Annotated in this window: 50 protein-coding genes and 1 tRNA gene (1 of these 51 running past the window's edge); 21 read left to right on the forward strand and 30 right to left on the reverse strand. The window is 71.1% G+C overall.

Annotated elements, in window-relative coordinates; genetic code table 11:
• Positions 1-104: 104 nt before the first annotated feature.
• Positions 105-308, reverse strand: coding sequence for a hypothetical protein (locus ACFQ7Q_RS14575; RefSeq protein ID WP_383554163.1), 204 nt, complete (start codon positions 306-308; stop codon positions 105-107).
• Positions 309-457: 149 nt separating this feature from the next.
• On the opposite strand from ACFQ7Q_RS14575, the gene ACFQ7Q_RS14580 reads away from it, so the two are divergent.
• Positions 458-2374: a nitrate- and nitrite sensing domain-containing protein gene (locus tag ACFQ7Q_RS14580; RefSeq protein ID WP_383554165.1), complete on the forward strand. Its 1917-nt coding sequence runs from the start codon at positions 458-460 to the stop codon at positions 2372-2374.
• A gap of 81 nt (positions 2375-2455) precedes the next feature.
• Here the strand turns inward: ACFQ7Q_RS14580 and ACFQ7Q_RS14585 are convergent, their stop codons facing one another.
• From ACFQ7Q_RS14585 to ACFQ7Q_RS14595, 3 genes are all read right to left on the reverse strand, one after another.
• On the reverse strand, positions 2456-2923 hold the full coding sequence (locus ACFQ7Q_RS14585) for a carboxymuconolactone decarboxylase family protein (RefSeq protein ID WP_383554168.1): 468 nt from the start codon (positions 2921-2923) through the stop codon (positions 2456-2458).
• 107 nt (positions 2924-3030) lie between these two features.
• Complete coding sequence (locus ACFQ7Q_RS14590) at positions 3031-3786, reverse strand: GNAT family N-acetyltransferase (protein ID WP_383554171.1); 756 nt, start codon at positions 3784-3786, stop codon at positions 3031-3033.
• Positions 3787-3799: 13 nt separating this feature from the next.
• Positions 3800-4219 (reverse strand): nuclear transport factor 2 family protein, encoded by a 420-nt coding sequence (locus ACFQ7Q_RS14595; RefSeq protein ID WP_383554174.1) that lies wholly within the window; start codon positions 4217-4219, stop codon positions 3800-3802.
• An 85-nt stretch (positions 4220-4304) separates the two neighbouring features.
• On the opposite strand from ACFQ7Q_RS14595, the gene ACFQ7Q_RS14600 reads away from it, so the two are divergent.
• Positions 4305-4838, forward strand: coding sequence for a GNAT family N-acetyltransferase (locus ACFQ7Q_RS14600; RefSeq protein ID WP_383554177.1), 534 nt, complete (start codon positions 4305-4307; stop codon positions 4836-4838).
• Here the strand turns inward: ACFQ7Q_RS14600 and ACFQ7Q_RS14605 are convergent.
• Positions 4819-6336, reverse strand: a complete 1518-nt coding sequence (locus ACFQ7Q_RS14605) for a CehA/McbA family metallohydrolase (RefSeq protein ID WP_383554179.1) — start codon at positions 6334-6336, stop codon at positions 4819-4821. The genes ACFQ7Q_RS14600 and ACFQ7Q_RS14605 overlap by 20 nt on opposite strands.
• Positions 6337-6437: 101 nt before the next feature.
• Here ACFQ7Q_RS14605 and ACFQ7Q_RS14610 point away from each other — a divergent pair, with 101 nt between their 5' ends.
• Positions 6438-7271 (forward strand): LLM class F420-dependent oxidoreductase, encoded by an 834-nt coding sequence (locus ACFQ7Q_RS14610; RefSeq protein ID WP_383554182.1) that lies wholly within the window; start codon positions 6438-6440, stop codon positions 7269-7271.
• Positions 7272-7357: 86 nt separating this feature from the next.
• On the opposite strand, the gene ACFQ7Q_RS14615 is transcribed toward ACFQ7Q_RS14610, so the two are convergent.
• From ACFQ7Q_RS14615 to ACFQ7Q_RS14625, 3 genes are read right to left on the reverse strand one after another with little or no spacing between them, the layout of a single operon-like run.
• Complete coding sequence (locus ACFQ7Q_RS14615; protein ID WP_383554185.1) at positions 7358-7861, reverse strand: hypothetical protein; 504 nt, start codon at positions 7859-7861, stop codon at positions 7358-7360.
• Positions 7854-9662, reverse strand: a complete 1809-nt coding sequence (locus tag ACFQ7Q_RS14620) for an alpha/beta hydrolase (protein ID WP_383554188.1) — start codon at positions 9660-9662, stop codon at positions 7854-7856. The genes ACFQ7Q_RS14615 and ACFQ7Q_RS14620 overlap by 8 nt, the downstream gene beginning before the upstream one ends.
• Before the next feature lie 6 nt (positions 9663-9668).
• Positions 9669-10025: a hypothetical protein gene (locus tag ACFQ7Q_RS14625; protein ID WP_383554191.1), complete on the reverse strand. Its 357-nt coding sequence runs from the start codon at positions 10023-10025 to the stop codon at positions 9669-9671.
• Positions 10026-10211: 186 nt separating this feature from the next.
• On the opposite strand from ACFQ7Q_RS14625, the gene ACFQ7Q_RS14630 reads away from it, so the two are divergent.
• Both ACFQ7Q_RS14630 and ACFQ7Q_RS14635 read left to right on the forward strand, forming a co-directional pair.
• Positions 10212-12803 (forward strand): bifunctional FO biosynthesis protein CofGH, encoded by a 2592-nt coding sequence (locus tag ACFQ7Q_RS14630; protein ID WP_383554195.1) that lies wholly within the window; start codon positions 10212-10214, stop codon positions 12801-12803.
• Positions 12804-13003: 200 nt separating this feature from the next.
• A complete protein-coding gene (locus ACFQ7Q_RS14635; RefSeq protein WP_383554197.1) occupies positions 13004-14122 on the forward strand; it encodes an ADP-ribosylglycohydrolase family protein in 1119 nt (372 codons plus the stop codon).
• Here ACFQ7Q_RS14635 and ACFQ7Q_RS14640 read toward each other — a convergent pair.
• Together ACFQ7Q_RS14640 and ACFQ7Q_RS14645 are read right to left on the reverse strand one after the other, a co-directional pair.
• Entirely contained in the window at positions 14107-15654 is a 1548-nt protein-coding gene (locus ACFQ7Q_RS14640; protein ID WP_383554200.1) for a sodium:solute symporter family protein, read from the reverse strand. The genes ACFQ7Q_RS14635 and ACFQ7Q_RS14640 overlap by 16 nt on opposite strands.
• A gap of 209 nt (positions 15655-15863) precedes the next feature.
• Complete coding sequence (locus ACFQ7Q_RS14645) at positions 15864-16646, reverse strand: SDR family oxidoreductase (RefSeq protein ID WP_383554203.1); 783 nt, start codon at positions 16644-16646, stop codon at positions 15864-15866.
• Positions 16647-16728: 82 nt separating this feature from the next.
• Between ACFQ7Q_RS14645 and ACFQ7Q_RS14650 the strand changes: the two genes are divergently transcribed.
• Complete coding sequence (locus ACFQ7Q_RS14650; RefSeq protein ID WP_383554206.1) at positions 16729-17550, forward strand: hypothetical protein; 822 nt, start codon at positions 16729-16731, stop codon at positions 17548-17550.
• Between the two features lie 87 nt (positions 17551-17637).
• Here ACFQ7Q_RS14650 and ACFQ7Q_RS14655 read toward each other — a convergent pair whose 3' ends face one another.
• From ACFQ7Q_RS14655 to ACFQ7Q_RS14665, 3 genes are all read right to left on the reverse strand, one after another.
• Positions 17638-17838, reverse strand: a complete 201-nt coding sequence (locus ACFQ7Q_RS14655; RefSeq protein WP_383554208.1) for a DUF397 domain-containing protein — start codon at positions 17836-17838, stop codon at positions 17638-17640.
• A gap of 240 nt (positions 17839-18078) precedes the next feature.
• The gene (locus ACFQ7Q_RS14660) at positions 18079-18939 is read right to left on the reverse strand and encodes a helix-turn-helix domain-containing protein (RefSeq protein WP_383554211.1); all 861 of its coding nucleotides are present in this window, start codon (positions 18937-18939) and stop codon (positions 18079-18081) included.
• A 190-nt stretch (positions 18940-19129) separates the two neighbouring features.
• Positions 19130-19834 carry a GPP34 family phosphoprotein gene (locus tag ACFQ7Q_RS14665; protein WP_376443311.1) on the reverse strand — a complete coding sequence of 235 codons (705 nt, stop codon included), beginning with the start codon at positions 19832-19834 and terminating at the stop codon, positions 19130-19132.
• 162 nt (positions 19835-19996) lie between these two features.
• Here ACFQ7Q_RS14665 and ACFQ7Q_RS14670 point away from each other — a divergent pair, with 162 nt between their 5' ends.
• The 3 genes from ACFQ7Q_RS14670 (at position 19997) to ACFQ7Q_RS14680 (ending at position 25247) form a co-directional block, all read left to right on the forward strand.
• On the forward strand, positions 19997-22456 hold the full coding sequence (locus tag ACFQ7Q_RS14670) for a D-alanyl-D-alanine carboxypeptidase (RefSeq protein ID WP_383554215.1): 2460 nt from the start codon (positions 19997-19999) through the stop codon (positions 22454-22456).
• A 240-nt stretch (positions 22457-22696) separates the two neighbouring features.
• Entirely contained in the window at positions 22697-24385 is a 1689-nt protein-coding gene (locus ACFQ7Q_RS14675; RefSeq protein ID WP_383554217.1) for an MFS transporter, read from the forward strand.
• A gap of 46 nt (positions 24386-24431) precedes the next feature.
• Complete coding sequence (locus ACFQ7Q_RS14680; RefSeq protein ID WP_383554221.1) at positions 24432-25247, forward strand: adhesin; 816 nt, start codon at positions 24432-24434, stop codon at positions 25245-25247.
• Positions 25248-25263: 16 nt separating this feature from the next.
• Here the strand turns inward: ACFQ7Q_RS14680 and ACFQ7Q_RS14685 are convergent, their stop codons facing one another.
• Both ACFQ7Q_RS14685 and ACFQ7Q_RS14690 read right to left on the reverse strand, forming a co-directional pair.
• A complete protein-coding gene (locus tag ACFQ7Q_RS14685; RefSeq protein WP_383554357.1) occupies positions 25264-25743 on the reverse strand; it encodes a diadenosine tetraphosphate hydrolase in 480 nt (159 codons plus the stop codon).
• A gap of 416 nt (positions 25744-26159) precedes the next feature.
• Positions 26160-27716: a right-handed parallel beta-helix repeat-containing protein gene (locus tag ACFQ7Q_RS14690; RefSeq protein WP_383554224.1), complete on the reverse strand. Its 1557-nt coding sequence runs from the start codon at positions 27714-27716 to the stop codon at positions 26160-26162.
• Between the two features lie 161 nt (positions 27717-27877).
• Between ACFQ7Q_RS14690 and ACFQ7Q_RS14695 the strand changes: the two genes are divergently transcribed.
• The 3 genes from ACFQ7Q_RS14695 to ACFQ7Q_RS14705 all read left to right on the forward strand — a co-directional run bounded on the left by ACFQ7Q_RS14695 (position 27878) and on the right by ACFQ7Q_RS14705 (position 29621).
• Positions 27878-28414 (forward strand): VOC family protein, encoded by a 537-nt coding sequence (locus ACFQ7Q_RS14695; RefSeq protein WP_383554227.1) that lies wholly within the window; start codon positions 27878-27880, stop codon positions 28412-28414.
• Positions 28407-29210: a MerR family transcriptional regulator gene (locus tag ACFQ7Q_RS14700; protein ID WP_383554229.1), complete on the forward strand. Its 804-nt coding sequence runs from the start codon at positions 28407-28409 to the stop codon at positions 29208-29210. Before ACFQ7Q_RS14695 ends, ACFQ7Q_RS14700 begins: the two co-directional genes overlap by 8 nt.
• Positions 29211-29327: 117 nt before the next feature.
• A complete protein-coding gene (locus tag ACFQ7Q_RS14705; protein WP_383554232.1) occupies positions 29328-29621 on the forward strand; it encodes a hypothetical protein in 294 nt (97 codons plus the stop codon).
• Between the two features lie 174 nt (positions 29622-29795).
• Here ACFQ7Q_RS14705 and ACFQ7Q_RS14710 read toward each other — a convergent pair whose 3' ends face one another.
• Entirely contained in the window at positions 29796-30389 is a 594-nt protein-coding gene (locus ACFQ7Q_RS14710; RefSeq protein WP_383554234.1) for a hypothetical protein, read from the reverse strand.
• A 207-nt stretch (positions 30390-30596) separates the two neighbouring features.
• On the opposite strand from ACFQ7Q_RS14710, the gene ACFQ7Q_RS14715 reads away from it, so the two are divergent.
• On the forward strand, positions 30597-32924 hold the full coding sequence (locus ACFQ7Q_RS14715) for an LAETG motif-containing sortase-dependent surface protein (protein ID WP_383554237.1): 2328 nt from the start codon (positions 30597-30599) through the stop codon (positions 32922-32924).
• Positions 32925-33067: 143 nt separating this feature from the next.
• Here the strand turns inward: ACFQ7Q_RS14715 and ACFQ7Q_RS14720 are convergent.
• The 6 genes from ACFQ7Q_RS14720 to ACFQ7Q_RS14745 form a co-directional block, all read right to left on the reverse strand.
• Positions 33068-33140, reverse strand: a tRNA-Arg gene (locus tag ACFQ7Q_RS14720).
• Positions 33141-33322: 182 nt separating this feature from the next.
• Positions 33323-33775, reverse strand: a complete 453-nt coding sequence (locus ACFQ7Q_RS14725; RefSeq protein ID WP_383554239.1) for an iron chaperone — start codon at positions 33773-33775, stop codon at positions 33323-33325.
• A 55-nt stretch (positions 33776-33830) separates the two neighbouring features.
• A complete protein-coding gene (locus tag ACFQ7Q_RS14730) occupies positions 33831-34292 on the reverse strand; it encodes a pyridoxamine 5'-phosphate oxidase family protein (RefSeq protein WP_383554241.1) in 462 nt (153 codons plus the stop codon).
• Entirely contained in the window at positions 34289-34915 is a 627-nt protein-coding gene (locus ACFQ7Q_RS14735) for a glyoxalase (protein WP_383554244.1), read from the reverse strand. The genes ACFQ7Q_RS14730 and ACFQ7Q_RS14735 overlap by 4 nt, the downstream gene beginning before the upstream one ends.
• A 5-nt stretch (positions 34916-34920) precedes the next feature.
• A complete protein-coding gene (locus tag ACFQ7Q_RS14740; RefSeq protein ID WP_383554247.1) occupies positions 34921-35358 on the reverse strand; it encodes a helix-turn-helix transcriptional regulator in 438 nt (145 codons plus the stop codon).
• A 40-nt stretch (positions 35359-35398) separates the two neighbouring features.
• Positions 35399-35809, reverse strand: coding sequence for a VOC family protein (locus tag ACFQ7Q_RS14745; protein ID WP_383554250.1), 411 nt, complete (start codon positions 35807-35809; stop codon positions 35399-35401).
• Between the two features lie 230 nt (positions 35810-36039).
• On the opposite strand from ACFQ7Q_RS14745, the gene ACFQ7Q_RS14750 reads away from it, so the two are divergent.
• A complete protein-coding gene (locus ACFQ7Q_RS14750) occupies positions 36040-37677 on the forward strand; it encodes a class I adenylate-forming enzyme family protein (RefSeq protein WP_383554252.1) in 1638 nt (545 codons plus the stop codon).
• Here the strand turns inward: ACFQ7Q_RS14750 and ACFQ7Q_RS14755 are convergent.
• Positions 37664-38944: a M6 family metalloprotease domain-containing protein gene (locus ACFQ7Q_RS14755; protein ID WP_383554255.1), complete on the reverse strand. Its 1281-nt coding sequence runs from the start codon at positions 38942-38944 to the stop codon at positions 37664-37666. The two genes, ACFQ7Q_RS14750 and ACFQ7Q_RS14755, sit on opposite strands and share 14 nt — an antisense overlap.
• Before the next feature lie 310 nt (positions 38945-39254).
• Between ACFQ7Q_RS14755 and ACFQ7Q_RS14760 the strand changes: the two genes are divergently transcribed.
• Both ACFQ7Q_RS14760 and ACFQ7Q_RS14765 read left to right on the forward strand, forming a co-directional pair.
• Positions 39255-39893, forward strand: a complete 639-nt coding sequence (locus tag ACFQ7Q_RS14760; protein WP_383554359.1) for a TetR/AcrR family transcriptional regulator — start codon at positions 39255-39257, stop codon at positions 39891-39893.
• A 146-nt stretch (positions 39894-40039) separates the two neighbouring features.
• Positions 40040-41551, forward strand: coding sequence for an MFS transporter (locus ACFQ7Q_RS14765; protein WP_383554257.1), 1512 nt, complete (start codon positions 40040-40042; stop codon positions 41549-41551).
• A gap of 71 nt (positions 41552-41622) precedes the next feature.
• On the opposite strand, the gene ACFQ7Q_RS14770 is transcribed toward ACFQ7Q_RS14765, so the two are convergent.
• The gene (locus tag ACFQ7Q_RS14770) at positions 41623-42126 is read right to left on the reverse strand and encodes a MarR family winged helix-turn-helix transcriptional regulator (RefSeq protein WP_383554260.1); all 504 of its coding nucleotides are present in this window, start codon (positions 42124-42126) and stop codon (positions 41623-41625) included.
• A 172-nt stretch (positions 42127-42298) separates the two neighbouring features.
• On the opposite strand from ACFQ7Q_RS14770, the gene ACFQ7Q_RS14775 reads away from it, so the two are divergent.
• Complete coding sequence (locus ACFQ7Q_RS14775) at positions 42299-43093, forward strand: dioxygenase (RefSeq protein ID WP_383554262.1); 795 nt, start codon at positions 42299-42301, stop codon at positions 43091-43093.
• 71 nt (positions 43094-43164) lie between these two features.
• On the opposite strand, the gene ACFQ7Q_RS14780 is transcribed toward ACFQ7Q_RS14775, so the two are convergent.
• Both ACFQ7Q_RS14780 and ACFQ7Q_RS14785 read right to left on the reverse strand, forming a co-directional pair.
• Complete coding sequence (locus tag ACFQ7Q_RS14780) at positions 43165-44172, reverse strand: questin oxidase family protein (protein ID WP_383554265.1); 1008 nt, start codon at positions 44170-44172, stop codon at positions 43165-43167.
• Between the two features lie 84 nt (positions 44173-44256).
• The gene (locus ACFQ7Q_RS14785; RefSeq protein ID WP_383554267.1) at positions 44257-44811 is read right to left on the reverse strand and encodes a GNAT family N-acetyltransferase; all 555 of its coding nucleotides are present in this window, start codon (positions 44809-44811) and stop codon (positions 44257-44259) included.
• Positions 44812-44958: 147 nt separating this feature from the next.
• Between ACFQ7Q_RS14785 and ACFQ7Q_RS14790 the strand changes: the two genes are divergently transcribed.
• Positions 44959-45984 carry an RNA polymerase sigma factor RpoD/SigA gene (locus tag ACFQ7Q_RS14790; RefSeq protein WP_383554270.1) on the forward strand — a complete coding sequence of 342 codons (1026 nt, stop codon included), beginning with the start codon at positions 44959-44961 and terminating at the stop codon, positions 45982-45984.
• Between the two features lie 146 nt (positions 45985-46130).
• Here the strand turns inward: ACFQ7Q_RS14790 and ACFQ7Q_RS14795 are convergent, their stop codons facing one another.
• The 3 genes from ACFQ7Q_RS14795 to ACFQ7Q_RS14805 form a co-directional block, all read right to left on the reverse strand.
• A complete protein-coding gene (locus ACFQ7Q_RS14795) occupies positions 46131-47750 on the reverse strand; it encodes a cation acetate symporter (protein ID WP_383554273.1) in 1620 nt (539 codons plus the stop codon).
• Positions 47747-48349 (reverse strand): DUF485 domain-containing protein, encoded by a 603-nt coding sequence (locus ACFQ7Q_RS14800; RefSeq protein WP_383554275.1) that lies wholly within the window; start codon positions 48347-48349, stop codon positions 47747-47749. The genes ACFQ7Q_RS14795 and ACFQ7Q_RS14800 overlap by 4 nt, the downstream gene beginning before the upstream one ends.
• Before the next feature lie 283 nt (positions 48350-48632).
• Positions 48633-49595, reverse strand: a complete 963-nt coding sequence (locus ACFQ7Q_RS14805) for a helix-turn-helix transcriptional regulator (protein WP_383554277.1) — start codon at positions 49593-49595, stop codon at positions 48633-48635.
• A gap of 62 nt (positions 49596-49657) precedes the next feature.
• On the opposite strand from ACFQ7Q_RS14805, the gene ACFQ7Q_RS14810 reads away from it, so the two are divergent.
• Positions 49658-51211: an MFS transporter gene (locus tag ACFQ7Q_RS14810; RefSeq protein WP_383554279.1), complete on the forward strand. Its 1554-nt coding sequence runs from the start codon at positions 49658-49660 to the stop codon at positions 51209-51211.
• 164 nt (positions 51212-51375) lie between these two features.
• On the opposite strand, the gene ACFQ7Q_RS14815 is transcribed toward ACFQ7Q_RS14810, so the two are convergent.
• Entirely contained in the window at positions 51376-52584 is a 1209-nt protein-coding gene (locus tag ACFQ7Q_RS14815; protein ID WP_383554282.1) for a hypothetical protein, read from the reverse strand.
• Between the two features lie 277 nt (positions 52585-52861).
• On the opposite strand from ACFQ7Q_RS14815, the gene ACFQ7Q_RS14820 reads away from it, so the two are divergent.
• Both ACFQ7Q_RS14820 and ACFQ7Q_RS14825 read left to right on the forward strand, forming a co-directional pair.
• The gene (locus ACFQ7Q_RS14820; protein WP_383554285.1) at positions 52862-54025 is read left to right on the forward strand and encodes a glycosyltransferase; all 1164 of its coding nucleotides are present in this window, start codon (positions 52862-52864) and stop codon (positions 54023-54025) included.
• Between the two features lie 9 nt (positions 54026-54034).
• Positions 54035-54965: the 5' portion of a glycosyltransferase family 39 protein gene (locus ACFQ7Q_RS14825; RefSeq protein WP_383554288.1), read on the forward strand. Its footprint extends 641 nt past the window's final position; 931 of the gene's 1572 nt are visible here — the first part of the coding sequence; it begins with the start codon at positions 54035-54037; its stop codon lies beyond the right edge, outside the window.

A 54965-nucleotide genomic window follows, 5' to 3' on the forward strand; every position in this document is an offset into this window, starting at 1 on the left:
GGGTGGGGGCGCACGGGGGCGGGGGGGGCCCCCCCCTGTTACAGCACCCCCCGGGGGGGCGGCCCGGCCGCCCGGCCCCCCCACCTCGTTTTCGTCCGACTCCGTCAGCGCCCGGGCAGGAGCCCCTCGACCACCGTGTCGGCCGCCGGGGCCGGCTTCTCCTGGGGGTCCAGGAGACCGCTCAGCGGGACGACGGAGGGAAGGTGGGCGTTGCCGAGGTCGGCCGTGTCGGCGACGGCGGACCCGGCGGCGCCGATGCTCCCGACCAGGGCGAGTCCGGTCAGGGCCAGGTTACGGATCTTCTTCATACCGGTCCCAACGCGCTCGCCGCACAGCGGGTTACGAGCGGATGACCCGGGCCGCATCCCGTTCGAAGCCTCGATCGTGAGCGGAGCGCAACCGCCCCCTTACGGTGGGGAAATCGCGGACCGAGGGCCCGCGCATAACGTCGTACGGCGTGACTCCCACAGCAACCGCCCTACGGCACCTCGCACGGCTGACCCCCGGCTGGCGCACCATCCGCGGGCGGGTCACCGTCGTCCTGGCCGTACCCACCTGCCTGCTCCTCGTCCTCACCGGCCTCGCCGTCGCCGACCGCGCCGGAGACTGGGCCGCCGCACGCGAGACCCACGACCGGGTCGACCGCGTCCTCGCCGTCCAGGCCCTCGTCCACGAGCTCCAGCGCGAGCGCGGGCTCGGCAACGGGCTCCTCGGCGGCGCCCGCCAGTACCGCGACGACCTCGACGCCCAGCGGGCCCGCTCCGACACCGCCCGCACCGCACTCGGCGACCTGCCCGGTACCGACCCGCTCGATCGGCTCGGCGCCGTACGCTCGTCCGTCGACGAAGGAGGCTCGCGCAGCGAGACCTTCGCCTTCTACACCGACGCCATCGCCACCCTCACCCGCAGCCACACCGCGGACGCCGCCGGCGGCGACCGGGCCCTCGGCGACGCCATGGACGCTCTGCGGGCGCTCGGCGACGCCACCGAGTCCGTGGCCCTCGAGCGCGGATCCCTCAACGGGGTCTTCGCCGCCGGACGCTTCCGGACCGACGAATACCTCGCCTTCGCCGAGGTGCGGGCCTCCCGGGTCGCCGCCCTGGGCCAGTTCGGCAAGTCCGCCACCGCCGACCAGCGCGCCTCCCTCGACAAGGCCCTCGCCACCACCGATGCCCGCCGCGCCGCAGACCTGGAGAAGCGGGCCGCGGCGGCGGGCGACGGCTCCCGCCTCGCCGTCGACCCCGACCTGTGGTGGCGGTCGATGACCGTCCTCGTGGACGACCTGTACGGCGTGCAGCGCTCCGTCGGCGCCGACGCCCGGACCCGGGCCGGGGAGCTCAGCGCGGCGGCCACCTGGCAGCTCGCCGGATTCCTCGGCCTCGGCTTCTTGATCGTGGCGGTCGCCGCCGCCCTCGCCGTACTCTCCGCGCGCTCCATCACACGCCCGCTCGGCGCGCTCGCCGAGGAGGCGGACGAGGTGGCGGGCGTACGGCTGCGGGAGGCGGTGCAGCGCATCCAGGAAGCGGACGCGGGCTCGGGGACCGCGGCCACTCCACTTCCGTGCCGCCCCGACGCACCCGTGCCCGGCAGCGCTCAGGAGATCACCCAGCTCGCGGCCGCGCTGCGCAACGTGGAGCGCACGGCCGTCGGCCTCGCCGCACAGCAGGCCGCCCTGCGCCGCAACACCTCCGAGTCGCTGGCCAACCTCGGCCGCCGCAACCAGAGCCTGCTGCGCCGCCAGCTCGGACTCATCACCGCGCTGGAGAGCCAGGAGATCGACCCGGAGGCGCTCGGAGAGCTCTTCGAGCTCGACCACCTCGCCACCCGGATGCGCCGCAACGCCGAATCGCTGCTCGTCCTCGCCGGCGAGCACGAGCCACAGCGGGCCTGGCCGGGCACGGTCACCATCCGGGAGGTGGTGCAGTCGGCGGTCGCGGAGGTCGAGCAGTACCGGCGGGTGGCGACGGCCGACATCGAAGCCTGCCGCGTCCGTGGCGACGCCGTCGCCGACCTGTCGCACCTGCTGGCCGAGCTGATCGAGAACGCGCTGGTCTACTCGGCGGTCCAACTGCCGGTCGAGGTGTACGGCTGGCGGGACCTCGACGAGTACTGCCTGGCCGTCGTGGACCGGGGCGTCGGCATGGGCGCGGAGGCGCTTGCACGGGCCAACGCCCGTCTGGCGGGCGACGAGAGCTTCCTGGTCGCGCCCACCCGGCAGCTCGGCCACTACGTTGTCGGCCGGTTGGCCGCCCGGCTGGGCGCGCAGGTCGAGCTACGCCCGACGGACGGCACCGGCATCACGGCGTACGTGTGCCTTCCGGCGACGGTGCTCGCGACGGAGGGTGTCGTCCCTGCCGGCGCCGCCACCATGTAGCGCCGGCGGGCTACGAACGCGAGGGGTTCTCGATCGAGTCCGGGGACCCGATCGACGCGCCGATGGCGCGGCAGACGCCGGTCAGAATCCGACGCCGGCCGGCTGCTTCACCGTGACGTTGATGCGGTTGAACATGTTGGTGACGGCGACCATCAGCACGATCGCGGCGAGCTGCTTCTCGTCGTAGTGGTCGGCCGCCGCGTCCCACACCTCGTCCGGCACGGCGTCCGAGGTGTCGGCGAGCCGCGTCGCGTGCTCGGCCAGCGCGAGCGCGGCCCGCTCCTCCTCGGAGAAGTACGGCGCCTCGCGCCAGGCGGCGACGGCGAACAGTTTCTCGTCGCTCATCCCGGCCTTCTTGGCGCTCTTGACGCCGTAGTCGACGCAGAAACCGCAGCCGTTGATCTGGCTGGCCCGCAGATGCACGAGCTCCAGCGTCGACTCCGGGACACCGCCCTGACGGGTGGCCTTCACGAGGTTCTGGATGGCCGGCGCGGCGTCGGCGAGAACGTAGGCGGGGTTCGTCATCCGGGGGGTGATCTCGTACGGCATGGTGATCGCTCCTCAGCGGTCCGTGTTCCAGTGGGGCCGTTCCTGTCGGCTTCACTGCACTGACGGAGCGCGCGACGCGGATGTGACACGTCCCCGGAGATTTCTTCTCAGGAGGCCGGTTCCGCGATCAGGGCGGTGGCGATCGTACGGAAGCCGAGACGGGCGTAGAGGCGGGCCACGGTCGCGTCCGTGGCCGTCAGGAAGACCGTCTCCACACCGCGGGCGCGGGCGTCGGCGATCAGGGCCGCGGTGACCGCGAGGCCGAGGCCGCGGCGGCGGGCGGCCGGCAGGGTACCGACGCCGACGACCTCGGAGACCGTCCCGACGGGCTGGTGCTGGCCGGCCGAGAGCGCGGTGCCGTCCGCGTCCAGCGCGGCGGCGAGACGGGTGAGGCCCGCGGCGATCCGGTCTGCGAGCTGGGCCGCCGCGTCCGGCGACGGCGCGACCCCGAAGGCCGCGTACGGGGCGGCGGCCGCGCTCGGCAGGGCGGGATCGTCGGCGCCGACCATCCGCACGGTGACGCCCTCGGGCGGTGCGGGGGTCGCGCCCCCGCCTTCGAGGACCATCAGGGGATGCTCGTGCACGACCAGCCCGCTCTTCTCGACGGCCGCCCGCAGCCCCGGCGTCGTCTCCGCCACCCACTCGAACGCCTCGGGCACCCCCAACTCCCGCTGCCGGGACCGCACTCGCTCCACCTCGGCGACGCTCACCTCCCCGCCGTGCCCGAGCGCGGGCCGCGCGTAGTACGGCCACCCCGCCCCCTCCCGTACGAAGAGCGTGAGCGGCCCGAACTCCTCGGCGCGGGCGGCGGATCGGGGGACGGTGTCGTAGTACGTCTCGAGTCGGTTCAGCATGCCGGTCATCCAAGCAGCCGGGCTACGGAAGCACAGGTGGATTTCCCTGCGTCCAGGCGATGCGCAGATCGGCCCGGGACAGGCGCCAGCCGTCGGGGGTGCGCACGAGCTCGTTCTCCGTCCGCCCGCCGGACAGGAACAACCCGCCGCCGTCGGCGAGTACATGGGTGGAGAGCTGGTTCCCGAGGAGGGTGGCGCGGTCGCCGTCCACGTCGACGAGGTAGTTCGAACCGAAGTGCACGGTCCGGTCGAAGAGCCCCATGGCCATTCGCACGTTGGCGGCGACGGCCTCGCGGCCCCGTACGTCCCCGGCGGGCGTCGAGGTGGTCGCGTCCTCGGTGAAGAAGGAGGCGGCCCAGGCCGTGTCGAAGGCGCCTCGGTCGTCGAGGGACCGGAGGTAGCGGTCGAAGAGACGGGTGACGTCAGCGGTGTCCGTGTCCATGCGACGAGCCTCGTACATCAACCAAGGTCGAGGTCAAGGGCGGGCCGAGACGGCCGCGGTGGGTGGGGTGCGAGACCATGGAGGCATGACCGAGATCCGTACCCCCCGCCTCCTCCTTCGCCGCTGGACCGACGACGACCTCGTCCCCATGGCCGAGATCAACGCCGACCCCGAGGTGATGCGCTGGATCGGCGACGGATCGGTCCGTGATCTGGAGGAGACCGCCGAGGACATCGAGCGGTGGGAGGAGGAGTGGGACGACGAGGGCTTCGGGCTCTTCGCCGTCGAGCTCCTCGGCTCCGGTGAGCTGATCGGCTTCGCCGGGCTCTCCGTGCCCCGGTTCCTGCCCGAGCTGGCCCACGAGGTGGAGATCGGCTGGCGCCTCGGGCGGCCCTTCTGGGGGCAGGGGTACGCCTCCGAGGCCGCCCACGCGGCCCTGGAGTTCGCGCTCCAGGACCGCGGCCTCGGCCGGGTCGTCGCCATCACCCACATCTCCAACGCGGGCTCCGAGAAGGTCATCCACAAGCTCGGGATGACCCCGGAGCGTGAGACGGAGCACCCGGACTTCGGCGTCCCGCTGCGCGTCTACGCCATCGACCTCACCGAGTACCAGGGCTGACCCCGCCGGCCTCCAGGAACACCGGGTTGGTGAAGGCCACGAGCGCGCCCGGAAGCGGCGGCAGCGTCGCCGGGCGGCGGACCTCGGCCCGTACGTACGAGGCGCAGGCGGCCGTCGTCACCCACTCCACCGGACCCGTGGCCTGCGCCGTGTGCAGCACGCCCTGGTCCGTGACGAAGCGGGTCGTGCAGCCCTCCGGGGCTCCGGCCACCGACAGGCGGACGGTCACCGGCTCGTCCGCCGGCACCCGCAGCCGCTCGCCGATCCCCGCCGAGCGGCCCCGCCCGTCCGTCACCGTGAAGTCCACGGAGACGGACGAGGACTCCGCGACGTACGAACGGCCCGCGCGCAGGCCGGCCAGGATCGCCTTCCGGCTCAGGTCGTCGGCCAGGACCACGGTCTGCGGGGTGCCGACGAGATCGGGGTCGCGGTGTGCGTCGCTGTTGCCCATCGCGGGGGTCCAGCGGCCCTTGGCGAGCGCCGCGTCCCAGCCCGCGAGCGAGACCTCGTCGTCCGGGGTGTAGGGGCCGTTCCACACCTCGACCGCGTCCGCGTCGCCGAAGCCGAACTTCCAGTTGCAGCCGATGCAGGTGGCGTGCGGATGCGCAGGGACGACGAGCCCGCCCGCCCGGCGGATCTCGCGCGCGAAGTGCCCGAAGCGGTTCTCCCGCGCCCGGTAGCGCCAGTCCACGAACGTGCCCGGGTCCGTACCCAGCGCCAGCACATGGCCGTTGCGGGTCGTGACCTCCTCGCCGAGGAGGATCAGCAGGTCGTCCCCGGCGAGCTCGGCCCACGCCCCGTGCGCCGCGTGGGTGTTGTGCTCGGTGGTGGTCAGGAAGTCGAGCCCGGCGGCGCGCGCGAGCGCGGCGACCTCGGCCGGTGTGCGGCGCCCGTCCGAGTACACGGTGTGCAGATGGCTGTCGCCGCGGTACCAGGCCCGCCCACGGCCCTTGGCCCGCTCCGGCGGGTACACGGGTCTCGGGGTCGGCAGCGAGGCGCCGAAACGCAGCGTGATGGTCACCGAGTACATGAGCCCCTGCGGCGCCACGGTGTACGGGGCGAGCACCACGAACCAGGTGCCGGCGCCTACCGGCCCCGCGACGTACCCCGGGGTCGCCGCGTCCGACCGTACGAAGAAGTCCTTGCGCGCCCCGCCCGACCAGCCCCGGAAGCCCTTGCCGCCGAGCTCGGTGCCGCGCTGGTCGAAGAGGCCGATGTCCAGGGCGTTGCCCTGCGTCCCCGCGGGGACGGCCGGCCGCTCGTACGCGTACGAGACATGGATCTCGCGCACCCCGCGCGGGATCTCGACCGGGAGGTACACGAAGTCGGGGGAGCCGGGCGGCAGCGTGCCGCTGACGGTCTGCGTACGGTCGCCGCCGGGCGCGTCGTCAGGGGTGTCGCCGGGGAGGTCGGCGGCGTGCGCGAAGCTCACGGTTCCCAAGGTAAAGGCGGAGGCGACGCTCGTCGTCAGGAGCGTTCGTCTGGTCGGTTCGCTCATGTCCGGCACCCTCGTATGAAGCCGTGAACTCCCGGACAACGCAAGAGGCCCGTAGCGCCGCACCTCTCGGAAATCGCGTCCGCAGCCCCTACCGTGCCGCTATGCGGATCTCGACCACGATCTTCCTGACCGACGAGACCATCACCCCGCTGCGCCTCGCGCGCGAGCTGGAGCAGCGGGGCTTCGCCGGGCTCTACCTGCCCGAACACACCCACATCCCGATCGAGCGGACCACCCCCTACCCCGCGGCGGGCACCGAACTGCCCCGGGAGTACGGCCGTACCCTCGACCCCTTCGTCGCCCTCGGCCAGGCCTCCGCCGTCACCGAACGGCTGGAACTCGGCACGGGCATCACCCTGATCACCGAGCACGACCCGATCGTCCTGGCCAAGCAGATCGCCACTCTGGACCATCTCTCCGGCGGGCGCTTCACCCTCGGCATCGGCTTCGGCTGGAACAAGGAGGAGGCCGCCGACCACGGCGTGGAGTGGGCGACACGACGCGAGCTCGGCCGGGAGCGGATGGCGCTGATGCGAGCGCTGTGGGCCGATGAACCGACGGCGTACAAGGGCGAGTTCGGGGTGTCGGTACGGGCCTCCCACGCCTACCCCAAGCCGGCGGGCGGCGCGCCGCGCACCCTCCTCGGCGGCGCGGCGGGCCCCAGGCTCTTCGCGCAGATCGCCGAGTACGCGCACGGCTGGATGCCGATCGGCGGCCGCGGCCTGACGCAGTCGATGCCGGTGCTGCGCGAGACCTGGGAGAAGGCCGGCCGCGACCCGAAGACCCTCCAGGTCGTCCCCTACGCGGTCCTGCCGAACCCGGGGAAGCTGGCGCACTACGCGGAGCTGGGCTGCGAGGAGGTGGTGCTCCAGCTGCCACCGGGGGACGAGAGCGAGGTGCTGGGGGTGCTGGACGAGTACGCGCAGTACCTCTGAGTCCGCTGACGGACGTCACGGCCCGGCCGGGCGGCCCGGATCCGTACCAGGGCTCGGAGGGCCGGGCTCGGGCGCCCAGCCCGGCGTCAGCCGGGCTGGAAGCAGCGGGAGACGACGGAGACGGAGATCAAGGCCTTCGTCTTGGCCGTCGGGTTGTTGCGTTCGTCCATGAGCTGGAGCTCCACCGCGTAGTCGCCGTCGGGCGAGTCGGCTCGCAGCGTGGGCGTCTTCGCGGCGCTCTCGTCCGGGCCGTCCTGCGTGACCTTCCAGCCCTTCGCGGGCAGGGTGGTGCGCATGCGGTTGTAGGCCTGCTCCAGCTCCGCGTACGGAAGGTCGTAGATGCTCCACGGGTGGTCCATCTGCTCCACCTCGCCCCCGTAGCTGTCGCACGGCAGCGGCAGGGGACCCCCTTCGGTCACCTTCCCCTTCAGGCCGATCATGTCCAGGATCTGGCTGGACGTGCGCTGCGTCCCCGCCTGCATCTGCCCGCTGTCGCGCACCTCGGCGGTCTTCTTCTCCATGGTCGAACATCCCGTCAGCAGCGCACACGCCAGCAGGGCGGGCACGGTCCATGCGAATCGCTTAGTCAAGGGTCACCTTGTCGTACTTGCCGGCGATGACAGCCGCCTGGTTGTTGACACTGGACTTGTCGGTCCAGAAGTCCCCGTGGTCCTTCGCCCCGCTCCTCATGATGGTTCCGCCGAAGTCCTCGTCCGTGGGGATGTTGCCGCCCTCGCCGTGCCCGACGAGCCGGCCGCCTTGACGCACGAGGATGTCGTCGAAGCCGCCACCCATCGCCCAGACGTGTTCCTTGCCCACCCCCAGGTCACTCGCGTGCTCGACCTGCATGCCGGGGCTGCCCACCGCGATGATGTCATCGGCGATCGGGCCGCTTTCCAGTTTGGTGGCCATGCCCGCCACGGTGGAACCGTAGCTGTGGCCCATGAGCGTGGTGTGGGACTTGTCCGGGCCGCCCTGGACGGTCTCCAGGCCGCTCATGAAGTGGCGCAGGGCCGGGGCGCCCGAGTTGCCGTACTCGTTGAGTGTGGCCTCGGGGATGTTGTTCGGCGCGTTGTAGTCGAACCACGTGATGGTCGAGAACGAGGCGTTCGGGTCCAAGTTCTTCGCGTTGTTGTACAGGGCGTCGGTGCGCTTGAGGTTGTCGTCGATCTCCTCCAGCTTCGTCGTCGTTCCCGGCACGTACACCGACGTGTGGTCCGCCGTGTCCGGGTTTCCGACCGCCAGGATCACCCGGCCGTCGTCCTTCTCCCCGTCGAACTTCAGCAGGTACCCCTCCGGCATGCCGGGTCGCGGTTCCAGGCGGCCCTCGATGGCGTTCATGCCGGCCAGCTTGTCCTTGAGGTCGTCCCTGCGGTCCTCGTACTTGTTGTGCCAGTCCAGCCACTCCTGGCTGTAGACCATGCCGCCGCGCGCCCCGTGGGAGACCAGCTTCGGCTTCGGCTCCGGCGGCATGGCGGCCAGTTCCACCTCGTACCTCGCCTTGGTCTCCGTGAAGACCACGCGGTTCAGGTCGTCGCGGAAGGCGGAGGGGAGGCCGTCGAGGGCGCCGACGGAGGCGGGGTAGAGGGTGGCGTACTCGTCGCGCTGCTCCTGGGTGAGGCCGTTCCACCACTCGACGTTCTCCTTCGGAGACTTGCCGTGCGGGATCTTGTCGTCGTCCAGGTACTTGCCGGCCGCGTCCTGGAGCCGCTTGGTGTCGGCGGCCGTGTCGGCGAGGGTCTTGTTGTCGACCTTGAGGCCGGGCTCGGCCTTCAACTGGGCCAGGACGTCCGAGTAACGGCCGTCGATCTCGTTGGCCTCCCGGACGGCCGCGGCGATCGAGTTCGCGACGGCCTGCGCCTTGGCCTGGTTGGGGTTGCCGCCGCCGAAGCCCGGGAACTGGCCGGGGGGATTGAGCAGCGGCGAGTTCGGATACCGCTGGAGCGGCGGGCCGGTGGGGGAGAGGAAGCCGAACTGGGACCCTTGCGCGCTGCCACCCGGCAGCGGCTTCTTGTCGATCAAGTTCTCGCCGCCCTCCGGATAGGTGACCGAACCGTCTGGATTGACCGTGAACTTGAGGTTCTCGGCGTCCTCCAGGGCCTGCTTGAGCTTCCGCTGCGGGGCCGCGAGCTCCGAGGCCAGCCCGTTCAGCGCGGTACGTATCAGGCCGCACTCGGTGTTCAGGTACTGGTAGTTGCGGGACAGCTGGTCCAGGTCCCCGACGGCGGCCGTCGCCGTGTCGCCCTTCTGGGTGCCCCTGATCTTGCCGACCATCTCGTTGTCGACGCGGTCCTTGTCGGCGTTGGACCGGCTGGATATCCGGCCCCAGCCGTCGGCCGCGTCGGTGTACTCGGAAAGCTTGACGTCGCGCAGTTGCTGCCAGGTGGGCACGGCGGATCAGCCCTCCTTCTTCTGCGCGGACGGCGGTGAGGCGGCCTTGATCTTGCGTTCGGTGTCGACCTCGCGCTCGCCGAAGTCGCGGCCGGCGTTCTTGAGGGCCGGTTCGAGCCGGCCGCACTCGTCGCGTACGGCGGTCAGCCGCGTCTTCCAGGTCTCCGTGATCGTGGTGAGCGTGCTGCTGGAGGCGAACCCCGCGGTGGCGCCGGCCACCCCGTCGTTCGCCGTCGTCAGATCGGTCAGCGAGGTGGACGTGGATTGGCGCAACTCAGCGGCGACACCGCCGGACTTGGTCCAGGGCCCCACGTCGGCCTTCAGATCCGGGCCTCCACTGCCTCCGCTCCGATCGGGTGCCACGGACGCCAGTGTCATCCCGGTACCGGAATTGCCCGATCCGAACAGTTCATCCCATTTGGCGTTGAGCGCCACCAGTGGTCCCCCGAAGATCCCGAACGGAAAAGTGCGGGCTCATCGTAGGGCCCGCGGGCAGGTGGCGGTTGAGTACGCGTACTCAACCGCAGGGGCCGCTCGTATGCTCGTTCCATGACGGATCAGCAGCCCGGGCAGGCGGAACGGCCCACCGAGAACGCCATGCGTCGCGCCCTCCGCAGGGCCAGGGACGGGGTGGCGCTCGATGTGACCGAGGCTGCCGTACTGCTGCAGGCGCGGGGCGCCGACCTCGAGGATCTCGCCGCGTCCGCCGGGCGGGTGCGGGACGCGGGGCTCGAGGCCGCCGGGCGGGCCGGTGTCATCACGTACTCGAAGAGCGTGTTCATCCCTCTCACCCGGCTCTGCCGGGACAAATGCCACTACTGCACCTTCGTCACCGTGCCGGGCAAGCTGCGCCGTGCCGGGCACGGGATGTTCATGTCCCCCGACGAGGTCCTCGACATCGCGCGCCGCGGTGCCGAGATGGGGTGCAAGGAAGCCCTGATCACGCTCGGCGACAAGCCCGAGGACCGCTGGCCCGAGGCGCGCGAATGGCTCGACGCGCACGGCTACGACGACACCCTCGCCTACGTACGGGCCATGGCGATCCGCATCCTGGAGGAGACGGGACTGCTCCCGCACCTCAACCCCGGCGTGCTCTCCTGGACGGACTTCCAGCGGCTCAAGCCCGTCGCCCCGTCCATGGGCATGATGCTGGAGACGACCGCGACCCGGCTGTGGTCCGAGCCGGGCGGCCCGCACCACGGCTCGCCCGACAAGGAGCCGGCCGTGCGGCTGCGGGTCCTGGAGGACGCGGGCCGGTCCTCCGTGCCGTTCACCAGCGGACTGCTCATCGGGATCGGCGAGACGTACGAGGAGCGGGCCGAGTCCCTCTTCGCGCTCCGCCGCGTCTCCCGCGCCTACCACTCCATCCAGGAGCTGATCATCCAGAACTTCCGCGCCAAGCCGGACACGGCGATGCGCGGGATGCCGGACGCCGAGCTCGACGACCTGGTCGCCACGATCGCCGTGGCCCGGCACATCATGGGCCCCTCCGCGTGCCTCCAGGCCCCGCCGAACCTCGTCGACGAGGAGTACGGACGGCTGATCGGCGCCGGGATCGACGACTGGGGCGGGGTCTCCCCGCTGACGATCGACCATGTGAACCCCGAGCGGCCCTGGCCGCAGATCGACACCCTCGCCGAGAAGTCCCGCGCCGCCGGCTTCGAGCTGCGCGAACGGCTCTGTGTCTACCCGGAGTTCGTGAGCCGGGGCGAGCCCTGGCTCGACCCCCGGCTGCTGCCGCACGTCCGCGCGCTCGCCGACCCGGAGACCGGTCTGGCCGACCCGGACGCGGAGGTGCGCGGACTGCCGTGGCAGGAGCCGGACGAGGCGTTCACGGCCGCCGGCCGTACCGATCTGCACCGCACCATCGACACCACCGGCCGAACCCACGACCGCCGCGACGACTTCGACGAGGTCTACGGCGACTGGGAGGCGCTGCGCGAGGCCGCGGCCCCCGGCATGGTCCCGCAGCGCATCGACACGGACGTACGGGAAGCCCTCGCGGTCGCCGCCGACGACCCCACCCGGCTCACCGACGACCAGGCCCTCGCCCTGCTGCACGCGGACGGCCCGGCGCTCGACGCGCTCACCCGGATCGCGGACGACGTCCGCCGCGCGGTGTCCGGCGACGACGTCACCTACATCGTCACGCGGAACATCAACTTCACCAACGTCTGCTACACCGGCTGCCGCTTCTGCGCCTTCGCGCAGCGGCGCACCGACGCCGACGCGTACACCCTGTCCCTGGACCAGGTCGCCGACCGTGCCCAGCAGGCGTGGGACGTGGGCGCGGTCGAGGTGTGCATGCAGGGCGGCATCCACCCGGACCTGCCCGGCACGGCCTACTTCGACATCGCGCGGGCGGTGAAGGAGCGCGTGCCCGGGATGCACGTCCACGCCTTCTCCCCGATGGAGGTCGTCAACGGGGCGACCCGCACCGGGCTCTCGATCCGCGAGTGGCTGACGGCGGCGAAGGAGGCCGGGCTGGACTCGATCCCCGGCACGGCGGCCGAGATCCTCGACGACGAGGTCCGCTGGGTCCTCACCAAGGGCAAGCTGCCGACGGCCACCTGGATCGAGGTGGTGAAGACCGCCCACGAGCTGGGCATCCGCTCCTCGTCCACGATGATGTACGGGCATGTGGACCAGCCCCGGCACTGGCTCGGCCACTTCCGCACGCTGTCCCGGATCCAGCAGGAAACGGGTGGATTCACGGAGTTCGTGACGCTGCCCTTCATCCACACCAACGCCCCGGTCTACCTCGCGGGCATCGCCCGCCCCGGCCCGACCGTCCGCGACAACCGCGCCGTCACGGCCATGGCACGGCTGCTTCTGCACCCGCACATCCCGAACATCCAGACCAGCTGGGTGAAGCTCGGTGCGGACGGCGCCGCCGAGATGCTCCGCTCGGGCGCCAACGACCTGGGCGGCACGCTGATGGAGGAGACCATCTCCCGCATGGCGGGCTCCGGCTACGGCTCGTACCGCTCGATCCGGGACCTCGTCGCCATCGCGGAGGCGGCGGGAAGGCCGTCCCGCCCGCGCACGACGCTGTACGGCGAGGTGGCGGAGGAGCGGGTCCGCACGGCGGAGTCCTCGGACGGCCATCTGCCGGAGCTGCTGCCGGTGCTGGGCGACTGACGGGGTCGGCGCCGGTCGTCGAGGGCGAAGCCGCCCTCGACGACCCGGGCGAATCGATGCCGCGAGCTCGGGTGAACTGTGATCAAAACCGGCCCGAAGGGCGTCCGATCGCAAAACGTTCCGCCCTGCGAATGCGCGAACTCGGTCGATTACAGTGCTGCGAGATCTGTGCGCCGAGGGTTTCCGGGGGAGGGCACGTCGTGACCACGAGCGCTGCGGCCGTGTGGGGCCGCGCCGAACAGCAGGACTTCCGGGCCCGGGTCCGCGGCTGTCTCCTCGGCGGGGCCGTGGGCGACGCCTTCGGCGCGGGTGTCGCGACGCTCTCCCTGGAGGCGATCAGGACCGCTCATGGCGCCGAGGGGCTCACCGAGCCGGTCCCCGCGCACGGCAGGCGCGGCGCGGTCACCGCCGCCAGCCAGATGACCCTCTTCACCGTCGACGGACTGATACGCGCCCAGGTCCGCCGCGACACCGGCGCCTGGCACCCGCCCACCGACGTCCACCGCGCCCATCTGCGCTGGGCGGCCACGCAGCGCGACTGGGGTCCCGACGAGCGGCGTACGGACCTGGGCTGGCTGGCCCGGGAGGAGTGGCTCTACGCCCGCCGCGACCCCGCGCGCGCCTGCCTCACCGGTCTGGGCGACGAGCTCCTCGGCACCCTCGACAAGCCCAAGAACCCCGACGCGGCCGACTCCGGGGCCCTGGTCCGCTCCGCGCCCTTCGGCCTCCTCGTCGGCTGGGAGCCGCAGCTGGTGTGCCAGCTGGCCGTGGAGTGCGCGGCGCAGACGCACGGCGACCCCGCCGCGTATCTGGCGGCCGGCGCGCTCGCCGTCGTCGTGCACGGGCTCGCGCGCGGCGAGAGCGTGGACGGGTCGGTGCAGCGGGCGCTGGCCCAGCTCACCCAGCGCCCCGGCCACGAGCCCGTCACCGCCGCGCTCCAGCAGGCCCTGGGGGCCGTACGCCAGGGGATGCCGAACGCGGGCCGGGTCACCGATCTCGGCGCGGACGAGGACCGGGCGGAGTGCCAGCTCGCCGCCGCCGTCTACTGCGCCCTCGTCGGCGAGGACATCCGCCACGGGCTGCGGCTCGCGGTCAACCACGACGGCCCGTCCGCGGTGACCGGAGCCGTCACGGGGGCGCTGCTCGGCGCCCTGCACGGCGAGACGGCCCTCCCGCCGGCCTGGCTGGCCGAACTGGAGGGCCGTTCCACGATCCTGGAGCTCGCCGACGACTTCGCGATGGAGATGACGCAGGGCGCCGCCCTGCACAGTCCCTCGGAGTCGCACCCGGGCTGGCTGGCCCGCTACCCGAGGGGCTGACCGGCGGGCTCGCCGGAGGCCTGCGGCGGGACGGCGGCGCCGCCGTCCTCGTCGGGGTCCTGGTTGATCCTGGCCAGGATCTCGTCGCGCTCCGGGGTGTCCTCGGGCTTGATGAAGCCGATGAGGACGTAAAGGATCAGCGAGGTCGCGAGCGGCGAGACGATCTGGATCTGCAGCTCGATGCCGTCCAGGCCGTAGTTGGTCAGCCAGAAGGCGAACAGGCCCGCCGCCCAGGAGACGAGGGCGGCCGTCGGCCCGGACTTCCGGAACGTCTTCAGCAGGCCCAGCATGAACGGGATCGCGATCGGCCCCATCAGTCCGGCCACCCACTTGATGACGACGGTGATGATGTCCTTGAAGGCGGGGGAGTTGACCTGCGTGGCGACCGCCATCGACAGGCCGAGGAACGCGATCGTCGACCAGCGCGCCGCGATCAGTCCGGCCTGCTGCGTCCAGCCGCGGGCCGCCTTGCTCATGACGGGCGCGATGTCGCGGGTGAAGACGGCCGCGATGGCGTTGGCGTCCGAGGAGCACATGGCCATGGTGTGGGAGAAGAAGCCGACGATGACCAGGCCGAGCAGTCCGTGCGGCAGCAGCTGCTCGGTCATCAGGGCGTAACTGTCGGACGCGTCGGGCTTCTTCGGGTCGACGAGCAGCGGCGCGACCCACATGGGGAAGAAGAGGACCAGCGGCCAGACGAACCACAGCACCGCGGAGAGCCGGCCGGAGCGGGTGGCCTCGCGGGCGTTGGGGGTGGCCATGTAGCGCTGGGCCTGGTTCCACATGCCGCCGCTGTACTCGAAGGTCTTGATGAAGAGGTACGCCAGCAGGAACGTCAGCGTGTACGGGCCGGCGGTCGGCGCGGTGTGGCCCTGGAGCTCCGGCCGGTCCCAGACGTCCCACAGCGCGCTGATCCCGCCGAGCTCGGCGAGGACGGCGACGAGCATCGCGATGCCGGCGAAGAACTGGATGATGAACTGGCCGAGTTCGGTGAGCGCGTCGGCCCACAGGCCGCCGACCGTGCAGTAGATGCCGGTGATCACGCCGGTGATGAGGATGCCCTGGTTGAGGGAGATCCCGGTGAAGACGGAGAGCAGGGTGGCGATCGCCGCCCACTTCGCGCCCACGTCGACGATCTTCAGCAGCACCCCGGACCAGGCGAGGGCCTGCTGTGTGGGGAGGTTGTACCGGTTCTTCAGATACTCCAGCGGCGAGGCGACATGGAGCCGCGAGCGCAGCCGGTTGAGGCGGGGCGCGAAGAGATGGGCGCCGATGGCGATGCCGATCGCGATGGGGAAGGACCAGGTGACATAGGACGTGACGCCGTATGTGTACGCGATGCCGGCGTACCCGGTGAACATCACCGCGCTGTAGCCGGACATGTGGTGCGAGATGCCGGAGAGCCACCAGGGCATCTTCCCGCCGGCGGTGAAGAAGTCGGAGACGTTGTCCACGCGCTTGTGGGACCAGACGCCGATCGCGACCATGACGCCGAAATAGCCGATGAGCACGGCCCAGTCGAGACTGTTCATTGAGCCCCCTCCAGGGGTCCGGTCCGCCTTGTGAACGCCGTTCATGGTGTGGTGAGTTGACGGGCCAGGACAACGCGGTGGAGGGTCAAGAGCAAGTAAAATCGTTCTCCTTACTGACCTGCGTTCACGTCCATGAATCCAGATGGGGTGAAAAGGGCCGCACGGTACGCCGTCGCGTACCGTGCGGCCCGGTCTCCGCCCGCGGGGTGCTACCGCATCAGCTCTCCCGCGTTGACGAGCAGCGACTGCCCGGTGATCGCCCGTGCCCGGTCCGAGACCAGGAACGCCGCCGCCTCCGCCACGTCCCCGTCCGTCGCCAGCTCGGGCAGCGCCATCCGCTCCGTGAGCCGCGCCAGCACCTCGTCCTCCGCGACCCCCTCCGTATGCGCGGTGAACTGGACGTACGCCTGGACCGGCGGGCCCCACATCCACCCCGGCAGCACGGTGTTGACCCGGATCCGGTGCGGCCCCAGCTCCCGCGCCATCGAGTACATCGCCGAGGTCAGCGCCCCCTTCGAGGCCGCGTACGCCGCCTGCCGCACCTGTGAGGGCGCGGCCACGGCCGACTGCGTACCGATCAGGACCACCGAACCTCCCCGCTCCTTCAGCGCCGGCAGACAGGCCCGGGTCATCCGCAGCGTGCCGAGCAGATTGACGTCCAGGACCCCCTGCCAGGTGGCGAAGTCCGCGTCCTCGATCCCGCCGAAGTAGCTGTCCCAGGCGGCGACATGGACCACGGCATCGATCGCGCCGAACCGCTCCAGCGCCAGCGCGGCGAGCGCCTCGCACTGCGCCTCGTCGGTGATGTCGGTGGCCCGGTGGGCGGTCTGCCGTCCGCCGGGGTCGATCCCGGCCGCCGACTTGGCGAGATTGGCCTCGGTGCGCGCGCCGAGGACCGCGTTGCCGCCCTCCCGCACCACCGTCTCGGCGATCCGGTGGCCGAGTCCGGCGCCGACACCCGACACGACCACGGTCTTTCCCTGAAGCAGCATCCGGGTGCCTCCCGACTCTGGCGATCGATCTGACGACCCGTCAGAGTAGGAGCCTCCGGAGGACAAGGGAAGGGGTACGGGCATGAGTGACGAGACGTACGCGGAGCTGGCGGCCGTCGGGCCGTACGGGGTGCACCCCGGCCACGCGCTGATCACGATGGTCGAGCCGCACCCGGGCCACGAGTACGCCTACAACCGCTGGTACGAGGACGACCACTACTACGCGGGCGCCATGGCGATGCCCTGGATGTTCGCGGGCCGCCGCTGGGTCGCCACCCGCGACCTCCAGGAACTGCGCACCCCGGAGAAGTCCGCCGTCGCCCAGCCCGTCACCGCCGGCTGCTACCTCTCCACCTACTGGGTCACCGAGGGCCGCTACGACGAGCACATGAAGTGGACCGTCGCCATCAACAAGCGGCTCAACCGCGACGCCCGCGTCTACCGCGACCGTACGCACGTCTTCACGGCCTTCCAGGACCACGAGGCCACGGTGTACCGCGACGGGGCGGCCGGGCCGCGGGACTTCCACGCCCTCGACCACCCCTACCAGGGGCTCGTCCTCCAGGTCGTCGACACCGACGGGCCGGAGCGGAGGGCCGAACTGCTCGAACGGCTGCGGTCGAGCGAACTGCCCAGGCGCCTCGCCGGCTCACCGGCCGCCATGGTCACCGTCTTCCGGCCGACGCCGCTGCCCGGAGACCGCATGACGTACGTGAAGCAGGTCGAGGGGGTCGACAACCGGCTGACCCTGCTGTGGTTCCTGGAGCGCGACCCCCGCGCCTGCTGGGCGGAGCACTTCGCGGACCTGGACACGGTCGGCGGCGAGGGGGGACGGGTCGAACTGGTCGCGCCGTTCATTCCGACCGTGCCGGGCACGGACCAGTACGTGGACCGACTCCGCTGAGGACATGGCCGAGCCCCCTCGGCCAGGACGGCGGACCGGTCGAGAGGGCTCTTTCCGTACGTACCGTGGTGCTCGGAACAGGCGGGCTCAGAGCGCCCCGTTGCTCACTTCACCGACGAAGGCGTTCCAGGACGCCGAGCCGAAAGCGATGGACGGACCCTCGGGGGCCTTGGAGTCCCGGACCGCGATCGCGGTCATGAGGGGGGACTTGACTTCGACGCAGGCCCCGTTACCGCCGGAATACGAGGACTTCGTCCAGGTGTCCGTAGCGCCCTGAATAATCGCCATGTTCTTCACTCCGGTTCTGCCAGTAGTGTGTCGCGCCAACTCATGCTGGCGTGATCGACGCTACTCGTCGGGTCCGCCGTGTGGGGGCGGCGTTCACCCGACCGGATGGCATATTCCAACTGCCCTTCCGTTGGGACGAGTCCGGGGTGTACCGTACGGGCCTCTTCGCGTCGGGCCCCTGCCGAATGGCTGCTTTCAGGGCCGAATCGGAGAATTCGGAAGGGCCACCGTTTTCCGCTCTCAACCGGCGGCGTACGTCTTCGCGATGTCCGAAATGAACTCCCGGGTCTGCTCCACATTCAGGGCCTGCGCCCGCAGGTGCTCGTACATCACGCTGTACTTCGCGACATCCTGTGCCTTCTCCAGATAGAGGTCGCTCGTCACGCCCTCGATGTAGACGACGCTGGAGTCGGAAGTGTCCGGGAATTCCAGGATCGCGTAATGCCCGCTGATGCCCGGATGCGCACCCATCTCGAACGGCAGCACCTGAACGGTCACATGCGGCAGCTGCGACTGCTCGACGAGATGCTCCAGCTGCTGGATCATCAGCTGCTTGTTGCCGACCACCCGGCGCAGCGCGCCCTCGTCGATGACCGCCCACAGCCGCAGCGGTCGCTCCTCGTCCTTGATCCGGTCCTGGCGCCGGGTGCGGACGGTGACCCGTTTGTCGATGTCGGTCGGGTTCGACTCCGGTAGCGCGCCGCTGATCACGGCCTCCGCGTAGCCGTGGGTCTGCAGCAGGCCGGGGATGATCTGCGGCTCGTACACCCGCAGGCTCTCGGCGTCCGTCTCCAGGCCGATGTAGACGCTGTACGGGATGTCGCCGAAGGCATGCCACCAGCCCTGCTGACGCGAGTCCTTGGCCATCTGCATCAGCGACTCGACGACCCGCTCGTCCTCGACCTCGTACACCCCGCAGAGGTCGCGGACATCGCGCTGGCTGATGGAACGACGGCCGTTCTCGAGGCGGCTGATCTTCGACTGGGAGACGAGGAGACGCTCGGCGACCTGCTCGGCCGTCATGTTCTTCGCTTCCCGGAGCCGGCGCAGCTCCTGGCCCAATCGGCGTCGCCTGACGGTGGGGTTGACGTTGGACGCCACGGAAACTGCACCTCCGGCTGTCGGCTGCGTAGCTGTGAGTATCTACTGCTTGGCAGACTGCCACCAAAGGTGTGGTGTGCGCTGGGAAATGGCGACAACGCAGGGGGAACGCGGAAACGCACGTGTGCGGCTCCCGGAATGGATCCGGCGGATCCGGTCGAACTCGTGGATCCGGTAGGACTCGTGGAACTCAGTGCACGGCGGCGCGCGCCATGCTGCCACGGCGCGGCTGCTGTGGAACGCCGCCCGGGGCACTGCGGCGCGGCTGTGCGGCCACACCGTTCTGGACGTCCATCACGGCGTGCGCCACGAGTCCGCCCATGGGGTCGTGCCGGATCAGATCGCGCAGTCGGGACCGCGACGACCGTCCTTCGTTCCCCGGGTACAGGTGCTTGCCGAGACCGACCGCGTGGGCCAGCGCGGCGAGCGCCGCGGTCCGCGGGTCCGGCGGTACGCCGGTGCGGATCGCACTGTCCAGCCGGGCCCTGATGTCCCGGCTGATCGCCGTCTCCGTCGCCTGGTAGCGAGTCGTCGGCAACACCCCGCACATCTGGCCCTCCACGGCATGGACCATGCCGCAGCGCTCCAGGTGAGCGAGGTAGATCTGGCGCAGCCCCAGTCGGGGCCCGCCGATCCAGTGGACCGCCCGAACCGGGCTGCCACGCCTGCGCAGCAGCTCCAGTGCGGAGTCCAGAGTCGGATCTCCGGTCGGCCGTGGCATCACCACGGCGATACGATCCCCGTCAGGGGCTATCCGTCCTGCCAGAGCCAGCTCCACTAGCTGTGCTCCGGCGAGGCCGAGGTCGAGCGACTGCGGCTGCGCTGTGGTACCCGTGGCCGGGTCCAGAGCGAGCAACAGAAGCTCCTCCGGAATTGTTCTGCGGCTCCTGCCCATCCATGCCTCCCCGCGTGGATGAGTCACAGGGTGACCCCTCTCACATTCATCTGTCGAGAGCGCCTGGGTGCTTCGTACGGGAACCAGTAGGTATGTCGTTCTCGTCTAGCACGGGGGCCAACGGGTTCACACAGGACACTGGTACACGGTTCGGACGTACGCATGACGCATGGAGGAGGCACGGTGGCGGGCGAGTCCCCCGACAAGGCGGAGCAGCAGGAGTCTTCGCAGGAGGCTCCTGCGGGTGGCGGCGGCAGGGATCCGCGACTGGCCGTGCTCCGCGAGTCCGCGTCCTCGTCGACGGCGTCCACGGGTTCGACGGCGGGTGCGGCGACGGCGTCGCCGGTCCAGGTCGACCAGCCGACCGCCGTCTTCAAGGCGCTGGCCCCGCGGACGTCGGAGGACGACGCGCCGTCGGAGGAGGCCGCTCCCGAGGAAGCCGCTCCCGAGGAGGCCGCGACTCAGGGCGCGGCCCCTCAGGAGCCCGCGGAGGGCGACCGCCTGCGGGCGGCGGTGGCGGCATGGGTCGCCACCGGCGACGGGGAGGACGAGGCCGCCGGGGAGCCGGCCGACGAGGCGACCGAGGCGACCGAGGCGACTGGCGCCGACGGCGAGGACGATGCCGAGGCGGAGGGCGACGCTGCCGCAGCCGAGGTGACGGCCGACGTCGACGCCGCGGTCGAGACGGACGCCGCGGACGCCGCGGACGAGCTCCGGGCCGACGCCGAGCCGTTGGCCGACGCCGAGCCGTTGGATGGCGCCGAGCCGGTGGACGGCGACGAGCCGGCCGCGGAGGCCGACGTCGAGACCGAGACCGACCGTGACGCGGAGAAGGCCCGGGACTCCTGGTTCGCCGCGCGCAAGCCGGCCGACGCCGAGGCCGAGGACGACGCCGAAGCCGAGCCTCAGGCGGACGCCGAGCCCGCGTCCGAGGACGAGCCTGAGGGCGACGACACCGAGCCCGCGTCCGAGGACGAGCCCGAAGCCGCCTCCGAGGCCGCCGGAAGGCCCAAGGCCGACGAGCCCGTCGATCAGCCCACCACCATGTTCAGGGCCGTACGACCGCCCGTCGTGGACCAGCCGACGACCGCGCTGAAGCTCCCGCCGCTCCCGGAGCCCCCGGCGACCCCCAAGCCCGCCGCCGAGCGCCCGAGCACGTTCGTGCCGCTGCGCCCCGACGCCGCCACGGCCAAGGCCCCTGAGCCCAAGGCTCCCGAGCCCAAGGCCCCGCAGCCCAAGGCGCCGCAGGCCAAGGCGCCCGAGGCGAAGGCGCCCGTCTCCCCGCCCCCGCCGTCCCTCGCCGAGGCGGAGCGGACCAGGCAGCAGCCCATGCCGCCGCTGCCGCCGCTCGACCTGCTCGCGGAGCTCACGAACACACCGCCTCCGCCGCAGACCCCCCTGCGCACCACCATGCGACGCGTCCGGATCTGGACTCCGCTGGTCGTCCTTCTTCTGATCATCTTTGCAGTCGTACAGTTCGTCCGACCGCTCCCCAACCCCACCCTGACGCTCTCCGCCGCGCCCACCTTCACCTTCGAGGGCGGCGAGCTGAACATGCCGTGGCCCACCGAGGGACAGGGCGCCGCCGAGGTCGAGGGCGTCGGTTCGCTCGGCACCTACGGGGCCCAGAAGCCGGCCCCGCTCGCGAGCGTGGCGAAGACGATGACGGCGTACGTGATCCTCCGGGACCACCCGATCAAGGGCAAGGAGAACGGCCCCGAGATCGAGATCGACAAGAAGGCCGCGGACGAGGCAGGCGCGGAGTTCGAGTCGACGGCGCCGGTCAAGGAGGGCCAGACGTACACGGAGAAGGAGCTGCTCCAGCTCCTCATGATTCCCTCCGCGAACAACGTCGCCCGTCGGCTCGCCCGCTGGGACGCCGGTTCGGAGGCCGCGTTCGTCGAGAAGATGAACGCCGCCGCGAAGGACCTCGGCATGACGGACTCGGTCTACACCGACCCGTCGGGCCTGGAGTCGACCACCGTCTCCACCCCGCAGGACCAGCTGAAGCTGGCGAAGGCGGTCATGCAGTACGACGTGTTCCGGGAGATCGTGAACATGCCGAACCTCACCGTCGACGGCATCCCCGGTCGGATCGAGAACAACAACAACATCGTGCTGGAGCAGGGTGTCAGCGGGATCAAGACCGGCTCCTCGACGCCCGCGGGCGGCAACCTGCTCTGGTCCGCGAACACCGTGATCGACGGCAAGGAGCGGCGGATCCTCGGCATCGTCATGGGAGCCAAGGACGCCAAGCTGCTGCACGACAAGCTCCAGCTGGCGATCGACTACAGCCTCAAGCTGATCCAGGGCGCGCAGAAGGACGTCACCTCCGCCGCCGTGGTCCGCAAGGGCCAGGTCGTCGGCCACATCGACGACGGCCTCGGCGGCCGCACCCCCGTCGTCGCCGACAAGGAACTCAAGGCCGTCGGCTGGCCGGGCCTGAAGGTGGACCTCGACCTCACCGACGGCGGCAAGGCCGTCCCGCACGCCGGCAAGGCGGGCGACGTCGTCGGCCAGGTGTCCATCGGCACCGGCACCGGCAAGGTCAGCGCGCCCGTGTCCCTCCAGAAGGACCTGGTGGAACCGGGCTTCGACAAGAAGCTGACCCGTCTGGGCTGACTCGACTGGGCACCCCGGGCTTCCGGGGTGCCCAGCTGTTAGCGTTCCGGACATCGAGACATGCGCGAGAGGCAGCACGGGAGAGGGCCGCGAGTGACCACCGCCGAGCCGACACGCGCAGACGAGGGCGCGCACCCGCCGGCTCCCTCGCGTCCCCGAATAAACCTCCCGGCGCCCCGGCCACCGGTCGAGACCGCCCCCCGTCCCCGGCCGGTGCGGCGCAAGCGGCGCTATCCCGTCATGATCGCGACGGGTGTGGCCGCACTCGCCCACGTCCTCTGGTTCTTCCTGTTCGCGAACAGTGGCGGCGACCTCGCGGCCCAGGACGCGTGGGCCGAGTTCGTGGGCCGCCACCCGGACTCCGCGTACAACCTCGCCTGGTACGGCGGGATGCACCCGGTCTCGTACAGCGTGATCTCTCCGTACGTGATGTCGGTGCTCGGCGTCCGTACGACGATGATGATCGCCGGCACGGTCTCGGCCGGTCTCACGGCGCTGATCCTGGTGCGGGTGCGGGCGGTCCGTAATCCGCTGGCGTGCTCACTGGCCGGGGTCTTCGCGTTCCTGTGCAACGCCCTGTCGGGGCGGGTGACGTTCGGGCTCGGCATGATGTTCGCGCTCGGCGCGGTCGCCGCCGTGTTCTGCTGGCCGTACCGCTGGCGCCACCGACGCTGGGCGAAGGCGGCGGTCGCCGCCCCGCTCGCCGGTCTCGCCACCGCGTGCAGCCCGGTCGCGGGCCTCTTCCTCGGGGTCGCGGCGGCGGCGCTCTTCCTGAACAAGCGGCGCCCCGGCGCGTACGCCCTCGGCCTCGCGCCGGTGCTGGTCGTCGCGCTGTCGTCCTGGCTGTTCCCCTTCTCCGGTACGCAGCCGATGTCGCTGGCCTCGACGTCGCTGCCGTTCCTCTTCGGCGTCCTGGTCTTCCTCCTCGTACCGCGCGAGTGGCGCACCGTGCGCACGGGCGCGGCGGTCTACGCGGCGGGCACGCTCCTCACCTGGCTGATCGACTCCCAGATCGGCTCGAACGTCTCCCGCCTGGTGATGCTCTTCGCGGGCGTGGTCCTCCTGGCGGCCCTGCCCTACACGGCGCCGCGCTCGCGCCGCTGGTACGCGGTCGTGCTCGCCTTCGTCGGCCTGAACTTCTGGATCGGCTTCAAGGGCGTCGACGACGTCATCCGCACCGCCCCGGACGCGTCCTGGGCCCGCGAGGTGGCACCGCTGATCAACCAGCTGCAGGTGCGCGGGGCGGAGAAGGCGCGGGTGGAGGTCGTACCGGCCTCCAGCCACCGCGAGTCCTCCGCCCTCACCCCGTACATCAACCTCGCGCGGGGCTGGAACCGGCAGGCGGACATGGAGCGCAACCCGCTCTTCTACGACGACACCCTGAACGCCACGAACTACCAGGACTGGCTCGACCGCTGGGCCGTGCACTACGTGGTCCTGCCGACCGGGGCGCCGGACTCGGGCGCGGAGCGGGAGGCGGAGCTGGTCGGGGACGGGCTGCCGTATCTGAAGCAGGTCTGGTCCGACGCGAACTGGCGGCTGTACGAGGTCGACGACCCGGCACCGCTGGCGGAGCCGCCGGCCAAGGTGCGGCGGGCGGGCGCCGACGAGGTCGTCATCGAGGTCGACAGTCCGGGCCGGGTGCTGATCCGGGTGCCCTACTCGCCGTGGCTGGCGCTCCTCGACGAGAACGGCGGCAAGATCGAGCCGCCGGAGGAGACGGAGGCGTCGAAGGCGGCGCGCGAGGCCTCGCCGACGGAGCTGCCGAAGGTCTTCCTGAACGCCTCCGGCTGCCTGCTGAAGACCGAGGCGGACGTCGAGGGAGACGAGTGGACGGAGCTGGTGGCGCCGAAGGCGGGCGTCTACCGGCTGGCGGCGCCGTACAAGTTCTTCCCACGGGGCACTGCATGCCCGGAGGAACTCCGCTGAGTCGGCCTTAGGGTGTGCCGCTATGGCATGCGAAAAGTGCGGCGGCGTGGGAAGGGGCCCGCTGCCGGGGATGGGCTGCCGGCAGTGCGTGGGCATCACGATCAGGCGGCGCGGGCCCGGCCGCGCGGTGGCGCTGGCGGCCGTCGCGGCCTTGGGCTGCCTGGCGGTGGTCGTCTCGCTTGCCGGGGCGGAGGACCCGCCTCCGGCGGCCGCGGAGGGGGAGCCGCCGATACGGACGGTCCCGACGAGGAACGGGCCGACGGAGTTCCCGGGCGCACCGGACCCGGGCGGCGCGACCCCGAGCACGGACGCTCCGACCCCCTCGACGCCCGCCCCCTCCTCCACCCACCCGGCCCCACCGCACTACGAGGTGTGGGCGGGCCCGGGATGTCACGGAGGCGGCTACTCGGAGTCGGGCCGGTACGCGGACGGCTTCGAGGGCTGGTACACGGTCCGGACGGGCGGCTTCCGGGGCGGGGGCTGCGACGGCCGCTTCTCGGCGCTCCCGATGTCGGGCAGCGCGACGGAGGACCACGACAACTCGGCGACCTGGACGTGGGACGTGGGTCCCGCGTACCGCACCTGCGACCTCGCGGTCCACGTCCCGAGCCCTCCGCGCCCGCAGGACGCGGCCGGGGACCCGTCGGTGTACCAGCTCCTGGCGCACGGCACCCCGTACGCCACCTTCACCGTCGATCAGGTCGACCACCCGGGCGACCTGGTCCCCACGGGCAGCCACCCCCTGCGCGCCCCCACGTTCACGGTCCGCCTCCTCGACCGAGGCCAGGACTGGGGCACCCCCGCCCGCGAACAGGCCCACCACGCGGCGGGCCAGATGCGCCTGACGTGCCGGCAGGCGTAGGAGGACCGGCCGGCGTTCAGTCCGCCGAGCCCAGCCGGTCCAACTCCTCCCCGATCGCGGCACGCAACGAGTCGTGCCGAGGCCCGAGCGCGAACCGCTCGTCGCTCCACCGGTCGCGGGGGTAGAGCCACACGGGCATGCGCACCAAGTCGTCCGGCTCCCAGTCGAACCGCGGCCAGACGTGCGCATGCAGAAAGCCGTCGGTGTTGCCCAGGATCTCCAGATTGACCCGCCGAAAGCCGCCGTCGCTCCGCCGACAGGCGCGCTCGACGGCCTCTCCGAGCCGGTCCATGTCGGACAGGAACTCCAGCCGCCTGCGGCGGGGAAGCTCGGACAGCCGCTGCACATCGGGATCGTCCGCCAACAGCACCGAGTACCCCGGCAGGAACTGCACATCCCCGATCACGGCGAACCCGGCGTCCAGACGCCGCATGACGGCCGGGTTCTCCCCTCGCAGCGCACTACCGATCCGATCCGCCCGCCAGTCGTGATTCACCATGGGCCGACCCTAGGCGGGATGTACGTCCGCGTCCTGCCCGCCCCCGGGCCGGCTCCCCGGGGAGCCGGCGCCGCACCGCGTCACTTCCGGCGCTTGCCCGCCTTCGCCTCCCGTTCGGCCTCCTTCCGCTTCCGGACGGTGTAGGAGGACCAGTCCCCCCGATGGCGATCGCACCTCGACGCCCCCACCATGGCGAGGCGCTGACACCTCGTGCCCTTCTGCGTCGTCGCTCCACACGTGGACTGCGTACGAGCCATGATCCCCACCCCTGGTCTCGACCGATGTGCAGACCGATCCAGGGTCGCCGGGTACGCACCCCGCACGGAAGGCGCACACCGATGCACGCCGGGTGTCGGCCGAGGCATCGGGGCGCACGCCCTCCCAGGACGCCTCGGCCGGATCGCCGTCAGGGGTTACCGCGGACCGGGGCGCTGATGGGCGCCGATGTCGGTCGTGCCGTGCAGGCGGTTGCCGAAGTAGTCGTGCGCCCCGGCGTTCTCGATCGGCGTGCCCGCGCCGAGTGCGGGGGAGCCGGGGCGCAGCCGGAGGTCACTCGGACTGTCCGGGGTGGCGTCGAGAAATCGCGGATCCGCCGTCACCGCGTTGGCGTCGCCCGCCGGCACGGCGCCCACGCCCACGTAGAGGTTGTGGTCGTACGTGTTCAGCGCGTCGACGATCGGGGAGCCGCCCTCGGCCGTGCTGACGAAGATGTTGTTGCGGAAGGTCACCCCTCCCTTGCCGTTGTCGCTGACCATCGCCGTGCCCTTCTGGTCGGTCACGACGGTGTTGTTGTAGACCTGGGTGTTGGTGCCGGGGGCCGGGCAGACCACGGAGATCACGCCGTACGGCGGGCTCCATGTGTTGCGGTCGTTGATGCTCACGTTGTAGCGGAAGACGTTGTCGGACGTCTTCATGCCGGTGGCGTTGCAGACGAGCAGGAAGCCGCCCTCGTTGTCGTGGCTGTAGTTGTACTGGTAGACGTTGCGGTTGTTCCCGCCGTCGAAGTCGAAGGCCTGCGAGTCGAGCGTCCCGTGGCCGCCGGTGACCTCGTTGTACTGGTAGACGGCGTCGTCGAAGTTCCACGCCCAGATGCCGACGTTGTAGCCGGCCGAGCGCATGTTGAACCCGTCCACGTGGTTGTGCTCGACGAGTGCGTGGTGGCCGTGCTGGAGCACGATGCCGTCGCCGCCGACGTCGATCACCTTGTTGTTGCGGATCGTGAGGTCGGTGTTGGGCGCCCAGCCGGGTGCCCCGCTGTTGGGGTGCTCGGGACGCCTGCCCCAGCTGGACGCGGTGGAGATGCCGGTCCGGTCCACGTGCCGGACGGTCGAGTCGGTCACCGTGATCCCGTCGAAGCGGGTCGGGGTCGCCGTGCCGCGGACGACGAAGAGGATCCCGCCCGACGGGTCAGGGTCCTTGTGGTCGGAGCCGTTGACGTCGTGCACGTCCACGTCGTCGACGACGTAGTGCTCACCCGTACCGAAGTCGGTGAGACGGAACAGGATGCCGGCGCGGCGCTCCTGCGGACCCGGCGCGGCGCCCTTGTTGGAGACGTCCAGGTTGCGCAGCTCCCACTGCTCGACGTTCTCCAGCAGGACGGCGGCGCGGGCACCACCGCCCTGGATGCGCGGCTTCGCGCCCTTCCCGTAGGCGTCGACCCTGACCGGTGCGCCCTCGGCGCCGGACCCGGTCGGGGCCAGCACGCCGTCGCAGGTGCTGCCGCGCCGGAACAGGATCCGGTCACCGGGGCCGTACGTGACGGCACTCGCCTTCTCCAGCGAGTCCCAGGCGGAGCCCGGGGACGTACCGGAGGCGCTGTCGGAGCCCGAGCCGCAGTCGATGAAGTACGTCGTGCCGGCGTGCCGCCCGCCGTCGCCGGCCTGCGTGCTCGCCACGGCGGGCAGGGCGCCCGCCGTGGCCGAGAGCACCACGGCGAGCACTGCTCTCGTGCCCCAACTGGTCATCCGCATGGCGCGTTCCCCTCTGTCGGTACGTGGCGGTTCGGTGGGGGACGCTGCCAGGGCTCGCGGGGTCGGGGCCATGCACAGAAAGAGCGGGACCTTGTGTTTCCGTCACCGCCTCACGGGCCGGACTTGACCCTCACGTCGCGTGAGGCTGAAGGGTGGTGCGCATGAGCGACTACTACAACGCGTTCGAGACCAGCCCCGTACCCGCCCCCGGCCCTGACGCGGTTCCGCCGGAGCCGTTCCACGGCATCTACGGAATGCCCGCGTTCGTGACCATCCCCACGAGCGACATGGCGGCGTCGGTGGAGTTCTGGACCCGTGGGCTCGGGTTCTTCGAGCTGTTCGCCATTCCCGGCACGCTGGTGCACTTGCGCCGGTGGGCGTTCCAGGACGTACTCCTCGTCCATGCGGAGAGCGTTCCGGAGCAGGCGCCGGCGATGGGCGTCAGCTTCGCGTGCGTGCTGAGCCAGGTCGATTCCGTCGTCGAGGCATGTCGCGCGCTGCGCCCGAACGCGGTCGACGGACCACGGGACACCCCCTGGAACACGCGCGATGTGGAGGTGATCACCCCTGAGAACGCACGGATCGTCATCACCGCGGCGAAGCCCTTCGATCCGGGCAGTCAGGAGGCGCGGAACCTCGCCGCCATCGGGATCACCCCACCGGGCGCCGGTCGCGGCGACAATGGGGAACATGCCTGATACCCCCGACGTCGACGGCCTGACCGTCGGTCAGGTCTCGACGCGTCTGGGCGTGACGGTCCGCGCGCTGCACCACTGGGACGAGATCGGTCTGGCGCGACCCTCGCTGCGCACGGCCGCCGGATACCGCCTCTACACCGCCGGCGATCTGGAGCGCCTGCACCGCGTCGTCGTCTACCGCGAGCTCGGTCTCGGCCTGGACAGGATCAGGGAGGTCCTGGACGACTCGACGGCGGACGTGCCCGGCGCGCTGCGCGCGCAGCGCACCCAGGTCGCCGAACGGATCGACCGCCTCCAGCGGCTCGGCGCCGGACTGGACCGGATGATCGACGCCCACGAGCGCGGTCTGCTGCTGACCGTCGAGCAGCAGGCCGCGATCTTCGGCCCGCAGTGGAACCCGGACTGGCCCGCCGAGGCCCGTCAACGCTACGGAGCGAACGCGCAATGGCTGCAGTACGCGGAGCGTTCGGCCTCTCGTGGCCCTGAGGAATGGCAGGCCGTCGCCGACGCCAACACCGGCCTCGACCGCGCCCTCGGGGAAGCGATGGACGCCGGTGTCCTCCCCGGCAGCCCGGAAGCGAACGAACTGGTCGAGCGGCACCGCGAGCTCTTCGCCTCGTACTTTCCCCTCACCCGGCAGATGCAGGTCTGTCTCGGCCGCCTGTACGAGGCCGATCCCGGATTCGCCGCCCACTACGACGGCATCCGCACCGGCCTCGCCGCATGGCTCCGCCGAAGCATCGACGCCGACGCACGCACCCACGGCATCGACCCCGACACCGCGACGTGGCAGTAGAACGCGGGCCTGTCGTCGCCCGCCGACTTCGTCGCTCTGTGAACTCGCCCGATTACCCAACGCTATTATCGCGGGCATTGCCGCGGCCACGCGGCGGATCGAGAGAGGGGCATCTGAATGGCCATCATCGTCACCTTCGACTTCCCTGACGCCGGGCAGGAGCTTTACGACACGGTCATCGAGCGCGTGACCGACGGGCGCGGCTTCACGCGGTTCGCGGACGTGCCGACCACAGGTCTCGTCTCCCACGCTGCGGGGCCGGTCGACGGAGGGTTCCGCGTGACCGAGGTCTGGGAGAGCGTGGAAGCCCTCGAAGCCCACGCGAAGACCTTCGGCCCGATCCTGGCCGACCTCGGCCACACCGACGTGCAGCCCACGATCATCCCGGCGCACAACGTCGTCGTCCGGTAGGGCCGGTTCGGGCGGCGCCTGAACCTCGCCGTCGGCGCCGTGGATGTCGGCCGTGATGCCGAAGACCCCGGACCGTGATCGGTCCGGGGTCTTCTCCCATGTGCCCCCGGAAGGATTCGAACCTGCGACAGGAGCCGCAGCCGGCGCGGCCCTGGCCGGCGCCTTGCGCGGCGGCTAGCTGTCGGGGTGGTAGCGGCAGGACGAATCGTCGCAGGAGGTGGGTACCTCCCATCGGCTGCCGATGCGGTGCAGGAGGCCCTGATCCGCCGGGCGGGCGGGGAGGTTGCACAAGATCTCGGTGGGGGAGTAGATCGGCCGCGCGTCGTCCTCGATGTGCTCGGGGTCGGTGTAGTGGAATTCCTCCCGCCGTTCCCAGGGCGGGGTGATGTGCGGCCGGTGGTCGAGGGGGTTGTCGTCGGCGAAGGAGGGGTGGAACCGCCACTGGGTGCCGAAGGCGCGGTTGTGGACCTCACCGAGATACCAGGCCGCAACCGAGACCGGGGGCGTGTCCATCACCTCGCGGGCCTGAGCGGGGCTGTCGAACGCGTCCCGGACGAGCGCTTCGAGCCGGGGGAGAGAATCCACGGTGAAGTCCCACGGCCCGCGGCCGGCGCGTTCCTCCGCCCAGGCGGGGAATCCGGTGCGCTGCTCGTCCAGCCACTTCTCCAGCACCGGGTTGTGGGCGCTGACGTGGTCTCGGGTCTTCTCTTCACGCAGGTACTCGGCGTACTCGTCTTCGTCCATGTCGCGCGGGTCGGTCCACTCCATGCCCCGAGACTAGGTGAACCATGTGTGCGCGGTGTAAAGATCCCGCATGGCACGTGAGTTGTCGGTGCGCCGTCAGTAATTCGAGCGCGGGCGGGGAGAGTTGAGGCCCTAGGGTGGGATGTTCCCGCAGCGGCGCCGACTGACCACGGGGGCCCGTGGCGCCACGCGAGGAGATCTGACTGACCTGGGGCCCCCAGGGGGATTCTCGTGACCCGACACATACGTTCCCGAGGCCGCTGGTGGGCGCGGGCGGCGATCGCGCTGGCCTGCGCCGGCGCCGTCTCGCTGACCGGTCTGCCCGGCTGGGACCAGGCCGAGGCGAAGGCGAAACCTCCGCTGAAGCAGGGGAAGCGCTGCGACGAGGAGTACAAGGACTTCTACGACTTCTCCGACGTCGTCGAAGGCGGCCTCCCGGCCGACGGGTACGCCCGGCCGGACGCGGACCGCGACTCGTACGACTACGTCAACGGGCAGAAGCAATGGGACGGCCTGGCCGCGCCGACCGCTGATGAGCTCAACGAGATCAGCGACAACCCGGACGACTACAAGAAGGGTGACAAGCGGCGGGTCTGGGCCTACTACAAGAAGTCGCAGAAGACGGCCCAGTGGAAGGGGGTGTCGTTCGAGACGTACCGGGACGACTTCTACATCCCCAAGGGCGGCAACGACCCCCGCGGCAAGGCGTACATGGCCAAGCTCGTCCACGACTTCGGCCTGGTGGGTCCGGACTGGATCTGCGAGAAGGAGTTCGAGGTCGTCGACCCGGACACCAAGGAACGCTACGTACGACGTGCGGACGCCTACAACCAGCGCACCGGGGAGATCGTCGAGGGCAAGTCGAACGACAAGCCCGACCCCACGCAGCGCCCCAAGGACAAGGCGCTGCTGAAGGACCCGAACCACAAGGACAAGAAGATCTCCTACGCGTACGGGCGGGAGACGAAGGGCGGCGCGAAGAACCACGACGCCGATCTGCGGAAGATCGCCCCGGACCGGGTCAAGAAGATCTCGTACAAGGCGGACGCGGTCGAGAAGGCTCCGGGCGGTACGTCGAACAGCCCGACGCGTCGTGTCGATTCGTTCATGAACGCCAAGCCCGGCACCAGCACCGGTTCCCGGGGCGGCGGCAACGACATGATCCAGAAGTCGCCGGAGAACCCGAAGCAGCTCGCCGACCGGCTGCAGCGCATCGGCCGGATCCCCGGTGTCTCCCAGATGCCCACTCCGGGCGGCATCGACTTCTCCACCCTGGAACTCCAGTACGTCGGCACGCCCGTGAAGGGCAAGGGCCTGGACTACTCCTTCGGCGCGAAGGAGGACCCCGACAACGACACGGTCGGCTGGGGCGGCAGGGCGAAGGCGCAGATGGCCTCGGACGCGTTCTTCACGTGGCTGGCCCTGACGCCGGACAAGTTCTGGGTGAACCTCAACCCGGACACCCCCGGCACGATCATGGATGACAAGTTCGCGTCCACGGACGCCGGCCGGGTGCTGCTGGAGGCCGACCTCCGGCTCAAGCACGACTTCTTCAAGGCCATGGACCCCAAGACGGAGCTCGGCAAGAACACCTGGGACAGCCTGTCCAAGGTCAACGGCTGGCCGTGCCTGACGTCGACGCGGAACTGGATCGAGCCGAAGCCGGCGAAGGTCCGCGAGCAGGACGGCGGGATCTACATCCTCGACGCGCCGCTCAAGCTCCAGTCCGAGTACTCCGAGGTCAACACCCCCGGCCCCGGCGGCGAGCCCTGCCAGAACTCGCTGACCAAGGCCGAGATCGAGCACAACGAGCGGGTGTTCCGCAGCACGGTCGTGCCCGAGGTCGAGAAGTGGATCAACGAGTCCCCGCAGTACGCCGACCTGCGCCGTGTCTACAAGTCCCGGGTGGCGGCCGAGTTCGTCCGTCAGCAGGACGCCCGGCAGCCGACGGACTACCGCACCATCATCAACAGCAACGACGTGAAGCAGTGGCCGATCCGCGCCCCGCACCAGGACTGGAAGAAGACCGACGTCTTCGACAAGTACGTCAAGGTCTTCAAGGAGGGCGAGTTCAAGTACGAGCTCACCAAGGGGCAGGAGGTCTGGGTCATCAGCGTCGGCGGCGTGGACCTGTCCAAGCAGCCCAAGCGGAACGTCTCCCAGGCCGAGTTCCGTCTACAGAACCGGCACCTGCCCCGCCAGACCAAGACCTCGGTCAAGGCCCTCACCGACGACACCGAGCGGGAGCGGCTGCTCCTCCTCGGCGGGAACTCCAACGGCCTGAAGGACGACGACGGAGGCACCACCCCCAACCCCACCCCGACCCCGACGGGCAAGCCGACCGATCAGCCGTCGACCCCGGCCCCGGACCCCACCACCCCGGGCCCCGGTGACGGTACGACGGCCCCGCCGGCGAACAAGCCGGACCCGGACGGCGACCTCGCCGACACCGGCTCCGACACCCCCGTCGGCCTGATCGCGGGCATCGCCGCGGCGATCGTCGCCCTCGGCGGTGGCCTGATGTGGTGGACGCGCCGCCGCAAGGCCCTCGGCGAGTAGCCACGCCTCTGACGGAAGGGGCCCTCGGCAGGCTTGGGGCCCTGATGGCGAGGCGCCGGCGTACGGGTGCATGACCCGGTTGCCGGCAGCTGGTGCAGTCAAAACGGCCCGGAGCGTGATCGCTCCGGGCCGTTTTCCCGTTGTGCCCCCGGCAGGATTCGAACCTGCGACACCCGCTTTAGGAGAGCGGTGCTCTATCCCCTGAGCTACGAAGGCATTCCTGGTCGGCCGGTCCGCGGACGCCGCCGGGTGGGGTCCTTGGGGACCTCTCCCGGGCGGGGCTGTCCGGGAGCCCACTGACCGCTGACAGCCTAGCGGATCGGGCTGCGCGGGTGCGCCCCACATAAGGGATCATGTCCGGGCGTCCGCGCGGACGGGCGGGGGACCTGGGGAAACGGTCAGCTCGCCGCCCTCTTGAAGAGCTCGCCGATGAGGGCCTCGTCGGATGCCGTCAGCTTCGTCAGGGCGAAGGCCGTCGGCCACATCGAGCCCTCGTCGAGGTTGGCCGGGTCGTTGAAGCCGAGCGTGGCGTATCTCGCCTTGAACTTCTCCGCGCTCTGGAAGAAGAAGACGACCTTGCCGGCCTTCGCGTACGCCGGCATCCCGTACCAGAGCTTCGGCGTGAGGTCCGGTGCGCTCTCCTTGGCGATCGCGTGGATGCGCTCTGCGAGGGCGCGGTCCTCGTCCGGCATCTCGGCGATCTTCGCGAGCACCTCGGTCTCCGGGTCCGCCTTCGCCGCGCGCGGGCGGCGTGCCGAGGACTTCAGCTCCTTGGCGCGCTCCTTCATCGCGTCGCGCTCCTCGGCCGTGAATCCGTCGTACTTCTCGTCGGACTTCTGCTTCTCGCTCATGGCGGTTCCTCTCTCAGTCGGTCGGTGTCCGTGTGGAGCAGGGGGAGCGGTGGGGTCAGGCGAGCCAGCGGCCGTCGCGCATCAGGTCGCGGCCCCGCAGTTCGTCCGCCTCTCGCCAGGCCTGGACGCGGCGCGGACGGATCCGGAAGTACTGGTAGGGCTGATCGAGTTCGCGGGGGTCGAAGCCGGTCCTGGCCGCGAACGCGTCGCCAGTCCCCGGGGCGAGCTCGGCGATGTCCACCGGCTCGGCGGTGCCGTCGACGACGACCACGTCGCGCGTCGGTCCGAGGCCGAGGCGTACCTGGCCGCCCGCCAGCAGATTGCGGCCTGTGACCGAGGCCCGTGGCGTCGACACGAGGAACGCGGTCCCGTCCCAGAGGTACGAGAGGGGGATCAGATGGACCCCGAGGGCGTCCGAGGCGCTCGGCGTCGCGACCCAGAGGTCGACGTCGTTCTCCAGCCTCTCGCGCGTGTCCCGCAGTCTCTCCTCGAGCCCGCGCGGCGGTGCGTCCGTCACGCTTCCTCCCAGGCGAAGCCGTCCGGGTCGGTGAACGCCGTGCCCGTGGTGCCCAGCGCGATCCGGTGCGATCCGGTGCCGTCGATGGGGACGCCGACGTCCTTGGCGAGGGCGCGCCGGCCGTAGAGCGCCAGCTTGACCGGGCTCGATTCCGCGGTGGCGAACTCGACGTACTTGCGGCCGAAGCTCTTCGTCACCCTGAGGCCCTGGTCGATGTAGAACTGCTTGGTCTCGGCCACGTCCGTGGCTCCGATCAGCAGCACCATGTCGTCGATCTTCCCGGTCGCCGGGCCGGTGTCCTTCTTGGCCGACGTGGCGATCTTCCAGATCGTTCCGTCCGGGGCCTGGACGACACCGCCGTAGCCCCAGAACGACTTCGTCGCGGGCTTCAGCGCCGTGGCGCCGGCTTCGAGCGCGGCGTCGACGAAGCCGCGGACGTCGGCCGGCTGGGACACCGTGAGGGAGAGCGAGAATCCGCGGAAGCCGGTCGTCGGCGCCTCGGAGGCCCGCAGGCTCACCCGGCTGCCCAGGCCGAGGGCGGAGTAGAAGCGCTCGGCGGCCGCTACGTCGGTCACCTCGAGGGTGAGGGATGCGATGGACGTGGTGGAGGTGGTGGAGTTCATGGCGTTCACGCTAGTTCCGGCTCCCTCGGCAGTGCTTCTCGAATCCTGACCGGTCCGGTCCCGACCGGTTCCGGCGTCGCGCGACGCCGGTACTCGTCGGGCTCCATGCCGACCAGTTCGGTGAAGCGCGTGGTGAACGTGTCCGGTGACGAGCAGCCGACCGCGAGGCAGACCTCGGTCACTTCGAGGTCGCCGCGCCGCAGCAGCACCGTGGCGCGCTCGATGCGACGCGCCATCAGATAGGTGTAGGGCGACCCGCCGTAGGCGAGCCGGAACTGCCGGCTGAGGTGCCCGGCCGGCATGTTCGCGTCGAGGGCGAGGCTCTCGACGTCCAGCGGCCGCGCGTACTCCCGGTCGATCCGGTCGCGGACGCGTCGCAGGTGTGTGAAATCGCTCAGGCGCTGCGCGGCGGTGCGGGCGCGCGCCCACGCGGGATGGCACATGAGTGAGCTCCTTCGGTCCGAGCGGGCGGTGGAGTGGTGCTCAGCGAAGCTCCTGGATGCGGATCAGGTTCCCCGCCGGATCGCGGAAGGCGCAGTCGCGGACGCCGTACGGCTGCTCCGTCGGCTCCTGGACCACCTCGGCGTCGGCGGCCTGCACCTTCGCGAAGGTGTCGTCGAGGTCGGGGGTGGCCAGCAGGATCCAGCCGTAGGTGCCCTTGGCCATCATCTCGAGGATGGTGCGGCGCTCGGCCTCGGTGATCCCGGGGTCGGCGGCCGGCGGCGCCAGGAGGATGGAGGTGCCGGGCTGGCCGACGGGGCCGACCGTGATCCAGCGCATCTTGCCCTGGCCGACGTCGCTGCGGATCTCGAAGCCGAGGGCGTCGCGGTAGAAGGCCACAGAAGCGTCCGGGTCGTCGTGCGGGAGGGCGGTGGTGTTGATCGTGATGTCCATGGGCGTCACGTTAACTCCGCCTGGATGAAAGGCGCTTCTCCAATACTGATCCGTTCGGGCGGTCGCCGGCCGTCCCGTGGGAGGCGGTGTCCGGGCCGTGGTCCGGGCCCCCGGCCGGGGCGTGATCCAGCCCTTCTGACCTGCGGCGACGGGTGGTACGTTCCGGGACAGGACGGGACGGGACGGAGCGTGTCGTGGAGAGGGTGGACGTGCGCGGAGGAGAGACGGCCGTGGGCATCGGTGCTCGGTTGGCCGCGCCCGGCGGGCCCTTCGCGGTCGAGGACGGTGTGTACGTCGGCGGCCCCCGCACGCTGCGGGAGTTCGTGGAGGCCACCTGGGCCTACGGCGACCAGGTCTTCCTGGTGTCCGAGGACGGGGAGCTGACCTACCGGGAGTTCTTCGACGCCGCCTGTGGGCTCGCCCGGCGCTTCGGCGAGGTGTACGGGCTGCGGCCGGGGGACCGGGCCGCCGTCGCGATGCGGAACCACCCCGAGTGGCACATCGCCTTCTGGGCCGCCCAGCTCGCCGGCCTCGTCGCCGTCCCCCTCAACGCCTGGTGGACCGAGGAGGAGCTCGCGTACGCCCTCGACGACTGCGAGCCCCGGATCCTCCTCGTCGACGGCGAGCGGGTCGAGCGGGTCCGGCGCTGGGCGCGGGAGCACGACGTGCCGGGTGTCGTCTTCCACGGGGAGACCGGGCAAGCCGGGGAGACCGGGCAAGCCGGGGAGGGCTTCCGGGAGTACGTACGCGACACCGACCCGCTCCTCGGGCCGCCGCCCGTCGACGTCCTGCCCGAGCACGACGCCACCATCATCTACACCTCCGGGACCACCGGCCGGCCCAAGGGGGCCGTCGCCACCCACCTCGCGCAGGCCGGGGCCGCGATGAATCCGCGGTACTACGCCGCCGCCTCCGCCCTCGGCCGCGGCACGGTCCCCGGGCAGGGGCCCGTGCCCGTCTCGCTCACCACGTTCCCGTTCTTCCACGTGGCGGCGTTCACGTCGTTCTACTCGGTCATGGCGGCGGGCGGGACCCTCGTCCTGATGCGGAAGTGGGACGCGGACAAGGCCCTGGAGCTGATCCGGCGCCACCGCGTCACGCACTACGCGGGCGTGCCGACGACCGCCCTGCAGCTGCTCGACCGGGCGGAGGAGACCGGCGATCGGCTGGAGAGCCTCGTCATGCTCAACACCGGGGGCGCCGCCGCGCCGCCCGAGATCGTGGCCCGCCTCACCGCCCTGTACGGGGAGCGCATCGAGCCGCGCAACGGCTACGGGCTCACCGAGACCTGCGGGGGCGTGTTCGCGAACTTCGGGGCCGAGTACCGCGCGGATCCGCGGAGCGTCGGCCGGCCCACGCCCGCCACCGAGGTCCGGATCGACCGGCCGGACGCGGACGGCGTCGGCGAGCTGTGGCTGCGCGGGCAGTCCGTCGTCCGCGGGTACTGGCGGGACGAGGAGGCGACGAGGAACGCCTTCGGCGACGACGGATGGTTCCGTACCGGGGACCTCGCCCGCCTCCACGACGGGCGGATCACTCTCGTCGACCGGCTCAAGGACATGGTGATCCGCGGCGGCGAGAACGTGTACTGCGTCGAGGTCGAGAACGTCCTCCAGGACCACCCCGACGTCCTCGACGCCGCCGTCCTCGGCCTGCCGCACGCCACCCTGGGGGAGGAGGTCGCCGCGGTCGTACGTCTCAGGGAGCCGTCGGACGTCACGGCCGACGAGCTGCGAGCGCACGTCGGCGCGCGCCTCGCCGCCTTCAAGGTGCCGGCCCGGGTGGTCGTACGGGACGCCGAGCTGCCCCGGAACGCCACCGGGAAGATCCTCAAGCGCGAGCTCAGGGAGGAGCTCACGCGCGGGTGACGCGGACCCGGTAGTGGCCCTTGTCGTCCTCGTGCGTCACCGTGATCCGGATGCCGTTGGTGCGGTCCGTGAAGGTCTCGCCCGGGCGGTACGGGGCGTCCGACAGCTCCGCGTGGACGTTCGGGCGGCGCGTGCAGCCGCCGCTGTCCTTGTCGCTGTCGGCCACGGTCACCGGGCCGTGCCCGGTGTCGACGTCGGACTCGACCCGGTAGATCAGGACCCCCGGCTCGCAGACGGCCTCGTCGTTGCCGTCGCGGGTGCGGACCTCGATCGCGTAGCCCGAGGTCTCGGAGAGCGGTACGAAGGCGAGCTTGTCGCCGCCCGTGGCCGCCAGCGGGGTCAGCGTGTACTCGTGCGTGCCGGGCGTGGACGCGCAGCCGATCTGCTCGTTGTCGAGCCAGCCCAGCTTCCACTTGTGCCAGCCGAGGAGGTCGTTGTTGGCCCCCCAGTCCTCGGACATGATGTCCCAGTGCCCGACCGTGCCGCCGCCGTCGGCGGTGTAGAGGTCGGGCAGGCCGAAGACATGACCGTTCTCGTGCGGCAGGACGCGGTAGCCGGTCGTGGCGTACGAGCCCGAGCCGTCGTCCTGGCGGCTGTAGACGAACGACGTGTTGGAGAGCGGGACGCCGTCCGCGAAGGGGGCGTCGTCGTTGCCGGAGAAGGTGACGGACAGGACGGTGTCCAGGGCCGAGGGGCCGGCGTTCGGGGTGACCAGGATGTTGACCAGGTCGTATGCGCTGAAGTCGACCTTCGGGTCGGCGGCCTTCACGATGTCCTCGACGAACCCGCGGTAGCCCGGTTCGTACGGTGAGCCGCGCTCTATCCCGTACGAGGAGAACGGCCTCGGCATCCGCAGCCAGTCGGATATCGGGGCCTCGGGGTGGTAGTGCAGGCGCCCGTACGAGCTGGTGCGGAACCACTCGGAGGTCTTCGGGAAGAACTCGCCGTAGCGGCCGAGCGCCGTGCCGTCCCCGGGCGCGTCGGGGAAGTCGACCATCAGGTTGAGGGCCCTGACCTTGCCCGTGGAGCGGGCGTAGCCCGGTGCGGTCGGCAGGCCCTCCGACATCTGCACACCCAGCGTCGTGGCGATCCGGCACGGCCCGAGCTTGGACTCCCGCGAGTCCCTGGGTGCGGTGGCCACCGGGCCCGCCGAGGCCGGTGTCGGGCCCGGGAGGGTGCTGCTGGCCGAGGCCAGGGCGGCGAGCGCGAGGGCTGCTGCCACGGCGAGGGCGACGGGTCTGCGTATCCCCCGGCGGGTCTGGTGCATCCGGTCGCCTCTCTGGTCAGCCTCAGGTCAGCGTCAGCCGGCTGGTGGGTCAGCTGCTCGGGTCAGCTGGTCAGCGCCGCTGCTCGATCAGCCTGTGTCGAGAGGTGCGCGGGCGCGCGCGGGGTTGGCCCGATCGTGGGTATTCCACGCAGTGCCATGAATGTGACCCAGATCACAGTCGAGCGGGGAAATAACCGGGGACTCGCTCCCCGTTTACACCTGTGTTCCACGAAGTGGGGACTCGGTCCCCGGATCACGAGAAGGAGGATGTGGCGTGACCACCCAGGCCGGCGCCGAGCCCGCCCGTCGTATGCCCCGCCCGCGGGCTGACGCCCTGCGCAACCGCGAGCGGATCGTGACGGCGGCCCGCGAGATGTTCGTCGAGTTCGGCCCGCAGGTGCCGCTCGACGAGATCGCGCGGCGCGCCGGGGTCGGCAACGCCACGCTCTACCGCAACTTCCCCGAGCGCAACGACCTGATCCACGAGGTCGTCGTCTCCGTCACGTCCCGCACCACGGACCTGGCGGAGGAGGCGGCCGCGGCCGTGGACGCGGGGGAGCTCGACGCCTTCGACGCGCTGCGCCGCTTCACCCACGGCGCCGCGGACGAACGCATCGGCGCCCTGTGCCCTATGCTCGACGGCACCTTCGAGATGGACCAGCCCGAACTGGTCGCCGAGCGCACGCGGTTGGAGGAGGCCGTGCGGGGCCTCGTCGACCGGGCGCACCGGTCGGGCAGGCTCCGCCCCGACGTCGACGTCGGTGACCTGCTGGTCGCCGTCTCCCAGCTGACCCGGCCGCTCCCGGGCACCGCCTGTCTGAACATGGACCGTTTCGTCCACCGCCATCTGCAGCTGTTCCTGGACGGTCTCGAAGCGCCCGCGCGCTCCGTGCTGCCCGGCTCGGCCGCCACTCTGGAGGATCTGCGGGGCGACTCCGACGAGTCGTGACCCCGAGCTGACCGTCCCGTAACGCACCCGAGGCGCACGCCCCGGGACGCACACGCCGAAGCGCGGTCCACGACGCGCTCTCGAGCCCTGGCACCCCTGTACTTAAGTCCGGTTTTCCCTTTACGCACCAAGAGGTGGCCACACCCATGTCCGAAACGGATCCGAGGCGCTGGAAAGCGCTGATCTTCATCGCCCTCGCCCAGCTGATGGTCGTGCTCGACGCGACGATCGTGAACATCGCGCTGCCCTCCGCCCAGCAGGACCTGGGGATCTCGGACGGCAACCGGCAGTGGGTCATCACGGCCTACGCACTGGCCTTCGGTGGTCTGCTGCTCTTCGGCGGCCGTATCGCGGACCTCTGGGGCCGTAAGCGCACCTTCGTCGTCGGCCTGATCGGCTTCGCCGCCGCCTCCGCCCTCGGCGGGGCCGCGACCGGCGAGGCGATGATGCTCGGTGCCCGCGCGCTCCAGGGCGCGTTCGGCGCGCTGCTCGCGCCCGCCGCGCTCTCCCTGCTCGCGGTGATGTTCACCGATGCCAAGGAGCGTGCCAAGGCGTTCGGCATCTACGGTGCGATCGCCGGTGGCGGTGGCGCCGTGGGCCTGATCCTCGGTGGCTTCCTCACCGAGTACCTGGACTGGCGCTGGACCTTCTTCGTCAACATCCCGTTCGCGATCGTCGCGGCGGCGGGCGCGTACTTCGTCATCCGCGAGCCGGCCGACGGGCGCAACCGTTCGCCGCTCGACATCCCGGGCGTGATCCTGTCCACCCTCGGCCTGGTCGCGCTCGTCTACGGCTTCACCCGCGCCGAGTCCGAGGGCTGGTCCGACGCCACCACGGTCGGCATGTTCGTCGCCTCCGCCGTGCTCCTCGCCGCCTTCGTCCTGACCGAGGCGAAGGTCAAGTCGCCGCTGCTGCCGCTGCGCGTCCTGACCGAGCGCAACCGCGGCGGTGTGTACCTGTCGCTGGGTCTGGCCATCATCGCGATGTTCGGCCTGTTCCTCTTCCTGACGTACTACCTCCAGGTCGTGAAGGGGTACTCGCCGGTCAAGACGGGCTTCGCGTTCCTCCCGATGATCGCGGGCATGATCATCGGCTCGACCCAGATCGGCACGCGGCTGATGATGCGCGTTCCCCCGCGCTGGCTGATGGGTCCGGGCTTCCTGACCGCCGCCGTCGGCATGCTGCTGCTCACCCAGCTGGAGATCGGCACCTCGTACGCCGGTCTGATCCTGCCCGCCCAGCTGCTGCTCGGCCTCGGTATGGGTACGGCCTTCATGCCGGCCATGTCGCTCGCCACGCACGGCGTCGACCCGCAGGACGCCGGTGTGGCCTCCGCGATGGTCAACACCTCGCAGCAGGTCGGCGGCGCGATCGGTACGGCGCTGCTGAACACGATCGCCGCCTCGGCCACGACCGCGTACATCGCCGACCACGCGGCCGGCGCCACCACGCAGGGCGCCCAGAAGCTGCTCCAGCTCCAGGGCATGGTCGAGGGCTACGCGGCGGCCATCTGGTGGGCCGTCGGCATCCTGGTCGTCTCGGCCGCGATCGCCGCCACCTTCATCAACACCGGGAAGCCGGGGACCGGCGCGGTGGCCGCGTCCGGGTCCGGCGAGGGCGCCGAGGACGAGGTGAAGATCCCCGTCATCGCGCACTGACCCGGATCCCCGTCATCGCGCCGGGATTCCCGTCATCGCGGCCGCCCGGTCGCCGCCTGCCCTGGTTCCGCTCAGCGGAGCCAGGGCAGGTCCGCGTTCGGGTCCGTCGGCTGGAGCCCCTCCGCCATCACCTTCATGATCTCGCCGAGCTGCTCCACCTGGTGCGGGGTGAGCCGGTCGAACATCGCCTGCCGTACGGCGGCGACATGGCCGGGGGCCGTCCGCTCCAGCACGTCGTACCCCTCGTCCGTGAGGTGCGCGAACTGTCCCCGCTTGTCGGAGGGACAGTCCTCGCGGAGCACCCAGCCGTTCTTCTCCAGGCGCGCGACGGCATGCGAGAGCCGGGAGCGGGTGATCTTGGCGCCCTTGGCGAGCTCGGTCATCCGCAGCCGCCGCCGGGGCGCCTGGGAGAGCTGGACGAGCAGGCCGTAGTAGATGTGCGGCATCCCGGCGTCGCGCTGCAGCTGGCGGTCGAGATGGTCCTCGAGGAGGGTGGTGGCGTGCAGGTACGCGCGCCAGACGTGCTGCTCCTCGTCGCTGAGCCAGCGGGGCGCGTCGTTGGGTGCCATGGTCATGTATCTATCCTACGGCTCATTCTTGAAAGTTGAACTAGATCGGGTCTAAGCTCGTCATGTCAGGTGAGCTTGAACTTTCAATGACTGGCTGGGTCGGTCGGTCCGGACGACACGACGTCGGTCCGCACGACGTCGACCCGTACGTCATCGACCCGGAACGGAGGCGGTCGTCATGGACGCCGACACCACGCTGGAACGGATGCCCGCCCTCTATCTCTCGCACGGTGCCCCGCCACTCGCCGACGACCCGGTCTGGCCCGGCGAACTCGCCGCCTGGTCGGCGGGGCTGCCCCGGCCGAAGGCCATTCTGATGGTCTCCGCCCACTGGGAGGAGGCCCCGCTCGCCCTGGGCGCGACCGAGACCCTCCCCCTCGTCTACGACTTCTGGGGCTTCCCCGAGCACTACTACCGGGTGCGGTACGCGGCCCCGGGCGCGCCCGGACTCGCCGCGTCGGTCCGCAAGCTCCTGCACGGTCCCGGCACTCCCGTGCAGGACATCCCCGACCGGGGGCTCGACCACGGCGCCTACGTGCCGCTCGTGGAGATGTTCCCGGACGCCGACGTCCCCGTACTTCAGATCTCCCTGCCCACGCTCGACCCGCGGAAGCTGATGGACATCGGCCGCCGGCTCGCCCCGCTGCGCGACGAGGGCGTACTGATCGTCGGCAGCGGCTTCTTCACCCACAACCTGGCCGCGCTGCGGCACTCCGGGCCGGGGGTGCCGGGCTGGTCGGCGGAGTTCGACGACTGGGGGCGCCACGCCCTGGAGGCGGAGGACGTCGACTCGCTCCTCGACTTCGAGCACAAGTCCCCGGCCGGCCGGCTCGCCCACCCGCGCACGGAGCACTTCGCACCGCTGTTCGTCACCTTGGGTGCGGCGGACGCGGCGGGGGACCTGGGCGGTGGCCGGAGCGTGATCGACGGCTTCTGGATGGGCCTCGCGAAGCGCTCGGTGCAGTTCGGCTGAGCCCACCGGCCCGGCGTCGTCGTCCGACGGAGGCTCCGGGCGGCCCCCGCGCGTCGGCTGGAGTCGTCCGCTCAGAACACCGGCGGGTTGAGTTCGACCGCGCGGACCGCGGCGGCCAGCGCGAGCGGATCGCCGACGTCGAGCGCGGTGTCGGTGAACTTGATCGTGTGGTCGTCGCCGTGCGCCGCCGCCCGCTCGAAGACCTCCTCGGCGGTGAGCGTGACGGAGGCGTACGCGGCCGGCTCGGGCGGTGTGTAGGCGGCGGTCACCGCGGCCGAGGCCGCCCAGGCCGCCGACAGACTCGGCGCCCACAGCTCGCGCGGCAGCGCGGGGAGGGTGCGCAGGACCGCGTTGGGGGCGGTCGCGGCATGCACCAGCATGATCGGCTCGCCGTGGCCGTGGGTGGCATAGCGGTGGGTCGCGGCCGTGACCAGCTCGGTGAGCAGGGTGTGCGCGGTCTCCGGGTCGGGGGCGGCGCCCCAGCGGGGGAACGCGGTCAGCTGGGAGAGGCGGTCGCGGATCCCGCCGTCCTGGCGGGGGACGGGCGGCACGGCGTCGAGTGCCGCGGCCGCGCTCGGAGCGGCGGCGAGATCGGTCAGCGGGGGCAGCGGCTTGTGGCGGGCGGCCCAGTAGCCGAGGGCATGGGCCAGTTCCGCACGGCGCGGCGCGGTCTCCGGGGTCGTCAGGAGGGTGCGTACGGCGTGGCCGGTACGGATCACGGGGTGGGTCGAGCCGCCCGCGATGCCGGGGAGGAGGCGCGGCCACCACTCGGAGAGCACCTCCCGCCAGGGCCGCTCCTCGGTCTCCCGCTCGAAGAAGCGCGCCCAGGCGGCGATCCGGGCCGGGTCGCCGAGCGCCTCGCGCCAGTTCGCGGCGGTGACGGGGGAGTGGAGGGGCGGCATGTCCTCCAGCTTGTGGCGGTAGTGGTCGAGCCAGCGGTGCACGGCCGGGGCGTGACCGTTGCGCACGAGCGCCTCGACGGCCATCGGGGCGTGGTTGGTGAGCCAGCCGTGGCGCTCCGGGCCGGTGGCGTGGAGGCGTTCGAGGGCTTCGTCGAGGGTGCCGGTGGTGTCGTCCATGGGGCGACGGTAGGTGCGGCTGCGGGTGATCCGTAACGGCCGAGCGACCTAGTCCGGGACCTAGTCCTCGGTCTGCCGTGGGACCTACTCCTGCCGCGGGACCCGCTCCTCGTGCAGGGCCTTCTCGTACCAGGCCACGTCCCAGTACCGGCCGAACTTCCGGCCGACCTCCCCGTACGTGCCGATGTGGCGGAAGCCGAAGCGGGTGTGGAGCCGGATCGAGGGCTCGTTGGGGAGCGCGATGCCGGCGTAGGCGCGGTGGACGTCCTCGCCGGCCAGGGCCTCGAAGAGCCGCTCGTAGAGGAGTGTGCCGATGCCCCGGCCGGCGGCGTCCGGGGAGAGGTACACGCTGACCTCCACGGAGGTGGAGTACGCGGCCTTGGGGCGGAAGGGGCTGCTGGTCGCATATCCGAGAATTCGGCTTTTCGCCTCTTTCCGGACATCGTGAGCAACCAGAAGGCGGTGCGGGCCGTCTTCAGGGTGGGAGCGGAGCCAAGGGAGTCGACGCTCCGGTGTGAAGGGCTCGGTGTCGAAGGTGATCGTGGTTTCGCGGACGTAGTGGTTGTACAGCTCCGTGAGGGCCTCCAGGTCGCCCTCCGTGCCCGCCCTGACCTGCGTATCCGCGTATTCAGACAGCATCTATCCCCCTTGATGGCGGCACAGGGTACTGCATGATCGCGAAAATCGATGCGCCGGGTGGGAATTCTGTCCTGATTCCAGTCGTTGTTTCCGTCGGATGCAGGGCACCCGAGAGGGTGTCGCGACCTACTCAGCAAGGGAGCACGCATGGCAACCCGTGCCGTCGCCCGTCGTTCGTCCGCCAAGAGCGGGAGCAGCACGCGGGCCAGCGGAGTTCGCGCCGTGGGCGGGGAGATCGCCGACCGCGACCTGGTCGGCATGTACCTCGACGAGATCGCGCGCACGCCCCTGCTCGACGCCGCAAAGGAGGTCGAGCTCTCCCAGACGATCGAGGCGGGTGTGTACGCCCGGCAGATCCTCGACGGAGTCGTGACATCGGCCGCTGCCGCGGCGGGGTCGAGCGAGGCGGGCGGCGCGTCCCGCGAGGAACTCGAAGCGCTCTACGAGGCGGGCGAGCGCGCCAAGGACCTCTTCATCAAGTCGAACCTGCGGCTGGTCGTCGCGGTCGCGCGACGCTATCCGCGCAGCGGGCTGCCGCTGCTCGACCTGATCCAGGAGGGGAACGCGGGCCTGGTGCGCGCGGTCGAGAAGTTCGACTACGCGAAGGGCTTCAAGTTCTCGACGTACGCCACGTGGTGGATCCGCCAGGCCATCACGCGGTCCATAGCCGACCAGTCGCGCACGATCCGGCTCCCCGTCCACCTGGTGGAGGAGCTGGGGCGGATCCGGCGGGTGCAGCGCGAGTTCAACCGGGAGCACGGCCGCGAGCCGGAGCCGGCGGAGATCGCGGCCGAGCTGGACACCAAGCCGGAGCGGGTCGTCGACGTCCTCGACTGGGCGCGTGACCCGGTCTCGCTGAACATGTCGGTGGACGACGAGGGCGAGACGCAGTTCGGTGACCTGCTGGAGGACACCTCGGCGGTGTCGCCCGAGCAGTCGGTGCTGACGCTGCTGCGCAGTGAGGAGCTCGACGACCTGATCGACAAGCTCGACCACCGCACGGCCTCGATCATCCGGATGCGGTACGGAATCGAGGACGGCCGGGAGCGGACGCTGACCGAGGTCGGCAAGGAGCACGGCCTGACGCGGGAGCGGATCCGCCAGATCGAGAAGCACGCGCTCCTGGAACTGAAGAAGATGGCCCGCGACACGGGCTTCGACGCGGTGGCCTAGGGCCTTCCGTTCGGATCAGGCCGGATCAGTGTGCGGCATCAGGGCACGCGAGCCCGGCAGGATCCGAACGAGAGCACCCCGGGACAGCCGAAAGGGCGCCCGGCCTGGAACTTCAGGCCGGGAGCCCTTTCGTCGGGGCGTGCGCGTCAGGACGCGGAGGCGCTGTTCGCCGCGGGGGTGCCGGCCAGGATCGTCTCCTCCACCGCTTCGTACCGCATGCGCTGGTCGGCCGGGTCGCGTTCGCGGAGCACCGTGCCGAGCCAGCCCGCGAGGAAGCCCAGCGGGGCCGAGAGGATGCCCGACGTGGTGAACGGGAACCAGTTGAAGTCCTGGTCCGGGAAGATCGCCTGGGGCGATCCGGACACCAGGTTGCTGCCGGTCATGAGGATGAACGCGGAGGCGCTGCCCACGATGAGGGTGCAGAGCAGTCCCGTACGGGAGTAGCGGCGCCAGAAGAGGCTGTAGATGAGGGCCGGTGCGACCGCGGACGCGCCGATGCAGAACGACAGGGTGAGCAGTGCCTGAAGGTTCAGATGCCGTGCACCGGCGGCGATCGCGATCGCCACGAGCCCGACGACCGCCGCGGCGGTCCGGGCGATGGCCATCTCCGCGGAGCCCTTCAGTTGCGCCTTGCGGCGCAGCCCGTGCGTGATGAGGTCGTGCGCCAGGGTGTTGGCGCAGGCGAGGGTGATCCCGGCGACCGAGGCCAGCAGGGTGAGGAAGATGGCTGTCGCCACGGCCGTGAACAGCAGTGTCTCGACGGTCGTCTGGTCCGTGCCCATGACGGCCTGGCTGACCATGAGGAACGCCGTCTTGCCCTGCGGGTCGCCGGCGACGATCCTCTGGTGGCCGACGATCGCCGCCGCGCCGAAGCCGATGACGGCGATCAGCAGACAGGTCACGACGACGGTCGACACGGCCCAGGACATCGAGCGCCGCACGGCTGCCGCGCTGCGCGCGGTGAACATGCGCATGGTGATCTGCGGCAGCACCGCGGCGCCGAGCACGACCGTCAACTGAGTGCTGATCATGTCGAGTTCGTTGCCGCCGAACTGCAGACCGGAGGCGAGATAGGCGTCTCCCGCCCCGCTGCCGCGCTTGGCGGCGTCCAGCAGCGAGGGCAGGCTGAAGTCGAAGCGGTTGAGGATGAGAACGGCGATCGCCAGGGACGCGCCGAGCAGGGCGACGGTCTTGACGATCTGGATGAAGGCGGTGCCCTTCATGCCGCCGATCGCCGCGTACGCGATCATCAGCAGGCCCAGGAACACGATCGCCCCGGTCTTGAAGCCGTCGGCGTGGAAGCCGAGGACGACGGAGAGGAGATCGCCGGCGCCCGCGAGCTGGAAGATCACCAGCGGCAGCAGTGCGGTCAGCGTGACCGCGGCGGTGGTGATCCGCACGGCGGGGCCGGGGAGACGCCGGGTGAAGACGTCCCCGATCGTGAACCGGCCGGCGTTACGCAGCGGTTCGGCGAGCAGGAACATCATCAGGACCAGCGAGAGCACGGTGCTCAGGGCGAGCGTGATGCCGTCGTAGCCGACGAGCGCGATGATGCCGATGGTGCCGAGCACGGTGCCGGCGGAGATGTAGTCGCCGGCGATCGCGAGGCCGCTCTGCACGGGGGAGAGCGAGCGGTAGCCGGTGTAGAACTCGCCCAGGTCGTCACGATCGGGGCCGGTCATCACGCACAGCAGCAGCGTGACGGTGATGACCGCGATGAACGCCATCAGCGACATGGTCTGGGCCCCGGAGCTGAAGCTGGTCATGCGCGCGCACCTCCGTTGGGCTGCTGCCACACGGGACGTCCGGAGCGGCTCGGGCGTTCCGGGCGGGGCGCGGCTGCCGCGGCCGCCTGCTCGGCGCGTTCGCGGATCGCCGCGGCGAGCGGGTCGACGCGGTTGCGCGCGATCCGCTCGTACAGCGCGATCGCGGCCAGCGCCACGGGCAGCTGGAGGAGCCCCAGGACCAGACCGGTGGTGAGACCACCGGTGATGTTGCCGGTCATCATCGAGGGGGCGTAGGCGGACAGGAAAAGGAAGACGACGAAGTAGCCGAGCGCGGTGAAGGTGGCGACGCGGCGGAGCCTGCGGTAGGCCGATCCGAGCCGGTGCAGATCATCACGATCGTCGGTGGCGGCGGGCGGTTGCGACTGCGGGGACGCGTCCCAGGGCTGCTGCGCGGAGTCCCAGCCCTGCGGCGAGGAGTCCCACGCTCGCGGGGACGAGTCCCAGGCCGCCTGTGGATCGGTGTCCCAGGACGGCGATCCACCCTCCCAGGGCTGCGACGCCGCCTCTTGGCGGTGCCGCCCGGCATTCCGGTGCTGCGGTACGGGCGGTGGGCCGGGGAAAGACTGGTGGTACGACATCGATCTCGCTCCTTGCCGCCCCGGGGAACGGGCGGGTGGCGCTGGTGGTCCGCGTACGTTACTCATGGGTATGGCTCCTGCGTAAGAGGGTTCCGACCGCTCGGTATGTCGGTTCGGTGACGATCCTGTGTGCGCGGCGACGGAACCCGCGGTAACCCCGTCGTGGATCTTTCCGCAGGTCACGGGTGGGTCTCGGGCCACCCTGGGGCCGGGCAGGCCGACGCCCGGCGGCCCCGGGGGCTCTGGGCTCCCGGGGCCGCGGCCGTCCTCGCTCCGGTTCGTGTCAGTTCGTGGTGGATGCCGCCAGGCGCGTCGCCAGGTCCGCCACGTAGGTGACCAGAGCGGCCGGGGCGTGGATCGTGAAGGGGACGTCGACCAGGCCCAGGCGGAGGGCCAGCCATTCGATCGACTCGGCCGTGGGAGTGCTCAGGCGGCAGCTGCTCGGGCCCGTCGCCGTCAGGGTCAGGTGGGCGGGCAGGCGGGCCGTCACGGTCTCCGCCGAGGCGTGGAAGGTGACGTCCAGGTCGACTTCGGGCCGCTGCCCACGGTTGATCGAGCGCGCCATGTACGCGGCGGCGCCGCCCTCCGGCAGCTCCCGCGCCGTGAACCGCGCCCCCGTCGCGAACGGGTCCGACACCCGGTCCACCCGGAACGTGCGCCAGTCCTCGCGCTCCAGGTCGTACGCCACCAGATACCACCGGTGCCCCGTCGACACGAGCCGGTACGGCTCCACCAGGCGCCGTGATTCCGTGCCGTCCCCCGCCCGGTAGCCGAAGCGCAGCCGCTCCTGCCCCGTCACCGCGCCCGCCAGCGCCGTCAGGGTCGACGGCGCGACCGTCGCCCCGTCCCCGCGCGTCAGCGGGATCGTCGCGTTCTGCAGCGTGGAGACACGATGGCGCAGCCGCGACGGCAGCACCTGCTCCAGCTTCGCCAGGGCCCGTACCGACGCCTCCTCCACACCCTCGATCGCGTGCCCCGCCCCCGCCCGCAGCCCCACCGCGATCGCGACCGCCTCCTCGTCGTCGAGGAGCAGCGGAGGCATCGCCGCACCGGCGACCAGGCGGTACCCGCCCACCGCGCCCTTCGTCGCCTCGACCGGGTAGCCGAGCTCCCGGAGCCGGTCGATGTCCCGCCGGATCGTGCGGGCGGAGACCGAGAGCCGGTCCGCCAGTTCGCTGCCCGGCCACTCACGCGGAGTCTGGAGCAGCGACAGCAGATTCAGAAGTCGTGCGGGAGTGTCCGTCATGCCTTCCAGGGTGCCGTTTATCTAGGACATCAGCTGACCTACATGGCCTCTATCTTCATCGTATGAGTTCACACGACGCCGTTCCGGAAGCGGCCACGGAAGCGCAGGCCGCCACCGAAGCGGTCGCGGACCGCCGGCGCTGGATAGCCCTCGCCATCGTCATGACCGCGGCCTTCATGGACCTGGTCGACGCCACGATCGTCAACATCGCGATTCCGAGCATCGAGCGCGACCTCGGCGCCTCGTTCGGTGCCATCCAGTGGATCACCGCCGGCTACGCCCTCGCGTTCGCCGCCGGTCTGATCACGGGCGGACGTCTCGGCGACATCTTCGGCCGCAAGCGGCTGTTCCTCCTCGGCACCGCCGGATTCACCGTCGCCTCCGCGCTCTGCGGCTTCGCCGCGAACCCGGAGATGCTGGTCGCATCCCGCCTGCTCCAGGGCGCCGCGGCGGCGATGATGGTTCCGCAGGTCCTGTCGATCATCCACGTCACCTTCCCCGCGCACGAGCGCGGCAAGGTCTTCGGCATGTTCGGCGCGATCATCGGCCTCGGCGCGGTCTCCGGCCCGCTGCTCGGCGCGCTGCTCACGCAGTGGAACATCGCCGGCCTGGAGTGGCGGCCGATCTTCCTGATCAACCTGCCGGTCGGCATCGTCGGCCTGCTGCTCGGCCGGAAGTTCATCACCGAGTCGAAGGCGCCCAAGGCGCTCCGCCTCGACATCGTCGGCGTCATGCTGGTCACGCTGGCGCTGCTGATGCTGATCTACCCGCTGACGCGCGGCCGCGAGACCGGCTGGCCGCTCTGGGGCCACCTGTGCATGGCCGGCAGCCTCGTCGTCTTCGCCGCCCTCATCGCCTACGAGAAGTACAAGACGAAGAAGGACGGCTCCCCGCTGCTCGAGCTGTCGCTGTTCAAGGTGAAGAGCTTCGCGGCGGGCATCGCGGTGCAGCTGACCTTCGGTGTCGTGATGGGCATCTTCTTCCTGGTCTGGACGCTGTACATGCAGGTCGGGCTCCACTGGACCCCGCTCAAGGCGGGGCTGACGGGCGTGCCGTTCTCGATCGCCGTCTCGACGGCGGCCGGGCTGTCGGTCCAGAAGCTGGTGCCGCGCTTCGGCCGCAAGGTGCTCCAGGCGGGCGCGCTGACGATGGCCGCCGGTGTGCTGCTCTACATGGGTGTGGCCGGCCGCTACGGCACGGCGATCGACTCCTGGCAGATGATTCCGCCGCTGGTGGTCATGGGTCTGGGCATGGGCCTGATCGTGGCCCCGCTGACGGACGCGGTCCTCTCGGACGTGCCGCGCGAGCACGCGGGCTCGGCGTCGGGCCTGATCAACACGACCGGCCAGATGGGCAACGCGCTCGGGCTCGGACTCGTCTCGGTCGTCTTCTTCGGCGTGATCGACGAGGAGCGTCTCGCGAAGGCTCCGGCCGAGGTGGGCGCGGCGTTCACGGACGCCTTCCAGAACGCGCTCGGGTGGGCGGTGGCGGTGCTCGCCGCGATCTTCCTGGTGATGTTCGCGCTGCCGGCGAAGCCGAAGCAGCACGTGGAGGGCGCGGAGGCGGAAGCGGACGACTCCGAGGGAGCCGCGAAGGAGCCGGTGCTCACGCACTGACCTCGCGCCTTGCACGACGAAGGCCCGGACCGGGACATCCCGGTCCGGGCCTTCGTCGTACGGACCGTCTGCCGCACGGGCGTTCCTGACGTGCCCGACCGGCCCCGCGGGCCCGAGGGGCGGTGCGTACGGCGAGTGCACCGCCCTCGGGCGCGTCGCTCAGGTCAGGAGCGGTTCACCACACCTCCGGTGTCCAGGGCGCGGCCGAACTTCATGGTGCGCATGGCCACCGCGGGCGGGGTCGACTGCTCGTCCCAGTCCTCGTCCCAGGTGAACTGGCCGTTGATGTCGCCGTGTGTCTGCCACACCTCGCCGGTATTCGTGATCACCTTGACGTAGGCGTCGTCGCCCTGGGCTTCGATGCCGACGGCGCACACGCCTGCCGGGTAGTCATCGTTGTCCGGGTCCAGCGGGGGACCAGGGATGTCGTTCGCGTTGGTGAGGTCCTGCCAGACGATCGTCCCACCGAGCGCCGGGGCCCGGCCGACGGACGTCTTGCCGTTGTGCAGAACGACCTGGAAGTCCTCGTCGCCGTTCGGCGCGTAGAGGTCGATGTCGGAGCAGGGCCCGGTGTCACCCGTCGCGCCGGTCGCACCCGTGGCACCGGTCGCACCCGTGGCACCGGTGGCGCCCGTGGGCCCGGTGTCGCCGGTCGCCCCGGTGGGGCCGGTGTCGCCCGTGGGCCCGGTGGCGCCCGTCGCGCCGGTCGCTCCCGTGGCCCCGGTGGGGCCGGTGTCGCCGGTTGCTCCGGTCGGTCCGGTGTCACCCGTGGCGCCGGTCGCTCCGGTGGCTCCCGTGGCGCCGGTCGCTCCGGTGGCTCCCGTGGCGCCCGTCGCTCCGGTGGCTCCGGTCGCTCCCGTGGCGCCGGTGGCTCCGGTGGCGCCCGTCGCTCCCGTCGCTCCCGTCGGGCCCGGGGGACCCTGCTCGCAGTGGTCCGGGCCGCCCACAGGCAGTGCCCGGACGTAGCGGTCGTGTTCCGAGGCCGCCTGCAGGTACTCCGCGAGGCCGCCGCCCAGGAACTGCTGGACGTGGTGGTCCACGAAGCCCTGGAGGTCGCCGAGTTGGGCCTCGCCCTCCTGCGGCATCGCGGCGTTCTTCTCGTTCGAGACCGGCCCCCACAGCTCCGGCGGCCGGCCGTCCTCGTGGTGCGGTCGTCCCTCGTGGTGCGGGCGGTCCCTGCACTCGTCGTCGCCCGAAGGCGTGCCGGCGAGGTTCACCCCCGAAGGACCGGCCACGCTCTGCGGCGTGGCGGAGACGGGAGTCGTGAACCCCGTGAGTACGAGTGCGATCGATGCGATGGCACCTCCGTTGAGCCAGGCGCGGCGTCGCGGGAGCGGGCCAAAGGCGGACCTGGTCCTGGAATCAGGACTCATGCAACAGCTCCTTCTTCATCCGGATCGAGTGATTCACCGGAAGCGAGTTCGAGCTTCCTTTCAGATCATCGGACTGCGATCACGGTGCCTTTACGTCCCCGAGGGGACTGTCAACACCCTGGCCTACCGTCACCATCCCCCTGGGTGCGTACGGCGTGGCGAACCTGAAAGCGCCTGTCGGCGTGCCGTCCCTGACCGTCCCTGGCCTGTGCTTATGGTCGCCCCCCGCCGAACCACCGGAAGTGGTGTTGCCGTGAAGCCATCCGTCTGCTTGTGCATGATCGTCAAGAACGAGGCCCGCGTCATCGAGCGCTGCCTCGCCTCCGTCCGCGACCTGGTGGACACCTGGGTCATCTCCGACACAGGTTCGACCGACGGCACCCAGGACCTCATCCGCAAGGCCCTCCACGGGATCCCCGGAGAGCTGCACGAGGAGCCGTGGGTCAACTTCGGGCACAACCGCAGCCTGAACATCGCCCACGCCCGCGGCCGTGCCGACTACCTCCTGCTCCTCGACGCCGACCTCGTCCTGTGCCAGGAGGGCCCGCTGCCCCCGCTGACCGCCGACGCGTACATGCTGCGCCACAAGGGCACGCTGGAGTACCGCATCAAACGCCTGGTCAGAGGCGATCTGCCGTGGAGGTACGAGGGGGTGACCCACGAGTACCTCACCGCCGACCGGGACCACACCCAGGAGAACCTCGACGCCCTCGCCATCGACGACCGTCACGACGGCGGCTCACGCCACGACAAGTTCGAACGCGACGCCCGGCTGCTCGGCGCCGAGCTCGACCGCGACCCCGGCAACCCTCGTACGGTCTTCTATCTCGCGCAGACCATGCGCGACATGGGCCGCTCCGGGGAGGCGATCAAGCTCTACGAGCGCCGCGCGGCCATGGGCGGCTGGGGTGAGGAGGTCTACTACTCACTCCTCCAGTCCGGAGTGCTCAGGGCGGAGTCCGGCGACTGGCCGGCCGCCATGGACACGCTCACGCGCGCCTGGGACTCGCGGCCGCAGCGCCTCGAAGCCTGCTACGAACTGACGGCACGGCTGCGCAAGCTACGCCGCCACCACTCCGCCCACGCGATCGTCTCGGCCGTGCTCGACCGGGAGCAGCCGCGCGACGACCTGCTTTTCCTGCAGCCGTGGGTGTACCGCTGGGGCCTGCTGTTCGAATTCTCGATCACCGCCTACTGGGTCGGCGACTACGCGGGCTCGCTCGCCGCGTGCGACCGGCTGCTCGCCCTGCCGGACCTGCCCGAGCCGTACCGCAAGCAGACCCGGGCCAACCGAGAGTTCGCCGTCGGCAAGCTCGGCGCCGCCCCGATCCCGCACGCGGCCGCCGCTCCGCCCGACGCCGCTCCCGACGCCGCTCCCGCGGCCGCTCCGCCTGCCGCCGACGCGCCCGCCGCCGACGCGCCCGCGCCGGTGCGCGGCTAGGGGCGGGCCGTGGGAACGCCCTCCTCCGTCGCCGCCGAGGTCCGGGATCCCGCCCCGGCCGCCACCCGCCGCCCCGCCGCGCCGCGCCGCGAGGGCGGCAAGCGGCACGGTGTCTGGCTGTGGCCGGCCCTCGTCACCCTCGCCCTGACGCTGTACGAGATCGACCACCCGCTGCTGTGGGAGGACGAGCTCAACACCTGGGACATGGTCACCCGCTCCACCGACCGTCTCCTCGACACGGTGGGGAACGTGGACGCGGTCCTGACCGCGTACTACCTGCTGATGCACGGGTGGACGGTCGTCTTCGGCGACTCCGTCACCGCCCTGCGGATGCCGTCCGTCCTCGCGATGACCGGTGCGGCGGCCTGCACGGCGCTGATCGGGCAGCGGCTGTTCGGCCGCCGTGCCGGACTCGCCGCGGGTCTGCTCTTCGCCCTCACCCCCGTGGTGGTCCGCTACGCCCACGAGGCCCGCCCGTACGCCCTGGTCGTCCTCGCCGTCGCGCTCGCCACGCTGGCGCTGCTGCGGGCCCTGGACCGGCCGGAGCGCGTGGGGCGCTGGGCCGCGTACGCCGGGTGCGTGGCCGCGGTCGGGCTGCTGCACCTGGTCGCGCTGACGGCGCTGGTCGGGCAAGTGGTCGTCGTGGCCGCATGGGCCCGCGTCGACCGCGCGCTCGCCGTGCGGGCGGGGCTCGCCGCACTGGCCGGGGTGGTCGCCGCCGCGCCGGTCGCGGTGCTCGGCAGCGGGCAGGCGTCCCGTCAGATCGCCTGGATCCCGAAACCGAACCTGGAGAGCCTGGCCGCCTTCCTCCCACAGCTGTACGCCTCCGGGACGTTCGCCGGGGCGGCGACGGTGCTGGCCGTGTCGGCCTGGGCGGAGCGCACGCGGGCCGGCCGCGCCGGCACGCCTGCGTCGACGCGCGGCTCCTGGCGGCCGGCGT

Source organism: Streptomyces sp. NPDC056527, assembly GCF_042794475.1.
GTDB lineage: Bacteria > Actinomycetota > Actinomycetes > Streptomycetales > Streptomycetaceae > Streptomyces.

Coding starts and splice junctions, on each gene's coding strand:
- ACFQ7Q_RS14575 (WP_383554163.1), bottom strand. CDS start 308: ATGAAGAAGATCCGTAACCTGGCCCTGACCGGACTCGCCCTGGTCGGG.
- ACFQ7Q_RS14585 (WP_383554168.1), bottom strand. CDS start 2,923: ATGCCGTACGAGATCACCCCCCGGATGACGAACCCCGCCTACGTTCTC.
- ACFQ7Q_RS14590 (WP_383554171.1), bottom strand. CDS start 3,786: ATGACCGGCATGCTGAACCGACTCGAGACGTACTACGACACCGTCCCC.
- ACFQ7Q_RS14595 (WP_383554174.1), bottom strand. CDS start 4,219: ATGGACACGGACACCGCTGACGTCACCCGTCTCTTCGACCGCTACCTC.
- ACFQ7Q_RS14600 (WP_383554177.1), top strand. CDS start 4,305: ATGACCGAGATCCGTACCCCCCGCCTCCTCCTTCGCCGCTGGACCGAC.
- ACFQ7Q_RS14605 (WP_383554179.1), bottom strand. CDS start 6,336: ATGAGCGAACCGACCAGACGAACGCTCCTGACGACGAGCGTCGCCTCC.
- ACFQ7Q_RS14610 (WP_383554182.1), top strand. CDS start 6,438: ATGCGGATCTCGACCACGATCTTCCTGACCGACGAGACCATCACCCCG.
- ACFQ7Q_RS14630 (WP_383554195.1), top strand. CDS start 10,212: ATGACGGATCAGCAGCCCGGGCAGGCGGAACGGCCCACCGAGAACGCC.
- ACFQ7Q_RS14640 (WP_383554200.1), bottom strand. CDS start 15,654: ATGAACAGTCTCGACTGGGCCGTGCTCATCGGCTATTTCGGCGTCATG.
- ACFQ7Q_RS14645 (WP_383554203.1), bottom strand. CDS start 16,646: ATGCTGCTTCAGGGAAAGACCGTGGTCGTGTCGGGTGTCGGCGCCGGA.
- ACFQ7Q_RS14650 (WP_383554206.1), top strand. CDS start 16,729: ATGAGTGACGAGACGTACGCGGAGCTGGCGGCCGTCGGGCCGTACGGG.
- ACFQ7Q_RS14655 (WP_383554208.1), bottom strand. CDS start 17,838: ATGGCGATTATTCAGGGCGCTACGGACACCTGGACGAAGTCCTCGTAT.
- ACFQ7Q_RS14665 (WP_376443311.1), bottom strand. CDS start 19,834: ATGGGCAGGAGCCGCAGAACAATTCCGGAGGAGCTTCTGTTGCTCGCT.
- ACFQ7Q_RS14670 (WP_383554215.1), top strand. CDS start 19,997: ATGACGCATGGAGGAGGCACGGTGGCGGGCGAGTCCCCCGACAAGGCG.
- ACFQ7Q_RS14675 (WP_383554217.1), top strand. CDS start 22,697: ATGATCGCGACGGGTGTGGCCGCACTCGCCCACGTCCTCTGGTTCTTC.
- ACFQ7Q_RS14690 (WP_383554224.1), bottom strand. CDS start 27,716: ATGCGGATGACCAGTTGGGGCACGAGAGCAGTGCTCGCCGTGGTGCTC.
- ACFQ7Q_RS14695 (WP_383554227.1), top strand. CDS start 27,878: ATGAGCGACTACTACAACGCGTTCGAGACCAGCCCCGTACCCGCCCCC.
- ACFQ7Q_RS14700 (WP_383554229.1), top strand. CDS start 28,407: ATGCCTGATACCCCCGACGTCGACGGCCTGACCGTCGGTCAGGTCTCG.
- ACFQ7Q_RS14705 (WP_383554232.1), top strand. CDS start 29,328: ATGGCCATCATCGTCACCTTCGACTTCCCTGACGCCGGGCAGGAGCTT.
- ACFQ7Q_RS14710 (WP_383554234.1), bottom strand. CDS start 30,389: ATGGAGTGGACCGACCCGCGCGACATGGACGAAGACGAGTACGCCGAG.
- ACFQ7Q_RS14725 (WP_383554239.1), bottom strand. CDS start 33,775: ATGAGCGAGAAGCAGAAGTCCGACGAGAAGTACGACGGATTCACGGCC.
- ACFQ7Q_RS14735 (WP_383554244.1), bottom strand. CDS start 34,915: ATGAACTCCACCACCTCCACCACGTCCATCGCATCCCTCACCCTCGAG.
- ACFQ7Q_RS14740 (WP_383554247.1), bottom strand. CDS start 35,358: ATGTGCCATCCCGCGTGGGCGCGCGCCCGCACCGCCGCGCAGCGCCTG.
- ACFQ7Q_RS14745 (WP_383554250.1), bottom strand. CDS start 35,809: ATGGACATCACGATCAACACCACCGCCCTCCCGCACGACGACCCGGAC.
- ACFQ7Q_RS14755 (WP_383554255.1), bottom strand. CDS start 38,944: ATGCACCAGACCCGCCGGGGGATACGCAGACCCGTCGCCCTCGCCGTG.
- ACFQ7Q_RS14760 (WP_383554359.1), top strand. CDS start 39,255: ATGCCCCGCCCGCGGGCTGACGCCCTGCGCAACCGCGAGCGGATCGTG.
- ACFQ7Q_RS14765 (WP_383554257.1), top strand. CDS start 40,040: ATGTCCGAAACGGATCCGAGGCGCTGGAAAGCGCTGATCTTCATCGCC.
- ACFQ7Q_RS14770 (WP_383554260.1), bottom strand. CDS start 42,126: ATGACCATGGCACCCAACGACGCGCCCCGCTGGCTCAGCGACGAGGAG.
- ACFQ7Q_RS14775 (WP_383554262.1), top strand. CDS start 42,299: ATGGACGCCGACACCACGCTGGAACGGATGCCCGCCCTCTATCTCTCG.
- ACFQ7Q_RS14780 (WP_383554265.1), bottom strand. CDS start 44,172: ATGGACGACACCACCGGCACCCTCGACGAAGCCCTCGAACGCCTCCAC.
- ACFQ7Q_RS14785 (WP_383554267.1), bottom strand. CDS start 44,811: ATGCTGTCTGAATACGCGGATACGCAGGTCAGGGCGGGCACGGAGGGC.
- ACFQ7Q_RS14790 (WP_383554270.1), top strand. CDS start 44,959: ATGGCAACCCGTGCCGTCGCCCGTCGTTCGTCCGCCAAGAGCGGGAGC.
- ACFQ7Q_RS14795 (WP_383554273.1), bottom strand. CDS start 47,750: ATGACCAGCTTCAGCTCCGGGGCCCAGACCATGTCGCTGATGGCGTTC.
- ACFQ7Q_RS14800 (WP_383554275.1), bottom strand. CDS start 48,349: ATGTCGTACCACCAGTCTTTCCCCGGCCCACCGCCCGTACCGCAGCAC.
- ACFQ7Q_RS14805 (WP_383554277.1), bottom strand. CDS start 49,595: ATGACGGACACTCCCGCACGACTTCTGAATCTGCTGTCGCTGCTCCAG.
- ACFQ7Q_RS14810 (WP_383554279.1), top strand. CDS start 49,658: ATGAGTTCACACGACGCCGTTCCGGAAGCGGCCACGGAAGCGCAGGCC.
- ACFQ7Q_RS14815 (WP_383554282.1), bottom strand. CDS start 52,584: ATGAGTCCTGATTCCAGGACCAGGTCCGCCTTTGGCCCGCTCCCGCGA.
- ACFQ7Q_RS14820 (WP_383554285.1), top strand. CDS start 52,862: ATGATCGTCAAGAACGAGGCCCGCGTCATCGAGCGCTGCCTCGCCTCC.